73 protein-coding genes and 2 tRNA genes (1 of these 75 running past the window's edge) are annotated in these 52,811 nt (G+C 47.2%); 54 read left to right on the top strand and 21 right to left on the bottom strand.

The genetic code is table 11. The features are described from left to right. From DLD82_RS04200 to DLD82_RS18450, 16 genes are all read left to right on the top strand, one after another. On the top strand, nucleotides 1–1,317 hold a 1,317-nt coding region (locus tag DLD82_RS04200; RefSeq protein ID WP_109939861.1), incomplete at its 5' end, for a site-specific integrase. A 141-nt stretch (nucleotides 1,318–1,458) separates the two neighbouring features. After that, nucleotides 1,459–1,614: a hypothetical protein gene (locus DLD82_RS18445; protein ID WP_181391247.1), complete on the top strand. Its 156-nt coding sequence runs from the start codon at nucleotides 1,459–1,461 to the stop codon at nucleotides 1,612–1,614. A 112-nt stretch (nucleotides 1,615–1,726) separates the two neighbouring features. Beyond that, a complete protein-coding gene (locus tag DLD82_RS04210) occupies nucleotides 1,727–2,080 on the top strand; it encodes a hypothetical protein (RefSeq protein ID WP_109939863.1) in 354 nt (117 codons plus the stop codon). Beyond that, entirely contained in the window at nucleotides 2,077–2,277 is a 201-nt protein-coding gene (locus DLD82_RS04215) for a hypothetical protein (RefSeq protein ID WP_109939864.1), read from the top strand. Before DLD82_RS04210 ends, DLD82_RS04215 begins: the two co-directional genes overlap by 4 nt. Next, on the top strand, nucleotides 2,270–2,542 hold the full coding sequence (locus DLD82_RS04220) for a hypothetical protein (RefSeq protein WP_181391248.1): 273 nt from the start codon (nucleotides 2,270–2,272) through the stop codon (nucleotides 2,540–2,542). The genes DLD82_RS04215 and DLD82_RS04220 overlap by 8 nt, the downstream gene beginning before the upstream one ends. Continuing rightward, nucleotides 2,539–2,793, top strand: a complete 255-nt coding sequence (locus tag DLD82_RS04225; RefSeq protein WP_109939866.1) for a hypothetical protein — start codon at nucleotides 2,539–2,541, stop codon at nucleotides 2,791–2,793. Before DLD82_RS04220 ends, DLD82_RS04225 begins: the two co-directional genes overlap by 4 nt. Next, the gene (locus tag DLD82_RS04230; RefSeq protein ID WP_109939867.1) at nucleotides 2,790–3,011 is read left to right on the top strand and encodes a hypothetical protein; all 222 of its coding nucleotides are present in this window, start codon (nucleotides 2,790–2,792) and stop codon (nucleotides 3,009–3,011) included. The genes DLD82_RS04225 and DLD82_RS04230 overlap by 4 nt, the downstream gene beginning before the upstream one ends. Further along, nucleotides 3,008–3,244, top strand: a complete 237-nt coding sequence (locus tag DLD82_RS04235; protein ID WP_109939868.1) for a hypothetical protein — start codon at nucleotides 3,008–3,010, stop codon at nucleotides 3,242–3,244. The genes DLD82_RS04230 and DLD82_RS04235 overlap by 4 nt, the downstream gene beginning before the upstream one ends. Continuing rightward, nucleotides 3,241–6,372 carry a hypothetical protein gene (locus DLD82_RS04240; protein WP_109939869.1) on the top strand — a complete coding sequence of 1,044 codons (3,132 nt, stop codon included), beginning with the start codon at nucleotides 3,241–3,243 and terminating at the stop codon, nucleotides 6,370–6,372. Before DLD82_RS04235 ends, DLD82_RS04240 begins: the two co-directional genes overlap by 4 nt. 232 nt (nucleotides 6,373–6,604) lie before the next feature. Next, nucleotides 6,605–6,919 (top strand): hypothetical protein, encoded by a 315-nt coding sequence (locus tag DLD82_RS04250; protein WP_109939871.1) that lies wholly within the window; start codon nucleotides 6,605–6,607, stop codon nucleotides 6,917–6,919. Beyond that, complete coding sequence (locus tag DLD82_RS04255; RefSeq protein ID WP_109939872.1) at nucleotides 6,919–7,173, top strand: glutaredoxin family protein; 255 nt, start codon at nucleotides 6,919–6,921, stop codon at nucleotides 7,171–7,173. The genes DLD82_RS04250 and DLD82_RS04255 overlap by 1 nt, the downstream gene beginning before the upstream one ends. Nucleotides 7,174–7,227: 54 nt before the next feature. Next, nucleotides 7,228–7,359, top strand: a complete 132-nt coding sequence (locus tag DLD82_RS19300; RefSeq protein ID WP_281267978.1) for a hypothetical protein — start codon at nucleotides 7,228–7,230, stop codon at nucleotides 7,357–7,359. Nucleotides 7,360–7,383: 24 nt separating this feature from the next. Then, nucleotides 7,384–7,680, top strand: coding sequence for a hypothetical protein (locus DLD82_RS04260; protein ID WP_109939873.1), 297 nt, complete (start codon nucleotides 7,384–7,386; stop codon nucleotides 7,678–7,680). A gap of 567 nt (nucleotides 7,681–8,247) precedes the next feature. Then, nucleotides 8,248–8,751, top strand: coding sequence for a hypothetical protein (locus DLD82_RS04270; RefSeq protein WP_109939875.1), 504 nt, complete (start codon nucleotides 8,248–8,250; stop codon nucleotides 8,749–8,751). A gap of 32 nt (nucleotides 8,752–8,783) precedes the next feature. Continuing rightward, the gene (locus DLD82_RS04275) at nucleotides 8,784–9,347 is read left to right on the top strand and encodes a hypothetical protein (protein ID WP_109939876.1); all 564 of its coding nucleotides are present in this window, start codon (nucleotides 8,784–8,786) and stop codon (nucleotides 9,345–9,347) included. Continuing rightward, nucleotides 9,344–9,511 (top strand): hypothetical protein, encoded by a 168-nt coding sequence (locus DLD82_RS18450; protein ID WP_181391249.1) that lies wholly within the window; start codon nucleotides 9,344–9,346, stop codon nucleotides 9,509–9,511. The genes DLD82_RS04275 and DLD82_RS18450 overlap by 4 nt, the downstream gene beginning before the upstream one ends. A gap of 225 nt (nucleotides 9,512–9,736) precedes the next feature. Here the strand turns inward: DLD82_RS18450 and DLD82_RS04280 are convergent, their stop codons facing one another. Continuing rightward, entirely contained in the window at nucleotides 9,737–10,210 is a 474-nt protein-coding gene (locus tag DLD82_RS04280; RefSeq protein WP_109939877.1) for a hypothetical protein, read from the bottom strand. Nucleotides 10,211–11,352: 1,142 nt separating this feature from the next. Between DLD82_RS04280 and DLD82_RS04285 the strand changes: the two genes are divergently transcribed. From DLD82_RS04285 to DLD82_RS04315, 7 genes are all read left to right on the top strand, one after another. After that, the gene (locus DLD82_RS04285; RefSeq protein WP_109939878.1) at nucleotides 11,353–11,835 is read left to right on the top strand and encodes a hypothetical protein; all 483 of its coding nucleotides are present in this window, start codon (nucleotides 11,353–11,355) and stop codon (nucleotides 11,833–11,835) included. Nucleotides 11,836–11,840: 5 nt separating this feature from the next. After that, nucleotides 11,841–12,143: a hypothetical protein gene (locus DLD82_RS18455; RefSeq protein WP_109939879.1), complete on the top strand. Its 303-nt coding sequence runs from the start codon at nucleotides 11,841–11,843 to the stop codon at nucleotides 12,141–12,143. Nucleotides 12,144–12,145: 2 nt separating this feature from the next. Continuing rightward, on the top strand, nucleotides 12,146–12,439 hold the full coding sequence (locus DLD82_RS04295) for a hypothetical protein (protein WP_109939880.1): 294 nt from the start codon (nucleotides 12,146–12,148) through the stop codon (nucleotides 12,437–12,439). Further along, a complete protein-coding gene (locus tag DLD82_RS04300) occupies nucleotides 12,439–12,717 on the top strand; it encodes a hypothetical protein (RefSeq protein WP_109939881.1) in 279 nt (92 codons plus the stop codon). Before DLD82_RS04295 ends, DLD82_RS04300 begins: the two co-directional genes overlap by 1 nt. Next, entirely contained in the window at nucleotides 12,714–12,920 is a 207-nt protein-coding gene (locus DLD82_RS04305; RefSeq protein ID WP_109939882.1) for a hypothetical protein, read from the top strand. Before DLD82_RS04300 ends, DLD82_RS04305 begins: the two co-directional genes overlap by 4 nt. A 329-nt stretch (nucleotides 12,921–13,249) precedes the next feature. Next, a complete protein-coding gene (locus DLD82_RS04310) occupies nucleotides 13,250–13,411 on the top strand; it encodes a helix-turn-helix domain-containing protein (protein ID WP_219968300.1) in 162 nt (53 codons plus the stop codon). A gap of 2 nt (nucleotides 13,412–13,413) precedes the next feature. After that, nucleotides 13,414–13,722 carry a hypothetical protein gene (locus DLD82_RS04315; RefSeq protein ID WP_109939884.1) on the top strand — a complete coding sequence of 103 codons (309 nt, stop codon included), beginning with the start codon at nucleotides 13,414–13,416 and terminating at the stop codon, nucleotides 13,720–13,722. 736 nt (nucleotides 13,723–14,458) lie between these two features. On the opposite strand, the gene DLD82_RS04325 is transcribed toward DLD82_RS04315, so the two are convergent. The 3 genes from DLD82_RS04325 to DLD82_RS04330 form a co-directional block, all read right to left on the bottom strand. Further along, nucleotides 14,459–14,623: a helix-turn-helix domain-containing protein gene (locus DLD82_RS04325; protein ID WP_109939886.1), complete on the bottom strand. Its 165-nt coding sequence runs from the start codon at nucleotides 14,621–14,623 to the stop codon at nucleotides 14,459–14,461. A gap of 120 nt (nucleotides 14,624–14,743) precedes the next feature. Further along, complete coding sequence (locus DLD82_RS18460) at nucleotides 14,744–14,884, bottom strand: hypothetical protein (protein WP_181391251.1); 141 nt, start codon at nucleotides 14,882–14,884, stop codon at nucleotides 14,744–14,746. Between the two features lie 653 nt (nucleotides 14,885–15,537). Beyond that, complete coding sequence (locus tag DLD82_RS04330; RefSeq protein ID WP_109939887.1) at nucleotides 15,538–16,110, bottom strand: hypothetical protein; 573 nt, start codon at nucleotides 16,108–16,110, stop codon at nucleotides 15,538–15,540. 104 nt (nucleotides 16,111–16,214) lie between these two features. Between DLD82_RS04330 and DLD82_RS04335 the strand changes: the two genes are divergently transcribed. From DLD82_RS04335 to DLD82_RS04350, 4 genes are all read left to right on the top strand, one after another. Beyond that, complete coding sequence (locus DLD82_RS04335) at nucleotides 16,215–16,682, top strand: DUF1890 domain-containing protein (protein ID WP_109939888.1); 468 nt, start codon at nucleotides 16,215–16,217, stop codon at nucleotides 16,680–16,682. Beyond that, on the top strand, nucleotides 16,670–16,942 hold the full coding sequence (locus tag DLD82_RS04340) for a DUF1894 domain-containing protein (protein ID WP_109939889.1): 273 nt from the start codon (nucleotides 16,670–16,672) through the stop codon (nucleotides 16,940–16,942). Before DLD82_RS04335 ends, DLD82_RS04340 begins: the two co-directional genes overlap by 13 nt. A gap of 8 nt (nucleotides 16,943–16,950) precedes the next feature. Next, nucleotides 16,951–17,625, top strand: coding sequence for a 2,5-diamino-6-(ribosylamino)-4(3H)-pyrimidinone 5'-phosphate reductase (locus DLD82_RS04345; protein ID WP_109939890.1), 675 nt, complete (start codon nucleotides 16,951–16,953; stop codon nucleotides 17,623–17,625). A gap of 116 nt (nucleotides 17,626–17,741) precedes the next feature. Next, nucleotides 17,742–18,110, top strand: coding sequence for a response regulator (locus DLD82_RS04350; RefSeq protein ID WP_109939891.1), 369 nt, complete (start codon nucleotides 17,742–17,744; stop codon nucleotides 18,108–18,110). Between the two features lie 3 nt (nucleotides 18,111–18,113). On the opposite strand, the gene hisH is transcribed toward DLD82_RS04350, so the two are convergent. Together hisH and DLD82_RS04360 are read right to left on the bottom strand one after the other, a co-directional pair. Then, on the bottom strand, nucleotides 18,114–18,719 hold the full coding sequence (gene hisH / locus DLD82_RS04355; protein WP_109939892.1) for an imidazole glycerol phosphate synthase subunit HisH: 606 nt from the start codon (nucleotides 18,717–18,719) through the stop codon (nucleotides 18,114–18,116). Beyond that, on the bottom strand, nucleotides 18,716–20,107 hold the full coding sequence (locus DLD82_RS04360; protein WP_109939893.1) for a phosphoadenosine phosphosulfate reductase domain-containing protein: 1,392 nt from the start codon (nucleotides 20,105–20,107) through the stop codon (nucleotides 18,716–18,718). Before DLD82_RS04360 ends, hisH begins: the two co-directional genes overlap by 4 nt. 216 nt (nucleotides 20,108–20,323) lie before the next feature. Here DLD82_RS04360 and DLD82_RS04365 point away from each other — a divergent pair, with 216 nt between their 5' ends. The 14 genes from DLD82_RS04365 to DLD82_RS04430 are packed head-to-tail and all read left to right on the top strand — an operon-like array spanning nucleotide 20,324 to nucleotide 28,429. Beyond that, nucleotides 20,324–20,851: a Na+/H+ antiporter subunit E gene (locus tag DLD82_RS04365; RefSeq protein ID WP_109939894.1), complete on the top strand. Its 528-nt coding sequence runs from the start codon at nucleotides 20,324–20,326 to the stop codon at nucleotides 20,849–20,851. Then, on the top strand, nucleotides 20,848–21,105 hold the full coding sequence (locus DLD82_RS04370; RefSeq protein WP_109939895.1) for a monovalent cation/H+ antiporter complex subunit F: 258 nt from the start codon (nucleotides 20,848–20,850) through the stop codon (nucleotides 21,103–21,105). Before DLD82_RS04365 ends, DLD82_RS04370 begins: the two co-directional genes overlap by 4 nt. After that, on the top strand, nucleotides 21,105–21,461 hold the full coding sequence (gene mnhG, locus DLD82_RS04375) for a monovalent cation/H(+) antiporter subunit G (RefSeq protein ID WP_109939896.1): 357 nt from the start codon (nucleotides 21,105–21,107) through the stop codon (nucleotides 21,459–21,461). The genes DLD82_RS04370 and mnhG overlap by 1 nt, the downstream gene beginning before the upstream one ends. Beyond that, on the top strand, nucleotides 21,458–21,703 hold the full coding sequence (locus DLD82_RS04380; RefSeq protein WP_109939897.1) for a hydrogenase subunit MbhD domain-containing protein: 246 nt from the start codon (nucleotides 21,458–21,460) through the stop codon (nucleotides 21,701–21,703). Before mnhG ends, DLD82_RS04380 begins: the two co-directional genes overlap by 4 nt. Nucleotide 21,704: 1 nt before the next feature. Next, the gene (mbhE, locus tag DLD82_RS04385) at nucleotides 21,705–21,989 is read left to right on the top strand and encodes a hydrogen gas-evolving membrane-bound hydrogenase subunit E (RefSeq protein ID WP_109939898.1); all 285 of its coding nucleotides are present in this window, start codon (nucleotides 21,705–21,707) and stop codon (nucleotides 21,987–21,989) included. After that, nucleotides 21,982–22,461 carry a Na(+)/H(+) antiporter subunit B gene (locus tag DLD82_RS04390; RefSeq protein WP_109939899.1) on the top strand — a complete coding sequence of 160 codons (480 nt, stop codon included), beginning with the start codon at nucleotides 21,982–21,984 and terminating at the stop codon, nucleotides 22,459–22,461. Before mbhE ends, DLD82_RS04390 begins: the two co-directional genes overlap by 8 nt. Further along, complete coding sequence (locus tag DLD82_RS04395) at nucleotides 22,458–22,802, top strand: sodium:proton antiporter (protein ID WP_109939900.1); 345 nt, start codon at nucleotides 22,458–22,460, stop codon at nucleotides 22,800–22,802. The genes DLD82_RS04390 and DLD82_RS04395 overlap by 4 nt, the downstream gene beginning before the upstream one ends. Nucleotides 22,803–22,806: 4 nt before the next feature. Continuing rightward, nucleotides 22,807–24,375, top strand: a complete 1,569-nt coding sequence (locus tag DLD82_RS04400; RefSeq protein ID WP_109939901.1) for a proton-conducting transporter transmembrane domain-containing protein — start codon at nucleotides 22,807–22,809, stop codon at nucleotides 24,373–24,375. Next, the gene (locus DLD82_RS04405) at nucleotides 24,376–24,723 is read left to right on the top strand and encodes a hydrogenase (protein ID WP_109939902.1); all 348 of its coding nucleotides are present in this window, start codon (nucleotides 24,376–24,378) and stop codon (nucleotides 24,721–24,723) included. Beyond that, nucleotides 24,720–25,157: an NADH-quinone oxidoreductase subunit B family protein gene (locus DLD82_RS04410; RefSeq protein WP_109939903.1), complete on the top strand. Its 438-nt coding sequence runs from the start codon at nucleotides 24,720–24,722 to the stop codon at nucleotides 25,155–25,157. The genes DLD82_RS04405 and DLD82_RS04410 overlap by 4 nt, the downstream gene beginning before the upstream one ends. After that, nucleotides 25,154–25,777, top strand: coding sequence for an NADH-quinone oxidoreductase subunit C (locus DLD82_RS04415; protein ID WP_109939904.1), 624 nt, complete (start codon nucleotides 25,154–25,156; stop codon nucleotides 25,775–25,777). Before DLD82_RS04410 ends, DLD82_RS04415 begins: the two co-directional genes overlap by 4 nt. Next, nucleotides 25,774–27,003 (top strand): hydrogenase large subunit, encoded by a 1,230-nt coding sequence (locus tag DLD82_RS04420; protein WP_109939905.1) that lies wholly within the window; start codon nucleotides 25,774–25,776, stop codon nucleotides 27,001–27,003. The genes DLD82_RS04415 and DLD82_RS04420 overlap by 4 nt, the downstream gene beginning before the upstream one ends. After that, complete coding sequence (locus DLD82_RS04425; RefSeq protein WP_109939906.1) at nucleotides 27,000–28,028, top strand: respiratory chain complex I subunit 1 family protein; 1,029 nt, start codon at nucleotides 27,000–27,002, stop codon at nucleotides 28,026–28,028. Before DLD82_RS04420 ends, DLD82_RS04425 begins: the two co-directional genes overlap by 4 nt. Continuing rightward, nucleotides 28,025–28,429: a 4Fe-4S dicluster domain-containing protein gene (locus DLD82_RS04430; protein ID WP_109939907.1), complete on the top strand. Its 405-nt coding sequence runs from the start codon at nucleotides 28,025–28,027 to the stop codon at nucleotides 28,427–28,429. Before DLD82_RS04425 ends, DLD82_RS04430 begins: the two co-directional genes overlap by 4 nt. On the opposite strand, the gene DLD82_RS04435 is transcribed toward DLD82_RS04430, so the two are convergent. Beyond that, on the bottom strand, nucleotides 28,414–29,793 hold the full coding sequence (locus tag DLD82_RS04435; protein WP_109939908.1) for a nicotinate phosphoribosyltransferase: 1,380 nt from the start codon (nucleotides 29,791–29,793) through the stop codon (nucleotides 28,414–28,416). The two genes, DLD82_RS04430 and DLD82_RS04435, sit on opposite strands and share 16 nt — an antisense overlap. Before the next feature lie 153 nt (nucleotides 29,794–29,946). On the opposite strand from DLD82_RS04435, the gene DLD82_RS04440 reads away from it, so the two are divergent. Further along, nucleotides 29,947–30,603 carry a transglutaminase-like domain-containing protein gene (locus DLD82_RS04440; protein ID WP_109939909.1) on the top strand — a complete coding sequence of 219 codons (657 nt, stop codon included), beginning with the start codon at nucleotides 29,947–29,949 and terminating at the stop codon, nucleotides 30,601–30,603. Nucleotides 30,604–30,622: 19 nt separating this feature from the next. Here the strand turns inward: DLD82_RS04440 and rlmH are convergent, their stop codons facing one another. Together rlmH and DLD82_RS04450 are read right to left on the bottom strand one after the other, a co-directional pair. Beyond that, nucleotides 30,623–31,102 carry a 23S rRNA (pseudouridine(1915)-N(3))-methyltransferase RlmH gene (gene rlmH / locus DLD82_RS04445; protein WP_109939910.1) on the bottom strand — a complete coding sequence of 160 codons (480 nt, stop codon included), beginning with the start codon at nucleotides 31,100–31,102 and terminating at the stop codon, nucleotides 30,623–30,625. A gap of 71 nt (nucleotides 31,103–31,173) precedes the next feature. Beyond that, entirely contained in the window at nucleotides 31,174–32,118 is a 945-nt protein-coding gene (locus DLD82_RS04450) for a hypothetical protein (protein WP_109939911.1), read from the bottom strand. A 62-nt stretch (nucleotides 32,119–32,180) separates the two neighbouring features. Here DLD82_RS04450 and DLD82_RS04455 point away from each other — a divergent pair, with 62 nt between their 5' ends. Further along, nucleotides 32,181–32,927 (top strand): DUF128 domain-containing protein, encoded by a 747-nt coding sequence (locus DLD82_RS04455; RefSeq protein ID WP_109939912.1) that lies wholly within the window; start codon nucleotides 32,181–32,183, stop codon nucleotides 32,925–32,927. Nucleotides 32,928–32,979: 52 nt separating this feature from the next. Next, on the top strand, nucleotides 32,980–33,684 hold the full coding sequence (locus DLD82_RS04460; RefSeq protein WP_109939913.1) for a glucose-6-phosphate isomerase family protein: 705 nt from the start codon (nucleotides 32,980–32,982) through the stop codon (nucleotides 33,682–33,684). Here the strand turns inward: DLD82_RS04460 and nadE are convergent. Further along, nucleotides 33,669–34,406, bottom strand: coding sequence for an NAD(+) synthase (gene nadE, locus DLD82_RS04465; protein ID WP_109939914.1), 738 nt, complete (start codon nucleotides 34,404–34,406; stop codon nucleotides 33,669–33,671). The two genes, DLD82_RS04460 and nadE, sit on opposite strands and share 16 nt — an antisense overlap. Nucleotides 34,407–34,469: 63 nt before the next feature. Next, the gene (locus DLD82_RS04470; RefSeq protein ID WP_181391252.1) at nucleotides 34,470–35,189 is read right to left on the bottom strand and encodes a hypothetical protein; all 720 of its coding nucleotides are present in this window, start codon (nucleotides 35,187–35,189) and stop codon (nucleotides 34,470–34,472) included. A gap of 25 nt (nucleotides 35,190–35,214) precedes the next feature. On the opposite strand from DLD82_RS04470, the gene DLD82_RS04475 reads away from it, so the two are divergent. Genes DLD82_RS04475 through thiL form a run of 3 tightly spaced genes read left to right on the top strand, consistent with a single transcriptional unit; the run spans nucleotide 35,215 to nucleotide 38,873 of the window. Beyond that, the gene (locus DLD82_RS04475) at nucleotides 35,215–36,075 is read left to right on the top strand and encodes a serine/threonine-protein kinase RIO2 (RefSeq protein ID WP_109939916.1); all 861 of its coding nucleotides are present in this window, start codon (nucleotides 35,215–35,217) and stop codon (nucleotides 36,073–36,075) included. Then, entirely contained in the window at nucleotides 36,069–38,009 is a 1,941-nt protein-coding gene (locus DLD82_RS04480) for a DUF460 domain-containing protein (protein WP_109939917.1), read from the top strand. Before DLD82_RS04475 ends, DLD82_RS04480 begins: the two co-directional genes overlap by 7 nt. Beyond that, entirely contained in the window at nucleotides 38,010–38,873 is an 864-nt protein-coding gene (gene thiL, locus DLD82_RS04485; RefSeq protein WP_109939918.1) for a thiamine-phosphate kinase, read from the top strand. Here the strand turns inward: thiL and DLD82_RS04490 are convergent. The 6 genes from DLD82_RS04490 to DLD82_RS04515 all read right to left on the bottom strand — a co-directional run bounded on the left by DLD82_RS04490 (nucleotide 38,855) and on the right by DLD82_RS04515 (nucleotide 43,046). Further along, complete coding sequence (locus DLD82_RS04490; protein WP_219968301.1) at nucleotides 38,855–40,747, bottom strand: tetratricopeptide repeat protein; 1,893 nt, start codon at nucleotides 40,745–40,747, stop codon at nucleotides 38,855–38,857. The two genes, thiL and DLD82_RS04490, sit on opposite strands and share 19 nt — an antisense overlap. Before the next feature lie 48 nt (nucleotides 40,748–40,795). Next, a complete protein-coding gene (locus tag DLD82_RS04495; protein ID WP_109939920.1) occupies nucleotides 40,796–41,503 on the bottom strand; it encodes a PKD domain-containing protein in 708 nt (235 codons plus the stop codon). After that, nucleotides 41,500–41,910 carry a hypothetical protein gene (locus tag DLD82_RS04500; protein WP_146199693.1) on the bottom strand — a complete coding sequence of 137 codons (411 nt, stop codon included), beginning with the start codon at nucleotides 41,908–41,910 and terminating at the stop codon, nucleotides 41,500–41,502. Before DLD82_RS04500 ends, DLD82_RS04495 begins: the two co-directional genes overlap by 4 nt. 56 nt (nucleotides 41,911–41,966) lie before the next feature. Then, entirely contained in the window at nucleotides 41,967–42,791 is an 825-nt protein-coding gene (locus DLD82_RS04505; RefSeq protein ID WP_146199694.1) for a hypothetical protein, read from the bottom strand. A 68-nt stretch (nucleotides 42,792–42,859) separates the two neighbouring features. Beyond that, a tRNA-Asp gene (locus tag DLD82_RS04510) sits at nucleotides 42,860–42,932 on the bottom strand. A gap of 8 nt (nucleotides 42,933–42,940) precedes the next feature. Then, a tRNA-Tyr gene (locus DLD82_RS04515) sits at nucleotides 42,941–43,046 on the bottom strand. A 147-nt stretch (nucleotides 43,047–43,193) separates the two neighbouring features. On the opposite strand from DLD82_RS04515, the gene ppsA reads away from it, so the two are divergent. The 5 genes from ppsA to DLD82_RS04540 are packed head-to-tail and all read left to right on the top strand — an operon-like array spanning nucleotide 43,194 to nucleotide 48,643. Next, entirely contained in the window at nucleotides 43,194–45,482 is a 2,289-nt protein-coding gene (gene ppsA, locus DLD82_RS04520; protein ID WP_109939923.1) for a phosphoenolpyruvate synthase, read from the top strand. Beyond that, nucleotides 45,472–46,581: a tyrosine decarboxylase MfnA gene (mfnA, locus tag DLD82_RS04525; RefSeq protein ID WP_109939924.1), complete on the top strand. Its 1,110-nt coding sequence runs from the start codon at nucleotides 45,472–45,474 to the stop codon at nucleotides 46,579–46,581. Before ppsA ends, mfnA begins: the two co-directional genes overlap by 11 nt. Next, entirely contained in the window at nucleotides 46,562–47,110 is a 549-nt protein-coding gene (gene hpt, locus DLD82_RS04530) for a hypoxanthine/guanine phosphoribosyltransferase (RefSeq protein ID WP_109939925.1), read from the top strand. The genes mfnA and hpt overlap by 20 nt, the downstream gene beginning before the upstream one ends. Continuing rightward, a complete protein-coding gene (dph2, locus tag DLD82_RS04535) occupies nucleotides 47,094–48,035 on the top strand; it encodes a diphthamide biosynthesis enzyme Dph2 (RefSeq protein ID WP_109939926.1) in 942 nt (313 codons plus the stop codon). The genes hpt and dph2 overlap by 17 nt, the downstream gene beginning before the upstream one ends. Further along, nucleotides 48,032–48,643 carry an METTL5 family protein gene (locus DLD82_RS04540; RefSeq protein WP_109939927.1) on the top strand — a complete coding sequence of 204 codons (612 nt, stop codon included), beginning with the start codon at nucleotides 48,032–48,034 and terminating at the stop codon, nucleotides 48,641–48,643. The genes dph2 and DLD82_RS04540 overlap by 4 nt, the downstream gene beginning before the upstream one ends. Nucleotides 48,644–48,660: 17 nt before the next feature. Here DLD82_RS04540 and DLD82_RS04545 read toward each other — a convergent pair whose 3' ends face one another. Together DLD82_RS04545 and DLD82_RS04550 are read right to left on the bottom strand one after the other, a co-directional pair. After that, nucleotides 48,661–48,840, bottom strand: a complete 180-nt coding sequence (locus DLD82_RS04545; protein WP_109939928.1) for a hypothetical protein — start codon at nucleotides 48,838–48,840, stop codon at nucleotides 48,661–48,663. Between the two features lie 83 nt (nucleotides 48,841–48,923). Then, nucleotides 48,924–49,370, bottom strand: a complete 447-nt coding sequence (locus tag DLD82_RS04550; RefSeq protein ID WP_109939929.1) for a DUF371 domain-containing protein — start codon at nucleotides 49,368–49,370, stop codon at nucleotides 48,924–48,926. A gap of 31 nt (nucleotides 49,371–49,401) precedes the next feature. Between DLD82_RS04550 and DLD82_RS04555 the strand changes: the two genes are divergently transcribed. Further along, nucleotides 49,402–49,983 (top strand): HVO_0476 family zinc finger protein, encoded by a 582-nt coding sequence (locus tag DLD82_RS04555; RefSeq protein ID WP_109939930.1) that lies wholly within the window; start codon nucleotides 49,402–49,404, stop codon nucleotides 49,981–49,983. 49 nt (nucleotides 49,984–50,032) lie between these two features. On the opposite strand, the gene DLD82_RS04560 is transcribed toward DLD82_RS04555, so the two are convergent. Continuing rightward, complete coding sequence (locus tag DLD82_RS04560; protein WP_109939931.1) at nucleotides 50,033–50,740, bottom strand: hypothetical protein; 708 nt, start codon at nucleotides 50,738–50,740, stop codon at nucleotides 50,033–50,035. Between the two features lie 133 nt (nucleotides 50,741–50,873). Here DLD82_RS04560 and DLD82_RS04565 point away from each other — a divergent pair, with 133 nt between their 5' ends. After that, on the top strand, nucleotides 50,874–51,704 hold the full coding sequence (locus DLD82_RS04565) for a CBS domain-containing protein (protein WP_109939932.1): 831 nt from the start codon (nucleotides 50,874–50,876) through the stop codon (nucleotides 51,702–51,704). On the opposite strand, the gene DLD82_RS04570 is transcribed toward DLD82_RS04565, so the two are convergent. After that, on the bottom strand, nucleotides 51,677–52,811 hold the 3' portion of the coding sequence (locus DLD82_RS04570; RefSeq protein ID WP_109939933.1) for a sugar phosphate nucleotidyltransferase. It continues 44 nt past the right edge of the window; 1,135 of the gene's 1,179 nt are visible here — the last part of the coding sequence; the start codon falls outside the window, past its right edge; its stop codon occupies nucleotides 51,677–51,679. The two genes, DLD82_RS04565 and DLD82_RS04570, sit on opposite strands and share 28 nt — an antisense overlap.

Genomic DNA, 52,811 nt, shown 5'->3' on the forward strand with positions numbered 1-52,811 from the left:
TCCCGGTCAGCGCATCCGGACACGATGTTCGGTTCTCTTCCGAATATTTATCTTGTACACTCCCCTATTTTTTCCCCGATGCCCCTGCAAACTATCTACACAGATAACGACAGGTTTCATAACTTTAAGAAAGATTATCCAATACGGACCCTTAATAATGCCCTTGAACGGGGCGAACTCTCTCCGGATGATGTAACCCTTATCCGGGCATACCTGGCAGAGAGAACGGTTGTAAGTCGTATAAGCTCAAAACGATTGCTCAAACTGATATCCAGTCTCGTTACTATCCGAAGGTTTCTCACAACTGACTTCCGCAATGCCGATGTTTTAACCATTTATACAGCGGTCAACTCCATAAAAACCGGGGAGACATTGAAGGGAGAACAATATTCCCAGAACACTAAAGCCGACCTTGTTCAAATCCTGAAATCGTTTTTTCTTTGGATGATTGATTCAGAACTAACCAATTTACCGGAGAAAAAAATCCGGGCGATAAAAACTCCTACAAAAATATCAACAAAAACGGATGCCGATCTCATCAGCCCTGAAGAAATTACAGCACTAATCGAAGCGTGCTGTTCAGACCGAGACCGGGCGATGTTTATGACGCTCTATGAAGGGGGGTTTCGATGTGGGGAAATCGGAGAAATGCGATGGTCACACCTGGCTTTCGATGGGACCGGGATTGTTGCAACGGTCAGATTCAAAACCGAAAAAACCCGCCATGTCCGGCTGGTTATGTCGAAAGAGTATCTTACGAAGTGGCGTTCTGTTTATCCTGGCGACCCATCCGGGGATTCCTTAGTGTTCCTGAATGAACGTGGGAAACCGATGACTCATGCAGCAATCTCCCGACAACTAGATCGATTACAGAAACGAGCGGGTATAGAGAGACATTTTACACTACATTTATTCCGACACTCCCGAATTACCCATTTGTTACAACAGGGAGTGAGCGAATCGGTTATTAAAATGATGATGTGGGGAACCATCGAAACAAAAATGTTCCGAGATTACGCCCATCTGAATGGAGATGACACTGACCGGGAAATCTTCAAATTATATGGAATAGAGCACACAACAACCCAGGTGACTGAAGGGAAGATTGAACCAAAAATCTGCCCTCATTGCCACGAGATTAACAGCCCGGTTTCAAAATATTGTCATATCTGTAGTCATCCGCTTGACAAAAAGGAACTTGCATCAACCGCTGATTTTCAGGCATGGATGTTGGAGAATGTTGACTTACTAACAGAATTTCTTCAAGAGCAGAAATCGCGGATGGAGAAGGCCACTAGCGCGAGCATCAATATGTAAAAAAAAATACAGTCTAGGGGAGGGGCCATTCGCTTCCTTTTTATTTAAAAATTTTGTAAATGAGGAGCGGTTATATTATATGCCTCGAATTTCACACCTCATAAATGCCTAATAAAAATGGTAAATTGGGCGGGTGATATCATGACCCCATATTTTGTCAGAACAGACGTTATCGAAGCGTACGAGAATCGAACCGGATTCATCGGACTTGGTGAATTCCTACAGAGAAAAGGAGCGATTGTGATGAATATGAATGAAAAACCGGTGGTACGATGCGAAAAAATCGAACGAGACTAGAGCCCCCGAACATCTCACTGATTGGTCGTCGAGGGATGGCTGCAGGGGCTGTGATGTGTAGATTTCATTTTTGTGTTGATAAAAATATTGCACGTCGACGGTTGGAGGATGTATGAGCACCGGATGGCTAGCCGGACGTACAGCGGTTCGCGAGGCGATTCATATTTTAGCAGGTGCCGGATACTCAACCGAACGAATCGCCAAACCCGTAAATTTTTTTGATATAATTGCATGGAAACCCGGTCATGTGTTGTGCGTGGTGGTGCACTCATCTAAAAAATCCAGATTGACGACATTTTCGGGATATGTTCGATTAGCAGCCCGGAGTTTATCGAGTGGGCCATGCCCAGGTGAATTACAGCTATGGTTGTGTCGATCTCCCGGGTGGGATCGGTGGGTGATAAGCGCAGGAGGAGCCGCCCCAATCGAACATTGGGACCCTGCGGTTAGGGGTGATGCGGTATGAAATATGCTGATGAATCAATTAAACGCCGAATTTGCCCGTTCATTTCATCCGGTCAGTTTATTGTCTATTGCAGAGGGGTGCATTGTAATGCTGCCCGGCCAGTCCGGTTAGACGATGGCGAGACGATCTGGGTTTGTATCCTGATTGAAGGAATGAGACCTATCTTTCCGGTTGAAGAGGGTGATGTCATTGACTGAAGACATGCCGCAATATGGCACCGGACCAATGAGATCAAGCCCGCCTGAATATTTCTTCGTACACACTCCCGAGAAATTAATCCGGCTCCGGGTTCCTGGACTATGGAAAACGGCTCTCCTTGCTATCATTGATTCCAGCCAGGGCAACCGGGAACACATGATTTCATACGATTATCTCCCCGGACCAACCCAGGTAAAAATCGTATCAAAAGAGGTTCGCGATTATATTCTCCGAATCGCGACGGGTGAGGAGTGGATCGAATGACCACCGCGGATGTAATCACCGAGGCTGCGATAATGGCCGTGGTCCGCGACTGGTATAATCAAAAACCGGATGGGTCCCGGATAATCTCACGAAAAAACATCGAATCATATCTAGGTTTTTCCAGAACCCGGGGGCCGGAGCGAAAATCTATCAGCATGAAAATCAGCCGGATTTGTGATGCCCATTTTGAGGTGTATTCTCCTTCATCGAGGACCCGGGCATGGGTAGTCTCCCCGGAGGTGATCGCATGAATGGCGTGAATTCATGCCCGCGATGCTCCGGGCATGCGGTTTTTAAAATTGAGCCGAGCGGTAGATCTCATAAATCCGGGTATTTTCAGTGCCCGAATTGTGGGCTGAAATTAGGCGAGGTTGTAGCAACAAACGCCGTGCCTGATTCAGCCATACAGGAGTATGCGGCGATCAGTTGGGATAGAAAGGCGCAGCGTTGGCGACCGGAGGATGAATGACCCCTATCATTCCATGCCCCAACTGTCATTCTCGCGATTCTATACGGATTACAAAAAAACCGGTCAGACAGGGGGAGCAAACCTTCACCTGTTTCTGTGAGAATTGCGGTTTTTCAGGGCAGGCGGTTTTGTGTGCCCGAGGGGAGAATTCAGACCGGGCGGCGATGCTGGCCTTATCATCCTATAATACGAGTGCAACCCGGGCAACCGACATGAAACGGGGACTGGTATGAGTGCCGCTGAAATACTCGAATCCTGTAAGGTCCTGTTCTCATCCGGTCAGGTTGTAGAGGTCCGGGCACTCTCCGACACGGGGACGTTCTCGGGGTACTATAACGACTTTGAAAAACTCGCGGCTGATACAGAAACTCTTGACTCAACGCCACAGTTTAAAGGAATCTACTTCACCCTTAACCCGGTTAATCCGGCCTTACTCGCCAGAAAGGTAAATCGGGTTTCAAAACAGGGGAAGAGTGATGCTTCAACATCCGACCAGGACATTACCCGGCGGGTCTGGTTCCCGGTTGATATCGACCCTACCCGGCCATCAGGGATCTCATCCTCGAACATGGAGCATGGAGAGGCCTTAGTCAAAGCAGCAAAGATCAAAGGGTTCCTCTCTGAAATGGGCTGGCCGGCTCCGATACTGGCCGACTCCGGGAATGGTGCGCATCTACTATACCGGATTGACCTTCCGAATGATAAGGAGTCAACCGAACTAGTAAAGGATTGTCTCACCACTCTTTCACAGTTTTTCAGCGATGAGAAATCATCCGTGGATACTGCGAATCATAACGCCTCCCGTATCTGGAAGTTATACGGGACGGTATCCAGGAAGGGAGATCACACCGAAGATCGGCCGCACCGGAGATCAGAAATTCTTGATTGTCCGGAAGAGTTCCGGCAGGTTCCGGTATCTGATCTGATGCTTCTGGCATCACTCAAAAAAGAGGATGAAAGTAAGAAAAATCCTACTAGTCGGATAAGTGGGGCTGATACGACTGGTAGTATAGACCTGAGCGACTGGCTCTCATCTCATGGAATCGGGTATGAAGAGAAATCATACTCCGGTGGCCGGCTCTTTGTCCTGGACGACTGCCCATTTTCCGGAGCACACAAAGACGGCGCCTATGCTATCCAGTTTAGTAGTGGTGCAATATTTGCCGGATGTCATCATAACTCATGCGGCGCCGGACAACAGCGATGGGCAGAACTCCGGGAGATGTATGAGGGGGTTCGCGAGGGCGGAGCGAAGCGACGCCCGAGCCAGATGACCTCCGAGGAATATGACCAGAAGAGGAGACAGGACGCCAGGACCCGGGCACAATCTAAGAATGAGTATTACGGGAATGTTCCGGCAGAGGTTAAATCTGCAATTGGAGAGGCGCTAGGGTGTGGTCCGGCAAACGAAGCAGAATCAGATCATATTGTTGACGTTAACAAAATGGTCGATCACACGGCTGAAGCTGCCCGGGTGCTCCGGGAAGGAGATCCCATACAATATATCCTCGATTCCTTCGCGGCTGACCATGAGGGTGATGAGGTTGTCGCCCGGTGCCTGATTATGTCATTTGCGTCCCGGTCGGTCATCAACTCGAACGGCCTTCATGTTCTGGTGACCGGGGAGTCAGGAAAAGGAAAGTCTCACGCTTTCGATACGATGATTCAGCACATCCCGAAAGAATACCGCCTCGATGGGAGATTATCAGATAAGGCACTCTTCTATGCGGAGGATCTCCGGGCGGGTTCTGCTATCTGTCTTGATGATATTTCTCTCTCCGAACAGATGCAGGAGACACTTAAGGGAGTTACCACCTCGTTTAAGAAACCGTTCATCTACCGGACGGTGAACAAAGACCGGAAAGGGCAGACCTGTGTCATTCCTGAACGGTGTGTCTGGTGGGTTGCCAAGATGGACGGGACCGGAGACGATCAGGTGTGGAATCGCATGCTTACCTGCTGGATTGATGACAGTCCGGAGCAGGACGAAAAAGTATTGACCCGCGAACTCTTCGCGGCGGCTCAACTTCCGGATGAAACCGAACATGTCCGGGATGAGATGATCGTCTGTCAACATATCTGGGCACAGTTGTTGCCGGCACATGTGGTCATTCCCTACGCTGAACAGATTAGGTTCTCGTCTGTAGCGAACCGGAGAAACCCGGGTATGCTCCTGGACTTGGTGAAGTCGATAGCAATCATCCACCAGTACCAGCGAGAGGAGACTGAGCTTAAAGTTGGCCGGGTGATTCATGCCACGACTGATGATTTCAAGATCGCCTGTCAGATGTATCAGGCTCTTAATGGTGAGTCCGGTGGGCAGATGTCGAAGCTTACCCGGTCAGAGTCTGAACTGATTCAGGCCATAGAGAAAACACACCGGTATGAATTCACTGTAACAGAACTTCGGGATCTTCTTCCGGATAAGTCATACAATGCCATCAGAAAACTTCTGAATGGTGGGTCTAGTCATCAGGCTCATTACTCCGGACTCCTTGAAAAGTGCCCGGCTATATCTGTTCTTGACCGGACAGATACTTCAGAAAACGGAGGCACCAGCCGAAGGCAGAAGGTATACTATTGGGATCATGACCGTTATACTGCCTGGGCTTCCGGTGGTGGGTGTTGGTTAGACCGGAGCAATGACCATGATGATGATACCGGCGGAAGTGGCGGAAGTGGGCGGAAGGGTGGCGGAAGTCTTCCGCCGCATAACGGCGACCAGATTGAGGACGATTCTACTAAAAACAATAATAAAAATAATTTTTATTATAATGAGCGGAAAGATGAGAATTTACAGAGCACACACGAACCAGCGATCATGTATGACTCTGCACCGGAAACTTTCCGCCTTTCCGCCACCATGGATCAAAATATCTCATCAGGCTCTTCTTCTCCGGCAGATTCAAAAAACAGCGATGGTTTAATAGGCGGAAGTGTTCCGCCAGTATCCGCCACTACCCCGCCGGTTCCGCCAGTTGAGCGGGTAGCACTATCTCAGATTGATCCGGATGACTACACCCCTATCAATGGGGTATGGTCCGGACCCTGTGCGGTCTGTGGTGGTAAATGGGTTCAATATACTGAGAAAGTCACTCCGGCCATGAAAGAAGAGAAACGGTTTACTACCCGGAAGATTTGCCAGAAGTGCCGGGACAAGGCCAGGGATAAAATCAGTAAGACCTTCACCGTTTTACCCGGGACGGTGAACATTTCCGGAATGGTCCGGACCAATGGCCCCCGTGGGCGTTGTGATGTCTGTCATCAGAATGAGATGAAATGGTACGATAAGGAAAACTACCTCGGATTGTGTGATAATTGCTTTTCCCGGGAACAGGAGAGACAGGGGATGAGCGTGTGAAGGTTAAGAAAAGTTATGAGAAGATAAAAAAAGGTGGTCGAAAATGTATCAGTTGTGTTGCCATCCCTCAAGATTGCGGCGGACTTAAAAAATACTGGATTAAATGTTCGCACCTACAATACAGTCCAAATTATTATTTTTGTGCGATTAACAAGCAAAATCACACGTTCCACACGCTGCCCGATGGGACTTTTCAGGCTTCATCATGTCCACTGGATAGGGGATTGAAATTATGAGTTTAATGATTGAGGATTTTTGTTTACAGAAAATGGTCGGAGTTGGCGGAGTGGTTGGCCCGTTTACCAATCGGATGATAGAACAAACATCATCCGGTTGGTTTGATGGTGCGGTTCTCCTCGAATTTTTACAAGAGATTGTCAAGAGACACGAAGGGGATTTCCCGAAAAAAGATATGGGAGATATCAAAATGAGTTTTTGGAAAATGTCAGATGATAATCCAAATAAGAGTGATGATGTTGGGGATCTGATCTGCCTGCAGGTTGGAGATAAAACTTATGGGGTCTGTCCGGTCCGGAGGAATGATTGATGAAGCCGGTTGTATTTACTCTTGAAGTCTGCCCGAATTGTGAACGGCTTAAAGAAAAATTAACCGAAGCCGGTATCGAATACGAAGAGCGAGACATGCAGGATAAAATGAGCATGGTTGATCTCCGGGTTCTTGGGTGTTTCGCCAGAGAGGCACCGGTTTTGTTGATAGGAAAACGGGCGTATGAGTTCAAAGAGATCCTATCCGAAGATGGGGATTTTCAACCTGGGATACTGGCGGCTCTCCGGTCTTAGATCCTTTCTCCCTCCTTTCGGACGGTATAATGATAATTTGGTTCCGGAGCTTGTATGTCCTCGCTGCTGTCTTGGTGGTATCGTGTGGATGAGTGGCCGGTCCTGGGTATTGGATCAGCCTGCTCCCCATTATCATTGTTACAACTGCGGTTTGGTGTTCCATGTTCCTTTCCCCCGAAAGTCTGAACATAATAAACTGTGGAAACAAGGATGAGCGGTTATCTAAAAGTTGGAAGATTATTACCCGGAGAAAACGATGAGATTCTTGTCATTGTTGACGGCTCCGGAGAAATTGGAAGAGTAACAAAGGCAGATGTGATCCTTACCTGTGGAGGGGTTGAACCGTTCCCGATCCTTCCTTCCGGAGAGATGGATCTTTCTACTCCCGGGAAAGCGGTTAAGTTTACGGTCAATGGAGTGTTGTTCCTGGCTATCCGGCGTCAGGTGGTGAATATGATTAATAAGTGGCCGAGGAGAAAGGCGGCTTTGTTTGGGGTAGTTGAATGAAAAAAATTTCTATTTTTCTCTCTAAAATTAATTGATGTTCCCCGCTGGGCTCCCAGCGGAGTAGAGGGCATCGGTTGACCTGCCGGACGGCCTCCCCTCCTGCCGGTCGGGAGAGTCAACTTATGCCCGAACTATCGGACCGGGGATCTGTTCGACGACAGGAGGCTTCAACCGGTCACCACCGGGCTCCCGGTGGATCTTCCCGCAGAAAAACGTTTGCATGGGACCCGGCTCCGGGACCCAAGGTGCGAGCGACGAACCCCGGCTGTCCTTTACAGCCGGACGTGAGGGTTTTTCGAGGTATCCCCCGATGGGCTTGGCAGAGGGGGATGATGCCCAGCTCTGGGCATCAAGGGGGGTGACGGTCGCAGGGGCGAACTCCCCGGATGATCTCTTTCGTAGTAGGCCGAAAACAATTTTAATTTGATATTTCAGTTACGGGGGGCTATCGTACTCATAAATCTCTAAATGGCGCTTCCCGCTCCCTCCATTTTCAAATCTTTTTAACCATATATAAATATCCGGCTAATATTAATTGTCACAACCAGTGACGGGGGGAAATCGAAAATGGCAGATTTTGTCGCAAAGTCGACCGTTAAGAGTGCTGAGCGTAAGCTTGCAACTCCATTTGCAACCAAGGATGCAATGAACACTATCATCAGCGCCATCATCACTGACAACCCGTGGGGCTGTACTTCCTATACTTCCGGGGGGGAAACGCTGTCACCAGTTCAGAAAACCAGCGAGTACTACTCCGGAAAGGTCGTTTATGAAAATGTTCAGGGAAAAAAAGTTGGACAGATTTCCGTAAAGGCGCCGACTTCCGGATCTTTTGATACGAACATTTCAACCATCCAGGGAAATGCCGCTCTCGCTTCTGCAATGGGTGGAACTGCATCACATGACAGTTCAGAGGACAGCTTCTCTGTTACCCTCAAGTGCCACACCGACACCGGAGAACTCTATAACGTCCGGTTCAGCCGCGATGCAATCAACATTTCCAGTTACGAGGCTGACAGCATTCTCACAACCATTGAGACCTGGGCAGACGCAATACCCGCTCTCGCATAATCCAATATTCTCATTTTTTCCGAGGTGATGAGATGGAATTGGGTTATGTAATCATAGGATGTGCCTGTCTTCTCATCGCCGGTTTAGTCGGTGCAGACTCGGTATCATCAACGATCGTTTGTGATGGGTCGTCCTGGGTATCCTCGACGGTCATAGGCCAGGGGCAGACATACGCGGCGAACCTGTTCACAACGAACATGGCAGTTCTCATGAGAAATCTGGATGTTGGCAATGACGGAAAAGTTTCAACCCGGACTAATGTTCAGTCGGCTGGTCCGGTTGGAGTAGATGAATACTCCGGGCAGGGAACGAACCAGACCGGACCATCTGAAAATTGTGTATTTGCTCTTCCGGAGAATGGAACGCCAAGCCGCGATGAGATAAATTACATGGGACTGATGCAGACCGGGCAGTACGTTTCAACCAGGACTCTTGATCCTTCACAGACCGGAGCGGTCACCATGGTCAACGGGTCCGGTATGATGATTGCCCGGGCAAAGTCAGTTGATAAAAACGGGACTGAAACCAGACACGCCAGCGATGTAGTAGGCAACATGAATATGACCGAGAGGATCGTATTCGGAGGGGATGAATGAACATTGAATCAATCACCGCTTTTGTATCGGTGGGGATCTCCCTGGTCAACTCACTTGCAGTTGCCGGGGTGTATCTGCGATATATGCGGAGTGCCCGGAATGTGTTTAACCTGCTCCGGGCAGATGAACACGGGAATGTTGAGATACTCGACCCGTGGAAATAACTAAGATGTTATTTGAAATGAGGTAGACTCTATAGTGCCGCGTTGTGTAGGGGCATACGTTTCTCGGCATTTGGGGGAATGGGGGTCAATTCCCTTTCTCTCATTGTAACCGGATGATAAACCTCGGGTCATCCGGTTATTGTCTTCATCGAAATTCTCGTACACGTCTGTTTTACTCTGGAATTCACCCGCCTGAAACGGATATCCCGACTCCGTTTTAAAAAATTATGATTGGGATGTAACCCAGGCTAAAGCGGATTCCCGGCTGATTTGTTTTGAGTTCCCGGGCTTTGTTATCAGTAATTTTTTTGAAACCGCACGGCTGACCCTAGAACTTCTGGTGCCAATTGGGATATCAGCGGGGAGCATCGCCGCAACATCGCCATTTGTTAACCATTCTGAATCTGATTGAATGATAATCGGATCAGTTACTATTGTTGGCTCGGTTGTTCCTGATGTGGGAGTCACTCGCATTTCTTCCCGGACCATATCCCGAATCTGATTGATGAGATCAGGGGTAAGAGTCGGGGCGGTCTGTTCCTGGTGTGTCGTGAGAATAGATGGTGCAGGATCTGCCTGCAGGCTTTTTTGTAGCTCGAGGGCTATCGCTTTTGATAGCGGCGCTTCCGGATGAACTGCGGTTACGGCGTTTATGAGTTCTTCTGGGAGAGTTATACTGATTTTTTTCATCTGTGGCATGTATCTCACTCATCTTACTTATGCGACTAGTAAGATAAATATTACTAATGCGACCTGCTACGAAAGAGATCATCCGGGGGGATTCGCCCCTGCGACCACCCAACTACCCCACCGGCCCAGAGCTGGGCCGTGCCCTTCAGCGCCAAACCCGCTTGAAGGGTGCCTCGAAAAACCCTCACGTCCGGCTGTAAAGGACAGCCGGGGTTCGTCGCTCGCACCTTGGGTCCCGGAGCCGGGTCCCATGCAAACGTTTTTCTGCGGGAAGATCCACCGGGAGCCCGGTGGTGATAGTGGAGTCCTCCTCGGGTTCGGCCCGCAAAAGAGTGCCGGACTCCTGGAGATAGTCTGCTCATACGCTTCCCCCCAGCCCCCCAGGGGGAATTGCTGCAGCCTAATAACGCACTTCGCTTTTTGGCTCCGTTGGCGGTCTGCAGGCTCCGGATCAGTCTAAAGACTGACCGGATCTATTGGAAACGATTTTGCGGGCATTCTATGAAAAACGCAATAATATAAGCAGCCGGGTGGGGGGCGGCCCGAAGGGACGACCCCTCGCGAAGCGTCCCAGCTGCTTATTTTCTGGGGTGGGTGGGTGGGTTTTTTCTAGGGGCGGCGAGATTTACGTTTCAATTGACACCGGTTTATATGTGGGGTGGGACTTTTCCGGAAATAGAGAGTGGATCTCGTGCTCTTATAGATTGATTACAGCCGGGTAAACCGAACCCGATCGATATATTCACAGCCTCGGCATCTGATAGACCGCTCTGATACCCTTCACAGCGTTGGTTTTCGGGCACGCTTATTTGAGGGAAAAAGGAATAGTCCGGGCGCTCGAATCCATCTCGCGCCTCGCAGCGTAACGGAAACGTGCAACCACAGCCGGAACATCGAATTTTATGTTGAGATGATCCCAGCCGGGAATTATGATCTATCCAACCGCTGGTATCGACAACCGGACCAACGAAGAAACGCGGTACAGGTAACCGCCCGTGAGGGCGGCCGAAATTTTTTTCCAGTGGAAGATGTGGTTCTTCGTATGTATCGTTTTGTGTTGTCCTGTGTTATTTTATGTTGTTTTTTGTTTTTTCGTGTTCTTTTAGATAGTTTTATATGCTTTTACGTCGATGTAATATAGGTGAGTTAGTATGACAAACCAGACCAAAACAAACCAAAACACTGTCCGGTCTAAAACTGCCGGATATGCCTATACCACAGAAAACTGTGCGGTACACATTACCGCCCAAGTCGCCGGAGAAGAACGGCATTACATTATCCCCGCTCAAGAGTTCGACCGGTTTGTAACCGGTCACAACGTCACCGGAATAAACCGGGATGAACTCAACGCCGGGAACGGAGAAGAGGCGTATACTACCGCCCGGTGCATCTGGGAATGTGGAGTTGCATATCTCTATGATACCTTAAACGATCCCAACCGGGAATACCGGGTTAGATTTCCGGTTGAAGGACTCGCGGATCTCTTTTCATTCACCCGGACGATCGCGTTTTTATCTGGCCGGGAACAAATCCGGTATTCGTCCCACCGGGTAGAAGAGGAGATAGGCCGGCAAATCCGGCGTGAAACGTTCGAAGGCTATGTATATCCCTACAAAAACGCAGCGGAGGCCTAAAATCCATGTCTTCGATTTATTCCACTACTACCTATGAAATTGTAAATGATCACGATTTCAACCACCTTATGCGAAAATATGTTGCAAAATGGCGACATTATTTAGAGGATGACCATACACCAGATTATGATATCGAACGGGCCGCGGTAAACCTCGCATTTCGCGATGTACTCGAATATCACCCGGAGGTGTTGATCGTCACAGCAACACTTGAGATCAGACGGCCACATGCTGATAGGATAATTGCGCAATACCACGCCCGAGAAACAGCGCCGGGGGCATTTCGGGCAATGTTCGCGGAGGCCTAAACATGTTATCAGCAATAGGATCAGCCTCTTACAAATCCTCTCTTTATACTCATCCCCGCACCGAAGATGAGATAGATAAAGAAAAGCGGGAAATCAGCGAGGAAATAACCAAAGCTCTTGATCACTTTAAAGGGTATTATTGCGACCTCCTCCCGGAGGATATCGATCATGTTTCTATGTTTCAGGACCTCGCGGAGATGCAAAAAGTATTGCCTCAATTTTTCGATTCGCTCGAAAACCTAGAGGAGGAACTGATGCGGGCGCGATACGAACCGGAACCGGAGGAGGATCTTTAATGTCCTCTCTTTCCGCTCAGGTTGCCCGGGCGCATGCCCGCTGGTTGGAACCAAGAGATCCCCGATATACCCGGGATGATATAGACGCAAAATGCCGGGAAATAAACAGCCTGCTGGAAGAGTTCGCTTCTCAATGGTGCGCATCTGTTGAGGAGTCCGGAGAGGTTGATGATACAATTATCGCAGCAGAGGATTTGATTAAAAACCTCCGCTCCCTTTCGGAGGACCTCGAAGAGATTGAAAATAATCAGGACCCGAGACAGGAGAGATACTTATGATCCTGCTGCGGTTGTCAACCGAAATTAATGGTGTTACCATCGAGATTGAGGGTGAGGCAAACACCCTCGAAGAGATACAAGAGGCATGGGAATCGTTTATCCTCACTACCTACCGCGTGGAAAACGGGCAAAATCCGGACAGCATTAAAGACACAATTATCCATGAAATGAATCTTTGTGCGCCGATTCAGGAGGTGCTATAATGGCACCTGATTTTATCCCGCGGTACACCTGCAGGTGTGGATCAGAGTGTACGGTCACAGTTATCAGGACATGGATTTATTGCACCTGTAACAACCCCAAATGCAAATATTATGGGGTCCAGCAGCTAGCCACCCGGGGCATACACAAGCCTATACTCCCGGAGGCGATATAATATGAGCGGGATGAATGGATCCCCTGTGCCGGGCGGATGTTGGTATTATCCTCTCTGTTCAAAATGTAAAGATTACGATCCTCTATTAGACATATGCAAGAGGTTTCAGCGGGCGCGTCAGGAACAGGCATTAAAGGAGGTAAAAAAATGACATTAATGACAACTAAAACTGCAGCTCAGTACCTGGCGGTTGCTCCTACAACAATTCGTTTACTGATCGGGAGAGGAGAGATCCCGGCCGTCCGGATAGGTAGAGATTACCGGATAGATGAGGCAGATATAAAAAAATTTATTATAAAAAACAAAACTCAGGTGTAATTATGTTACAAACATCAGACCCAGTTCCATTTTTTGGGGGGGAAATAAAAATAATTGACGTGGCGGAACTGCATGTGTATTCCGATACCTGTTCATTAATGGCCGTGCACTTATTAGAGAGTGATTATGAGCAGACGGTACCGATGATCTTTTATCAAGATGGTGGGATAACATTTTGTCCGCGGGATTGGCAATCAATCCCGGATCCATTTACTGCGGATATGGTAACTGATATTGATTGGGTAGATCTCCAATATGGCAAAGATGCAACCATGTTAGATGGACTTCCGCATCTGCCTCCATTTTTATAATATTTACTTAATCCCACTCCTCTTATTTATCCTACTTATCCCACTCATCCTACCTCTATTTCCACTGGAAAAAAATTTTTCCCGCCCTCGCGGGCGGGTTACCTGTACTTTCCTTTGTTCAATCGGTTGAAAACGGCATTTTTAAATTTTTTCGTACTGGTCACGCTGTCGTCCCCCTTATGACCGTTAAGATATTTTGTTCCGGCTGTTGCCACCAGTGGATCCTATGATATTATTTCCCGGCTCCCCTTCCATCAGGTGTAAGACATTTCCCGGTGTCGGTTCTTTCGGGTAAAATGATCATTCGGTTGAAGCCTCCTGTCGTCGAACAGATCCCCGGTCCGATAGTTCGGGCATAAGTTGACTCTCCCGGCCGGCAGGAGGGGAGGCCGTCCGGCAGGTCAACCGATGCCCTTTCCCCCGCTGGGAGCCCAGCGGGGAGCGGTTGGGATCTAATATCTGCGCGTGCTTTTTGTTTCGTTTCATTTACGCTGCGAGCCGCGAGATGGATTCGAGCGGCCGTTCCTATCCTGTTCTCCCTTATCGGAGGATAGTACATGAGACCCGGTTGTGAATATCGGTGTTCCTGGTTGCAGTTGCCCGGCTGGTAATATTCAAAAAGGATGGTGTTGTTTTGCGGCTGTTTTATTTCAGATTGGATTGATATGTATGTGTCCGGGTGATTAACAAAAAACGGGGTGGTTCCCGTGGTCTGGGTCACCCGGAATATCTTTTTTCAACCTATGTTATCGTCCAGGTATTTTTTCAGGTTTTCATCAGTAATTCGATATAACGCACCAATGCGAAAATGATGGATCTTTTTTTCTCTACACAATCTCCGAATAGTAGACGGTGTCACTTTGAGTATTTCCGCGACTTCTTCCGGGGTAAATATTTCCATATGTTGCTATAGGTTGTAAAGTATCATTAAATCTCTGCGCCGTGGTAATTCACAGTGTGAACCCATGCCGGACGAGTGCGGCACCTTATTCTCAGGGGACTCACCTCTCTTATGGACCGGTCAGCTCTGACCGGAGGGGGTCGGCTGTCCTTTACAGCCGAGGGTGGGGCAGGTTGCAGCATCAACACTCCCCCCTATCATCTCATACAGCCGGGCGAGTCCCCCACAGTAATGATAATCATCACTCTCAACAATATTCAACTTACACAATCGTGCGAATGTAAGAGTTATTCAACCGATTCAGCGACAGGGAACCGAACATCACGTCCTGAATCCCGGTCAGCGCATNNTCCCGGTCAGCGCATAATTCATTTTTCGTATACGTCTCCTTTTTTTTATTATTGCCCCCTTATAAGAACCAGATTACAGTTCACTGATTATTAACATCCCAGGTAAATTAATCGAAATCAGTGTTTGGGTTACAAAAATTTGCACACAACACTATGAGTATGGTAATGACTGTTTTTTAGAGATTTTAAACCCAGATTGTAGGATAAAAAAGCCAAGGTATACAGAGGGGTCCGAAGAGTACCCGCCACTCGGTTATCATTCAGAGAAAAAATTCGCTACATTGAGGGAGGAGTATTTAAACCAACGCGATTTTTCATGACCCGGAAGAATTGAAATAGTGACAGAGTATATAAGCATCTCCCGCGATGTGAGGCCCGGAAGAATATATAAATGAGGTATCCTCTAATGTGTTGACATGATTAGAGAGACAGGCAGGAAATGATGCTTTCCGATTTTAGAGAGTTTTGAGTATTATTCAATACCGGGGGTTTTAGATATAACTGGACTATCAGTGAGAATAATAACAGGGAAATCGCCGGAAAAAAGTTGTTAAAAATTAATTATTAATATGCACACTCAACTTTGCCTTCGAGGACCTTTCCCTTGCAACAGGACTCTGTCTTCGGGTTAAAGCAGGAATCTCCACACTTGGTATATCCAAGTCCATCATAGGCTTTTCCAAGACAGCAACTCTGGTTATTTGGATTATAACACGTATCACCACATTTCCGCCATCCAGAGCCCGGATATATCTGGTTGTTACAACAGGTTTCATTTGTCATATCGTAGCATTTCCCATTACAAACCCCCCAGAGTAGTCCGTCTCTCGGTTCTCCAAGACAACATGACTGGGTAGTAGGATTGTAAAATGAATCGCCACAGGTAGGAAGACACCGGGTTCCATTCACCGGAACGCCATTGCAACAGACCTGCTTTTCCATATCATAACAGGCGTCCTTACAGGTTCCCCAGTGAAGTCCATCATACACCTGGCCCTGACAACATGACTGTTTGGCAGGATCATACGTACTGTCCCCGCAAGGCAGAAAAGTCATATTTGCACCAATAACAGAGACAGATACACCTAAACTAGCAAAAAGGACCACCCCGATGATCCAGATATGTATTTTTTGCATATAGTTTTGTACAGTGTCTTCACATCATGAAGTTTCTTTATCAAAAACAATCGATAGAAAAAAGTATCTCTTACATACACCCGAATATCATATTGTATATAACGATGCCAGAAGAGAGAGACAGGAAAGTTACGATCCTGGTAATGGGCTGTCCAAAAGTCCCGGTTCAGACAAGTCTTGTCCTATATCTTGCCCACCGGATGAAAAACGCAGGGTATCAGACCATTATTGCAGGAACTCCTGCAGCAAGACAACTAATCCGTGTTGCTGACCCGGATGGTCATTATATCATGGAGATGAAAGACCTGGATGCAACCATTGCTGCCCTTGCGGAGGAAAAATTACCAGTAACGAACAGTTTTGTGTTCGTCCATAACGATGCAGGGATAAGTTATGCTGCAACTATGCAGTCTCTCACAAATAAGCCCGTAACAGCCATCATTTTCGGAGAAGAAGCAGAGCAGGTAACAAGCGAGATTACCTTTCCCTGCTCAATAATCGCAGACCCTGCAATCCATAACCCCATGCCATTAAAGCGAAAAATTGAGGAGGCAGCACCATGGGATGCTTAGAATCACTTCCCTATGAAGTCGTACTCTCGAAGATATCATTCAGGGAAGCACGTGAATTCCTGGCACGATACCCGGAAAAGTATGACATTGAACCCGGATACCGGATGTTTGATATCCACATTGTCGGAGTGCCACCAATCAGGGTTGCTGTTGATGGAGACTCCCTTCTCTTTCCCTTTACAAAACCCTGCCATGGAACCTTTCTGATCCGGGTCCCAAATGCAACTGATGAAATAGCCCGTCTTCGTTCTCGTGCATAGGTGAAAAGATGCGCCCATATGTAATCGTGAATGTCGCAGTCAGCGCTGATGGGAAACTTTCCACCCGTGAGCGCAGACAGGTAAAAATATCCGGAAACGTGGACTTTGACCGGGTTGATGAGATAAAAGCCGGCTGTGATGGAATCATGGTAGGTATTGGAACCGTGCTTGCTGATGACCCGTCACTTACCGTCAAATCCCCTGAACGAATCGCAGAACGGGTAAAACAGGGCAGACCAGAACACCCGGTCAGAATTGTTGTTGACAGCCAGGCCCGGACACCACCGGATGCAAAAATCCTGCATAAGGGATCTGGAAAAAGAATCATTGTAATTGCTGAATCAGCCCCTTCAGAGAGAATTACCGCCCTTGCCCCTCATGCAGAACTAATAAAAACCGGCATGTCGCAAGTGGATCTTAAGGATTTAATGCACAAACTTGCTGAAACCGGCATTAAAAAACTGATGGTTGAAGGTGGCGGGACTCTTATCTGGGGAATGATATCAGCAGGTCTGGTTGATGAATTAATTATGTTTGTGGGCAACATAATTATCGGTGGAGAAGATGCACCAACACTTGCCGATGGATTAGGATTTATCCATGAATCTGATTTCCCGGTGCTTGAATTAACGAGTGTCAGCCCCATGGAAAAAGGGGTACTTATCCACTGGAAAGTTAAATAGAATCCGCCTAAATGATGAAAACCTGAAAATATGCAGGTTTTTTGATCTGGATGAACATCTCGCTGTGCAAATGCGATAGCTTATTGCATCAGAAATGATAACTTTTCGAGGTTGTTGTGTCGGATGAAAAAATTTTCATCGTTGAAGATAATCCGGTGATTGCGGATCTTATCTCATGGAGGCTTACCGAAATGGGATACACAGTCATAGGTACAGCAGAAGACAGTACCGAAGCACTGGCACGAATTGATAAACTTATGCCAACCCTGATTCTGATGGATATTAATCTGCCAGGAGAAATGGACGGCATAGAAACAGCTGATGAAATAAATAAAAAATATAAAATCCCAATCGTCTATATCAGTTCCATTCTTGACACCGACGTCATGGAACGGGCAAAAAAGACAAAACCAAGGGGATATATTGTAAAACCCTTTACCGATAACCAACTTAAGGCTACCATTGAAATGGCATTGCAGGGATGAACGTTACATCGTCCCGATAAAATTCTCTAATATTGCAAGGCCTGTGTTGCCACTTTTTTCCGGGTGAAACTGAACACCTATTGCAGTTCCATTCCGGATTGATGATGCGAAGGGACATATGTATTCTGTTTGAGTTACACAGTATTCGGCTGTTGTATCTGCCCAATACGAATGCACGAAATAAACATATGAATCGTCAGGAATCCCGGAAAAAAGGGGATCGTCAGGCTGCGTGAGGTGGATCTGGTTCCACCCCATATGAGGAATCTTAAAGCCCGGATGATCAGGAAACTTCCGAACCGTTCCAGGGACAAGACCAAGACCTTTATGAAGACCATGTTCTTCGGAAAAATCCATCATCATCTGCATCCCAAGACAAATTCCTAAAATTGGAACCTGACCTTCTGATTCAATAAGGACTTTTCCAAGGTCGGCAAGTTTTGTCATCGCTTCATGGAAAGCACCGACACCAGGAAGAATGATACCTTCAGCAGATCTGATCTCCTCCAGATTATTGGAAATCAGGACAGAGGCCCCGGCTTTTTCAACAGCTTTACTGACACTCCGCATGTTTCCAAGACCATAATCGACGATTACTACTGATTTCATTCGGCCAGATCTCCGGTTTTTCCTACATCTTCTTCGCTAAACCCGGGCTCAGATAACCCGATCGTTTCCTTCCAGGAATTCACTTTTTTATCCCAGGTCTGAAAGAGAGCAGGATGGATTTCTTTAATCCGTTCTAATATCCCTACATCACTTGCCGGACACATATAGCAACCCATCCGGTCAACACCATGTTCGTACATCGAATTATAGGGTGCTTTTTCCTGGAAGATGTAGAGCCAGACATGAAGCGCGGTCCAGGTATGAATCGGTGCAAGACAGACCTGGTTTTGTACATATGAATTCCGCCATACCCGGGGATTTTTCATACGCGAGAAAGACTCGTACTTTCTTTGACCGATAAAAGAGACGATTTCTCCATGGTTTTTTTCAATATGCTGACGGAGTGGTTCGAGCTTTGAAGTCCTGCAGCACCACCTGTTATCCCTTGCAGGAGGCCCTTGTATTTCAAAATCACGCCAGAACTCTTCAAGAGTATTAATCCGGACACAAGTGAGATCGTATTTTTTTATGACATCCTGCACATTCTCTTCCGTTGATGAAAATTCAAGACCCGTGTCAATATAGAGAATCGGAAGTTTACGATATGTCTTCATAACGACAAGAAGAGTTGCAAGGCTGTCCTTTCCCCCCGAATACGAGACAGACATCGGAAGGTGCTCATAGGGGCCGATACTGTCGGCAATGAATTTTCCGGAAGCTGCCTCTGTACGGGAGAGAACATCCCGGTTCGCCCGTATTGCATCATCCCAGTCTGCAGGCCCTGGAACATATGCTGAAGGAACATTCTTTCTGGTTTTTACAACCTGCCCCCGTTCCATTTGGTCTGCCTCTTCTGCATCCACTCTCGCCCTTCCAACACCGGCACAAATTCCGGAGGGGGTCATCATGAACACCTCGTCACCTTCCCGGACAGATGGATCACAGGAGATAAGACCGGGGGCCAGCAGACTTCTCCCTTCCCTGATTGATGAAAGAGCCCCTTCATCAACGATTATAAACCGTTTTTTTGGTACCCCAATCAATGCAGCATCCGGCCTGGGAAGTGCCTCCCATTGTTTTTTTGCCGGAACATACCGGATTGCACCAACAATTGACCCACCGACGATAATCTCTTCCATCCGGTCAATATCAGGCACTTTATTAAGCAGTGCAATATATCCCTCAGGAATCAGAGTAATTCCAAACTGCTCTTCATATATACTGTTTACAAATGCAATATCATCCGGGAACGCCGGTCTTGCATCTCCGGGTGGTGTTACCGGAATGGCACGAGCGGGATTTCCGCAGGAACAAATATCAGCAAGAACTGGTGTGTGGCATGAATCACACCAGTGAAGGAGAATTCTGCCATGGTAAAGTCCACCCATATCTTCTTACATGTTTGTGCTATCCCTAGATACTGCTTTGTACTGGTAGCCATGATAACTTACAAAACCCGGTTTTTTTATTGAAATAAGAATGCTGATCGAATAAAAAATATTATATGATGAGGATAACCACCTAAAATGATCACGATTTATCATGATATATCGAGAGGGTTTGGCATTGCATTGCCGATATGATAAACGGGGACCAGTGATAGCATGATCCCCTTTTTTGTCACTGCGTTTGTGGCTTTTCTGTTTTATCTGGTGCTGGTTGTCGGATCCGGCTCTGTTCTCTTCTGGTCAACGGAGGAAATCACCGCCGGGGTAATTATTGGTCTTGTAACCGGGATACTATGCAGAAAAATATTTTGTAAATCCGAAGACTACCGGATGTTAAATCCGGTCAGACTGATTCAGATCATCTTTTATTTGTGTGGTCCGTTCCTTGTTGAACTCACCAAGGCAAATTTCGATGTTGCATACCGGGTAATTACCGGAAGAATCAGACCTGGTATAATCAGACTTCGGTCAGGGATGAAATCTCCCCTCGCGATGACCATGCTTGCCCATTCAATCACCCTGACACCAGGAACATTAAGTGTGGATGTTGATGAGAAGACACATGACCTCTTCATTCATGTTATCCACCTTGATGAAGGGGTTGAAAAGAAAGAGGCATTGGAGGCAAAAGAAGTCTTTTCATACATGGACATTCCCAAATGGATCCGGAGGATTGCAGAATGATCGACATTTTTGGTATTACAGCCCTTCTTGTAATACTCATTGCCTTTGGTGCCCTTGTCAGACTGGTCATCGGGCCTACGGTACCTGACCGGGTTGTGGCTGTTGATACGATAAACACCCTCACCGTCGCGGTAATGATTCTTCTGGGTGTTGTATACCAGCAATACATCTTTATTGATGTCGCAATTGTCTATGCCCTGTTGTCCTTTATCTCAACACTCTATGTTGCAAAATATATCGGCGGAGAACTCTGATGATCGCAGATACGTTAATACTCATCTTCCTGGCAATCGGACTTGTATTTAATGCTCTGGGAGTCATCGGCCTCTTACGGTTTCCGGATGTATATACGAGGCTCCATGCATCAACAAAGGCGACAACATTCGGGAGCATATTCCTCTTCCTCGGGGTAGTGGTCTTTGCTATCTCACAGTACCTGGGAACCAGCGATTCACAATACCTGATGGTCATCACCCATACCATCATTGCTATGTTTGCCCTTGCAATCACCAATGCTGCAGGATCTCATGCAATTGCCCGTGCAGCACATAGAAATGGTCAGAAACCACAGCAGGCTGTGGTAGATAAACTAGCGGAGGCAGGCCTGTGATAGAACTCATTCATATTCTGGTCCTTATCGGCCTTGTCATCACTGCGGCACTCATCGTCTGGCAAAAAGACCTTATTGTTGCAGCAGTCACCTTTGCAGCCTTTAGTTTTCTCCTCTCGATAGAATTCTACATACTTCAGGCCCCGGATGTAGCAATTGCTGAGGCAGCAGTTGGTGCAGGAGTGTCAACTGCTATTTTCATCATTGCAATCAGGGCCACCCATGACCAGGAGGTAACATAACATGAGAACCGTAGTTGCTGGAATTACCCTTGTGGTTCTGGCTGTTGCACTCCTCTATGCTGCGGTTTCCATCCCCTTCGGAAACCCGGCAATGTCAGATATGGATGATTATTTCATCACAAACGGACAGGAACAGACCGGTGCGAATAATATTGTAACATCCATCGTGTTTGATTACCGTGGGTTTGATACCCTTGGTGAAGCATGTGTTCTTTTTACTGCTGTATTCGGGGTTTCAGTTCTTTTCAGACTCCGGAAGAAAGAGGAGGACTACGAATATGAGTGACAGTATGAGTAAGATCATCCGGACAACGGCAGATGTCATGTTCATGTTCATCGTGGTCTTCGGTTTTTACATCGTACTCCATGGACACCTGACTCCGGGGGGAGGATTTCAGGGAGGTGCGGTAATCGCTACGGGATTTATCCTGCTGATAGTCGCTCACAAACTGGATGATTTTCTCGGATGGTTCAAAAAGAAAGCATTTCAGAATTTTGAAATGTCCGGCCTTGTCCTCTTTATCGGGACCGCTCTGGCAGCAATACCCCTCGGATACCTCTTCTTCAGGAACTTTTTATGTGGAACCGGAGGTCTTTTTGGTCAGGTGGTGCCCTATGGTATCAATCCGGGTTTTCTCAATACCGCCGGAACGATTCCAATCATGAATATTGCCGTCGGAATTGAGGTTCTTGGCGGTCTCAGTATTATTATTCTGTATATGACTAGCGGAATTTCAAATCACGAGGAAGGAGAATGATAGATAATCTTCCATTCCTGGTTGTTGCAATAACCATCCTGCTCGGCCTGTATGCCATCCTGCTTCGAAAGGATCTCATCAAGATGATCATGGGGATCTCACTTCTTGAATCCGGAGTAAACCTCTTTCTGATTGCTCTTGGATACCGGTGGGACAGCATTGCACCAATCTTTACCGGTGCACCTTCCCTTGCCATGGTAATGCCAACCGTTCAGGCTCTGACACTCACCAGCATCGTTATCGGTGTTGCGACCCTCGCCCTTCTCCTTTCAATGGTGATGATTATCTACCGGTATTATCGCACAACCGACGTCCGTGAAGTAACAAAACTGCAGGGGTAAATAAATGGACATACTATTTGACAACCTGCCCGGACTTCTCATTGCAATCCCCCTGCTTGGAGCCTTTTTAACACCGCTCCTTTCAAGAGCAGGTGATTCAGTCAGGAATACCTGGGTTCTTATCATTACCGGTCTTTCATCAGTCTGCGGGCTTTTGGTTGCATCACGGGTTCTGGAGACCGGAACCATTGTCTACACGTTTGGTGTAAACACGGTTTCCAATATTATTCCTCCGGATTCCGGAGGCATTCCAATCAGGATCATCTTTACCATCGATCCGATGAACGCCTTCATGCTGATAATCGCTGCGATCGTCGGATTTTGTATCACCCTGTATTCTGTCTCAAGCATGGAGAAATTGTCAGGGAAAGACGGGTTTTTCACCCTGGTTCTCCTGCTCATTGCCGGAGTATACGGGATGATTGCAACCGGCGATCTCTTCAACTTCTTTGTCTTCCTTGAGATCAGTTCACTTGCCGGTGCAGCCCTTGTTGCTTACCGGATTGACAAAGGTGTTGCAGCAGAAGCCGGACTTAAATATGCAGCACTTTCGACGATTGGAGGAATGTTGTTCCTGGTCGGTGTCGGCCTCCTGTTTGCCCAGTATAACTCCCTGAACATGGCAGTGATAGCAGACCGGATGCAGCTTACCGGCCTAGATATCATCGCATTTGTTCTGTTCTTTACTGCCCTTGCCATGAAATGCGGAGCAGTTCCCATGCACTTCTGGACTCCGGACAGTTATGCTATGGCCCCATCGGCAATTACCGCATTTCTGGTCGTCTCATCACAGGCAAGTCTTTATGCCCTCTTCCGGGTGTGCTTTACCCTCTATGGCGGCCAGATTAATCCGCTTACAGTCGGATGGGTCATAATCATCCTTGGAATCCTCTCCATGTTCATCGGTGTCACGATGGCAATTCCGCAAAAGGATGTAAAACGACTGATGGCATATCACGCGGTATCACAGACCGGATACATGCTGCTTGGTGTGGGAGTAGGACTTGCTGCCCTTTCAAGCACCTGTCTTTCCCAGAGCATCGGAATAATGGCACTCAAAGGAGGCCTCTTCCATATCATGAACCATGCATTATACAAAGGTCTCCTCTTCCTGACTGCCGGAGTTATCTTTTACCGCTGTGGCACAAGAAACCTCAACCAGCTCGGAGGTCTTGGACATAACATGAAATGGACCATGGTCTTCTTCATGATAGGAGCCCTGGCCATTGCAGGAATTCCGCCATTTAACGGGTTTGCATCCAAACTGATGATTTATGAATCGACGTTCCTGTTCAATCCCCTCCTTGCGGTAATCGCAATGGTGGTCAGCATACTGACCCTGGCATCCTTCGTCAAGGTTTTCCATTCCATGTTCATGGGTCCGAAACTTCCGGAATACGAAGACGTCAAAGAAGCACCAACCCCCATGCTCATCGCCATGGGAATACTTGCCATTCTTGTGGTTCTCTTTGGTATATTCCCCCAGCAGGTGGTTGACGCCCTGGTAGCCCCGGCAGCTTCTGCCCTCATCGATTACCAGGGGTATATCACTGCAGTTCTCGGAGGTGCATAAATGATAGATTCGTTCACCCTCTCCACCGGATTTGGTGCATGGAACGCAGTATTCTGGGTAATTGCATTTGTGATTGCCTGTATTATCGGATGGCTCATCTGGTCACGGGGAGAAAAAACCTATGATAGCAGTGGAGGTGCAACCGCCCCGTTCCTCTCGGGAAATAAAGAACCGGAAAAAGCAGCAGTACATATCAGGGCAGGAAACCTCTATTGGGGATACACCGATGCCCTTTCCGGATATTACCGGTTCATAAAACCTTTCCATACCGGAAACCTCTCTGACTACTTCCTGGCTTATCTTTTTGTGACGGCTCTGGTTCTTATCGTGGTGGTGGTCCTGAAATGAGACTTTCTCCATCATTTAACCGCTCACTCTGGGTATTTCATGTAAACTCAGGATCCTGTAATGGGTGTGATATCGAGATAGTCGCAGCCCTCTGCCCCCGGTATGACCCGGAACGGTTTGGTATCAAACTTGTCGGATCACCCCGGCATGCAGATGTCCTGCTTGTCACCGGACCGGTAACTCACCAGATGAGAGACCGGGTAAAACGGGTATATGACCAGATGGCTGCACCAAAAGTGGTCATGTGTGTCGGGACCTGTGGCCAGTCAGGAGGAGTGTTTTATGATTCCTATAATCTGGACGGACCACTCGACCAGGTCATTCCGGTTGATGTCTATGTTCCCGGATGTGCACCACGGCCTGAAGCAATAATTTACGGAGTGGTGCAAGCGATTGCAAAACTTGAGAGACTTGAAAAGGAGGTGAGATCATGAGAGCAACCATGAAACCACAGGAAATAGCCGACCGGTTTGTAGAAAAATTCGGCAACAGGGTTTCGGATATACGAGTTAAGGAGTGGTATGAAGGAGTGAAAAAACTCCCCCAGAAGACGGTATGGATGACCATTCCCCGGGATACTCTCAATGATGCGGTTGCTGAATTAATAGCGATAGATTATCCGCATCTCGGGGTCATTGCGGCAGCAGATAACGGTGAGATGATTGATCTCCTGTATCACCTTCAGGTCTTTTTCGGCGGAAAACACGAGGAAATTTGTGTTGTACTCACCGTCCAGGTCCCAAAATCAGACCCCCATGTTCCCACCATCTCCGGGCTTATTCCTGGTGCGGTATATTCTGAACGTGAAAAACAGGATATGATAGGCATTATCGTTGACGGAATTCCGGATGCACGGCGGATATTTCTGCCGGAGGATTTCCCCGAGGATGTATACCCCTGGAGAAAAGATGAAAAAGGAATTCCTCCATCCATGGTAAAAGAACTCTGGAAAGTCGGACGTCCGACAGACCGGCCGGCCCCCCCGGTTGCAGAACCTGAGCCGGTCCCTAAAAGTGATACAGAAGAGCCACCATCAGGAGGTGCAGCAGAATGAGTCAGAAGAAAGCACCCTATGAACTTCCAATCGGCCCAATCCACCCGGCTCTGAAAGAACCCATCAACTTTACCTTTAAGATGAACGGTGAAGTGGTCGAGGAGGTTGACTTTGCCCCCGGACGAGCTCACCGGGGTATCGAATGGATGGGTATGCGGAGAAATCCGGTACAGATCCTGCACCTCTGCGACCGGATATGTGGTATCTGCGGAGTTGCCCATGCCCTGGTCTTTGCACAGGCAGTAGAGCAGATTGCCGGGGTAGAGGTTCCTGACCGGGCATATTATGTCCGGACCATCATCGCGGAGTTTGAACGTATCCAGTCCCATCTTCTCTGGGCAGGAGTTGCAGCCCATGAACTCGGGTTTGATACCCTCTTTTACCTGGCCTGGCAGATCAGGGAAGAGTCAGTCGATGTCATTGAGTACATCACCGGAAACCGGGTGAATTATGCTATCATGATGATAGGCGGGACACGCCGGGATATAACCCCAGACATGTTCCCGAGGATAGAACAGGCACTCCAGTACTACGAGGGGCTGTTTGAAAAGATGGTAAACCTCTTCCTCAATGACAAGACGATTGCAATGCGGTGCCGGAACACTGGAATCCTTACAAAACGCCGGGCACTTGAACTTGCAACCGTCGGACCAACCGCACGGGCATCAGGACTTGCCATGGATGTCAGGACAGACTCTCCCTATGCTGCATACGGAGACCTTGACTTTGACATTATCCTTCCTGAAGTCTACAGCAATGAGACCGTCGGAGACGTGTATGACCGGATTGTTGTCCGTATCTTTGAGGTAAAACAGTCAATTGACATCATCAGACAGTGCTTGAGACAGATGCCTGATGGTCCGGTTCTTGCGGAAGAAAAATATCCCAAACTGCTCATGAACCTGAAAAAAGCATCCGGAGAAGCATTTGCACGGGTAGAAGCACCCCGTGGAGAGGACATGCACTTTGTCAGGATGAACGGCAAACAGGAAGCTCCCGAGATGTGGAAGGTCAAGGCATCCACCTATTCAAACCAGATGGCATGGATAGAGATCCTTCAGGGAGAACAGATTGCAGATATTCCAGTCATTATTGCATCCATCGACCCCTGCATGTCCTGTACTGACCGGGTTGCGGTCGTAAACCAAAAAGGAGAGGCAGATGTCCTGACTAAAGAGTACCTGCACCGGTTATCAGTTGAAAAAACACGGAGGATGCAAGGATGAGTTCCCTCCTGGTCACCATCGCCGGAGTCATCCTTGTCACCATCTTCGGGATAATCGCCGGACTCTTCCTCATGGGGGTAGACCGTATATGTGCAGCCCGGATGCAGATGAGACAGGGACCACCCCTCATCCAGCCTTTTATCGATATCAGGAAATTACTCTGTAAGGATTCACAGGTTCCAGCGAATGCAATCCCGGCTCTTTTTAATGCTGCACCAATCGTGGCATTTGCCTCTGCGGTGACTGTCCTCTTTTACCTGCCTCTTGGGAGTATTCTTCCGGTGGGAACCCCACTTCCAATGGTTGGTGAATATGGAGACCTTATCCTTATCATGTACCTCCTGACAGTCCCGGCCCTTGCCATGGTTGCCGGGGGGTTTGCATCAGGATCTCCTTACGCAAGCGTGGGAGCCCAGCGTGAGATGGTGACGATGATTGCATATGAGTTTCCGCTTGCAATTGCCATCATCGCAATAGCCTGGAGACTTGCCGTTGCTGGCCTTGTTATGCCCTTCTCGGTCAATACCCTGGCGGCAAATCCCATCTGGACGGTCGTCGGGCCCATTGGAATCATCGGATGTATCCTGCTCCTCATTGTTCTGGCCTGGGTTACTCCGGCTGAACTCTCCCGTATCCCCTGTGATACCCCGGAAGCTGAAACAGAACTTTGTGGCGGTCTGCTTGTTGAATATTCGGGGAGAAACCTTGCTCTCTTCTCACTCTCTATGGCCGCAAAACTGGTGGCGATGGCAGGTCTTGCAGTAGTACTCTTTCTGCCCTGGAACATCTCACCGATCATCGGTATCTCCGGAATCGGAGCAGCTGGAGTAGACCTCGCATTCTTCCTTCTCAAGGTGATTGTTGTTATGTTCTTCTCGGTCACCCTGGTAAGAGTGGTGATGGCCAGGTTCCGGATTAATACCGTGGTCTCGCTATATTGGGGATGGCTCACAACCATCGGTCTTATCGGGATGTTTCTCATCATTCTTGACGGGAGCATGTCCCTTGGGGGGTGCCTGTCATGATCAAACTCCCCTCGGTTCCGATGGCACTAAAACAGCTGTTTAAAAAGCCGGCCACAAATTTCTTCCCGGCAAAAAACCTGCCACCCTCAATCACCGGATTTCTCGAGGCAGTGACTGCAGGAAAGGCATCCATTCACCCACCAATCTCGACTCCGGAAAAATACCGGGGAAAAATTGTGTATGACCGGAACACATGCATCGGGTGTAAGATGTGCATCAGGGTCTGTCCGGCCAATGCCATTGAGTTCATTCCGGAGACAAAGCGAATCCGGATATGGGTCACCCAGTGCATATTCTGCAGCCAGTGTAATGATATCTGTCCAAAGGACTGCCTGCACATGTCCCCGGAATTCCTGCTTGCAACAGAAGACCGGTTTGCAGAAAGTCAGATTGTGGAATAACCAGACATTAATTTCTCTTTTATTTTTGATAATTCCGGCCCGATGCTGACCGGATACCGTGCCGGGTGTGTAAGTCCTTTCACATCAGGCGGGATGGTATGAAGCGACCCAATCACCTCTTCCCTGATACTATCCAGGGGTTTTTCCGGGCGGATGATAGTACCATTAGAGAGTGCTAGCGTAAGCAGGGGACTTCCCGGTGCCAAATCATCAATCGCGGATTCAAGTTCAATGCAATCCCCGGACATCATCCCGTTCCGGTCAAAGGAACGGTAAACCTGCTTGATACCAGGAAGAGAAGTTTTATCAGAGTGATCCGTTACCTTCATCTTCATCTCCCAACCACCATCCGGACTTTCTATTGCTGACATTTTATACACCCCGGCAATGGCTGGTGAATCGTGCCCGGTTACCAGGCGGGTTCCGACACCATAGGAATCAACAGGTGCGGCTCCTTCTTTGAGAGAAGAGAGAATATATTCATCAAGGTCACCGGAGATGACTATTTTTGTCCTGTTAAGTCCGGCCTCATCAAGCGTAACACGGACTTTTTTTGTAAGAGAAAGAAGATCCCCGCTATCAAGCCTGACTCCGGAAAGAACCCTGCCCTGCTCACCCATCTCACGCCCAACCTGGACTGCATGTACAGTCCCGCTTTGGAGCGTATCATAGGTATCAATAAGCAGGACACTGGTATCAGGAAATACCTCCACATACCGTCTGAAAGATTCGAGTTCTGTCGGGTATGACATTACATATGAATGTGCATGAGTTCCCTTCACCGGAATTCCAAATATCTTACCTGCCTCAAGATTAGATGTCCCCATACACCCCCCGAGGTATGCAGCCCGGGAGGCAGTCAGAGCACCATCCGGCCCCTGGGCACGACGGGCACCGAACTCCATAACCGTATCAAATCCGGCAACCAGGCATATCCGGGCAGCTTTTGTCGCCACAAGGGAGGGGAAGTTGATGAGGTTTAAAAGAGCAGTCTCAACCAACTGGCAGGAACCAACCGGTCCGGATACCCGAAAGACCGGTTCACCAGGAAAAACAATCTCACCCTCCCTGACTGCATGAACAATCCCGTCAAATTTCCAATTAGAAAGCCAGTTAATAAAACTATCGTTAAATATCTGAAGAGAGCGTATATACCGGATATCTTCATCAGAGAAACGAGCATTCTTTAGAAATGAGAGCGCATCGGCTATACCAGCCGTAACGATATATTCACCCTGAAACGGACAGCTTCTAAAGAAAAGGTCAAAGCAGGACTGAAGATTAACTCTCTCGGACCTGAACCAGACGTACATCATCGTCAGTTCATACAAATCAGTAAAAATCGGGGATTTAGGCAGTGACATGATTGAAGCATACCTTTTTCTTTGCAACCTGAACTTTTTCGGTTAATTATGCGTAACTTCCCATTACAGGGAAGAACCAAAGACAAAACCTGGTGATGAGCAGACCGAAATATTGATTCGGATCTCTTAAGAATATGACCTTGGTGATACTTGATGCACCTCCCCCCACTTATCCCTCCTGCTTCAATTACCCCGTACCTCTCCTGTTCAGGGGTAATCTCATGTACTAACGCAGAGATACGAACTCTTGCGAGATCAATCACAGCTAACGGCATCGATGACATCGACAGGGCCAGGATTCTGTATACCTGGGTCAGGGATTCTATTGCACATTCTGTTGACGCCGGTCAGACGAACCTGTTCTGGAATGCTTCCGATGTCCTTACTGCCGGACATGGACTTTGCTTTGGGAAATCCCATTTACTGGTGGCCTTATGCCGGGTCCTTGGAATCCCGGCAGGTCTGTGTTATCAGCGGGTTCGTCGTGAAGACGGCAGTTTTGTGCTTCACGGTCTTTGCGCAGTCTATTATGAGCAGATAGATAAGTGGGTCAGGCTTGACCCCCGCGGTAATAAACCGGGAATATCAGCAGAATTTTCTATTGATTCCGAGCAGATAGCCTATGAACCGTCATATGACGGAGAGTGGCTTGATCAGCATATTTATCCGGAACCCTGGCACGAAGTGACTCATCTTGTTGATGTTTCCCGGGATGTCTTACAATTTATTGAGAATAGCGGAGGAATACGCTCTCCGCCGGTCAATCAGGTACGGATTCAGAGTATCGGTTCAATGCAATGTATTACCTGAACCGGACAATCATAATCTTTTACCGGTGATACGGAAGTCCACGGAGTATTGTAAAAGCCCGGTATATCTGCTCAAATAAGATAAGGCGTGCCAACTGATGTGGAAACGTCATCTGAGAAAATGATAGTAGATAATCAGCCCGCTCCTTACACGCCAAAGAGAGTCCATGAGGACCGCCGATAAGAAATACTATCTGATACGGTCCGTTCACCTCACAATTTTTGATAATGTCTGCAAATGCCTCACTTAAACATTGTTTTCCCTTCCGGTCAAGGGCGATGACGTAATCATCCCGGTTTATACCACTTAAAAGTTTTATCCCTTCTGACTCCATCGCTCCTTCCAGGGATGAGACATGATTATCAAAAACCGCAGCTTCCGGATATTCAATTGATTCAATCTGACAATAAGAACTGATTCGTTTGGAATAATCGGCAATAGCGTCCCGTATGTATGGCTCTTTAATTTTTCCGATTACCCTGATTTTTATTCTGACCATTCTGTAACGTGCAGGGAATTTTTAATTCCTGATCCATTAATGATATCCGGGATTAAAAAAAAGAAAAATAATTAAAAGACTTCTACCCCGTCATCCAATGGTTCATTAAGGCGATGACCGGTGTTTGCATTGATCTCAACAATTTTTTTCCCTTTGATCTGCCAGACAGGGATATAAAGTTCGCGCAAATCAAGAGTAAAATTTTCCCGTTCAGGGGAGAGATTCTTCTCCTCGTAAAAGATAGCATCTCCTTTGACCTGTCTCAATTTGACTCTTTTTGTCATTGAACTGATAAGATGATTGAGAATATGGTTTTCAGCATCTTCACGTGACAAAGAGGGTTTTGAAATATCACTCCCATCCGGAATCTCGCGCCGGGTAATTGAGTCGGCATCTATATCGGTAAATGCACTATTGATTGCATTCATTGCGCCTGATCCGGAACAATCAAAGTTTATGTTCTGGTCTTTATAAGCTGCGTCACCCCTGCAGGTATAACGAAACTGCCAGTATGGAATGAACCGAAGGGTTACAAGTCCGGGTATTCCGGCCTTTTCTTCAGCTTCGTCACGGTGAATGCGAATCGGAAGATGAGGTATCCTGACACCCCCGTCAGGGTCATGCGTCACTCGTTGTTTATACGGAGAATTTTCTTCAGAACCATCCAGTGGTAGAACAAGTGTCTTTCCAAGCACCTTTGCAAGAACTGCTTCTCCGGCATACAGGGCAAATTCTTCAGGGTACCATACAATGCAATTATCCGAATTTATTGACGGATTGAAGGTCACCAGAAGTTTTTCACAGATCTCCTCTCCTTGACTTGTACGAATAGTATACTCAGTCTCGGAGTATTTCGCAGCCTCTTCAGGATCGTCAGTGCACATCACCAAAAGATTGGTGGGGTTTTTTATAGCAGACATATCCAGGGGCGGAGAGGCATGATGAACGTCAAATCCGGCTGCTTTCAAAATATCTGAAACTGCCTTCGATACTTTTTCCCTGGTTCTCTGCTCCATACTGTATCTATTACCGTCCAAAAAAAGAATATTTTTCTATCTACGGACTCGTACAATGAGTCATGAGTGAATTCCTCAGGTTTGTCAGTCACCAGATAGAGGATTTTGCCATGCAGGTCACCTTCAACCCAACAGAAGGAACCGGAACTGTGGTGTATAATCTCTCTTTGGTGCGTTCATCAGACCTTGAGCATACATTAGCGGTTTTTCGCGCGACTTGTGAGGCAGGAGTATCGCCAAGCGGCCTGATTAAGATACTAAAAGAAGGAGAAATAATTGAAGGATTCACCATCCCGAAAGACCAGTGTGGTATTTTAACCCTCTGTAGCACTAATCTTGACGGACTACTCCTCCAGCGGGGCATTCCTTTTAATCCCATCGGAGGGGGGGTTATCGAGGTTGCCGATAATATTCCCAAACGGTTTACTCACCTGATAAAATATGAATACACAACCATCGATCCACTCCAGGTTCTGGTATCACAGGAGATTACATCTGCTCTTCAGGTCATTAAAAACGGAAATGGAAGTCTGCTGGGAAATATCCGTGAATGTCACATGGAAGCTGAAGAACAGGTGGAGGAGGTTCTGGAAGAACTCACCGACGGGTACTTTACCGGAATACTTGATCTTGGTCTTCCAAATACCCCATGCCTCGGAGTGGCAGTAGATCCCCAGTATATGGGGCTTGCAGCACTTGGCGGGACAAACTGGATTGCCGCCCTCAAAGAAGAAGGAATACATGTGACGATGCAGGCCATGAAAGGGCTTACTGATGTCTCCAACATGCAGTTCATTTCCGAATTGTAAAAAAACAGAGCGTAGGTAATATTATTAGCATACACAAAAAAGATGAACTGATATGCAGACCATCCCATTAGTCAACCCGGATGTCAGAAAATGTTCGGAACTTCTACCGGTAATGGCAGATCCGAATTGCCTTTGTGAAGGGCCTGCTTATGAGATGTTTCGTGGTCTTTCCAATAATGAAAATGATAAAGACTGGCTTTTAAGTCACCAGATCCGGTATGACATTACCCGGATACCCGGAAGAATCATCTGTGGGGAATGGATAAAAACAAAAGGTCACTATCATCAGCACGCTCCTGACAGTTATGCGTATACAGAAATATACGAAGTCCTTGAAGGAGAAGCACTCTACCTTCTCCAAAAACAGGATCTCTCAGATATTATACTGGTCAGGGCACATGCAGGGGATCTGGTCCTTATTCCTCCCGGATATGGGCATGTAACCATAAATCCTTCAAAAGAAACCCTTCTCATGGCTAACCTTGTTTCTTCAGCATTTACCAGTGAATATATGCCATTTGAAGAGATGCAGGGGGCCGCATATTACCTGTTTGCAGATGGGAAAATTTCAAGAAATCCACGATACCCGGATACCATCCCTCATCTCCGGGAAGTGACGTGCCATGGAAAGAGTTTGCCATTGCCATTCCCACAGCAGACCCTGTACTCCTGCATCGGTGATGAAAAATGCCTGGATTTCCTGAATAAACCAGGATCCTATATCGAAGAATATAAAAAACTCTATCTTTTTACCTGAGGAACCGCCCTTTGCTTATGACCCGCCCGCTGGATCTTTTCTAATACCTGATGTTCTTCGGGTGTGACCGGTTTCCACCCCCGGTTTTCAAGATTTACAATTGCCTCATCAATCACTGCATACTTCAGTCCAAGTTCATCCTCATCTGTCTGGTTCTGCCACAGGCCGGCTGAAGGAGTTTTCTCAATCAATCGGTCAGGAATTCCAAGAACTCTTGCAAGATTCCATACCTCCGTCTTCGTTAAGTGAATGATTGGCTGGACATCTGCTGCATTGTCACCATATTTCGTGCAATACCCGAGCAGAAATTCGGTATAGTTGGATGTTCCGCATACAAGACGGTTCATCTGGTTGGCATAATAGTAGAGTATTGTCATCCGGGTACGCGCCATGAGGTTTCCAACCAGATATGAGCTCTCTAAAAATCCGGGCATCTTTCTGTACTGGTCAATGACAGAGGCAATCGGAACGGTGGTCACCTGGATACCAAGTACTTCACCAAGCATCCTGACATCCTCTTCATCACCTGAAGGAGTCACCCCGGATGGAAGAAAAAATCCCCGGACTAAAGATGCGCCGACCGCTCTTACACAAAGAGCAGCAGCAACGCTTGAATCTATACCACCGGAGAGCCCGATAACAAAGCCTGAAGAGTTGCTTTTTTTGGAAATATCCTGAAGCAGACCGATGATGGGTGAGAGATCCGAACCGGCAGTGTTCATACTTGTCCATTATCTTGTATTGCGATGGAAAAAAACCTGAGGATAAATAATTGGGAGTATTGACTATTGCCCCAGGTCACGAAGCCGGTCACGATACTTCAGTAACGAGAACGGAACTGACGGATGATTGTTTGAAAGTGCTGTTAAAAACCCCCGTACATTCCCGGACTCTGGTAAACCGGCCTCATCAAAGGGAAGATTTGTATACCGTGAATATATTGCCAGTTCAGCCATCGGAATCTCACACAATGGAGTAAGACAGATAACCGAAGCAGTATCAGTGCTTTTCATAAAAAAAGAAGAATCTCCGGACAAGAGTGAACCCAGTACCTGTGAAGCTTCCTCATCCAGAGTAGCTGACCGGATAATCCTGTCTGCTTCACCCCGGATTGCAATCTCCATGAACGATTCAGGCATGCCCCGCTCAACCCTGGTCTGTATCGAAGAAGGCAGAAAAGAAAAATCATGATTATAGAGAGAATCTTCTGAATCTGGTTCCAGTATCATCATCTTCATGCCAGGTCTTGATGAAACTACAGAGCCCAGAATATGAAGGAGCGGGATAAAGCCGGGACCATCATGGATAACGGCGATTACGGATTTTTTTCCAAGGCCTCCCTGCAGCCGGATAGTCCGTTTTACCCTGATTACAATATCTTCAGCCAGATGTCGCTCACAGAGATGTTTTCCTGAGTATTGTTGACTGTACACCGATGGTGCCCTGCATGAAAAACAGGGCTCACCAGGCATGACCATCTCCCATAATGCCATTGGGTATAACATACCGGGGCAATAAAACCTTATGTAAATGCACCTCTCCGCCGACCATATCAAAACCCTTCATAAATATGAAATCCGAATTCTCCAGTCTGTTGAATATCTCATGAACAGGTATTCCTTGGTTCCTGTAGATGAGATAGTAAAAAATTCCCGCCTTTCTTCCGGTGAGGTCGAATTCCGGATAGCAAAACTCATGGAAAAGGGCATGGTAAAATATGCACAGGTTCCATATCCGGGATATACCCTGGTTTTTAACGGGTATGACACCCTGGCCGTCTCTCACCTGGTTAAAAAAGGAATAATCAGTTCTCTTGGGAGCTGCATTGGTGAAGGAAAAGAATCACGGGTGTACGAGGCGCTCGGCACAGGTCCGGTGATTTTAAAACTACACCGGATTGGGCAGAGATCATTTCAGACCGTGAGAAAAGGAAGAAGTTACCTTCCGGAGAAACAGCACTGCCCCTGGGTTATTGCGTCACATTTTTCTGCGGAACAGGAATACCTGGCCTTATCATCCCTGCAGAACCATGTGAACATCCCTACTCCCCTTGCCATGAACCGGAATGTTATCGCCATGACCTACATACCCGGAGACCGGCTCTCGGAGAGCCCCCTGGAAAATCCAAACGAAGTGCTCGAAGAGATACTCTCACAGGTGCATGCGGCATATAAGCGCGGATACATCCACGGAGATCTCTCAGAATACAATGTCATGTATGATGGCAATCAGATCTGGATTATAGACTGGCCTCAGTGGGTCTCTCCAAACCATGAAAACGCTGCGGAAATTCTTGACCATGACCTTGAGACCATCACAAAGTTCTTCTTCCGCAGGTACCGGATATCTTCTGATATGGATTGCGTACGGAGTCGTGTAACCGGTTGCTGATATTTGGAATAGATCTTATCACCGGTTCTGTCCGGTCCCGGACAGTCCAGCCGAAATATGCTCTGGTGATAGCAAAAGAGGGAAAGATAATTCGTGAGCTGGCAGTCTCCCTCCATCGACTGATACGGCTTATTCACCGTGACCAGCCTGATATTCTGGCGGTTGATTCAGTACAGGAAATAGCCCCGCATACCCAGGACTTGTACCGGTTTCTTGAATTATTACCCTCTAAAACAATGTTTGTCGTGGTTACCGGAGGGGACAGACAAACCGGACTCATCCAGGTTGCTGCACGGTATAACATCTCCTTTGACCGGTTTGATCCCTTTGCAGAAGCAAGAGCGATAGCAGAAGTCGCACATCACGGTGCCGGATCCCAGGTTGTCGCATTTGAAAAAGAGACTGAGATAACTATCACCCGGAACAGGTCTCCGGGAAAAGGCGGATGGAGTCAGAACCGGTATGCACGAAAGATCCATGGTAATGTCCTCAGGTATGCACGGGAAGTTGAGCATGACCTGCAAAGTTCCGGACTTTCATTCTGGAAAAAAGAGTACAAGGCTTTTGGCGGGGTTTCGCGGGTTAGCTTCCATGTCCGTGAAAAGAGAGATCTGATCCCGGTCACTTCTTCACGGGGAGGTGACGTCCAGATACGTCTGTCCGGAAAACGACTTGATAGGATCCAGTACAGACCGATATCTGCAAGGCCGAAGTATCTTATCGTCGGAATTGATCCAGGAACAACCATCGGGATTGCAGTCCTTGACCTGAACGGAGAACTCATCAAAGTCCACAGCTCCCGTCAAATGACCATGGGTGATGTCACTGAGTTTCTCTGGTCACTTGGAAAACCTCTCATCATTGCGTCAGATGTTGTGCCCATGCCTTTTTCGGTTGAAAAAATCCGCCGGGCATTTCAGGCAACCCCCCATACTCCGAAAACAGACATCAGTGTGGAGACAAAATACGAACTTGCCGGAAAATTCGGATATGGCAATGACCATGAACGGGACGCCCTGACGGCAGCTATTGAAGCATACCGGTTCTGGAACCACAAATTTACTGGAATCTTAAAACGTGTTCCGTACGGGGTAGACCTTGAGGAAGTAAAAGCAGGGATTATCAGGGGTCAGTCACTGGAACAGATACTGGCCGGAAAAAGGGATACTGTACGAAGCACTGAAGAGAAAAAACCTGAAGTCATCCTTGATTCATCAGATGAACGGGTGCGAATCCTGGATGGAAAAGTAAAAGATCTCCGTCTTCTGGTAGCAGACCTTCAAAATGAGATAACATCCCTGAAACATGAGAACAAAACTCTCTCAAGACGGATTACCGGGCTTAAAACAGAACGGGATAAAGGAATCAATATTGACCCTGCCATCATCAAAAGAGACCAGATTATAGCAAATCTCAGGCACCGGTTAAAACAGGAAGAGAAAAACAATAAAAAATTACATAAACGTCTGAAAAGGCTCAAAGAAACAACCGACGAGGAAAGACCACAGGGCACCAGGGTTGTGAAGGTCATTGCAGACCTTTCAAGAGATAATGTCCGTCTCCTCTCTGAACGGGTTGGAATCATAAAGGATGATATCCTGTATGTAAAAAGTCTTTCAGCATGGGGAAAAGGCATTGTTCATGATCTTGCAAAGGCTGGAGTTGAATCAGTCATCCTGAACGAAAAATCTGCGGAGACTTTGAGTAATGAACTAAAAGACATCTTCCTTGAAGAAGGACTTCCTCTTGTCCTGTCACGGGACATGCATATCCAGGTAAAAGGGGATGTTGGAACATGCGATGAAGAACCATATGCCGATGCCCTTGATTCATGGAATGATGACTACCAGCAGTACCTGAAAGGAAAAAGTGAGATGATGCTCGATGACCTCATGAAGGAATATATTGCCGAACGGGAGAGGAAGGTGAAATGAATGGATGACCGGACTCTTTTACGTATCATCAGACCGGTCATTGGAACTGACGCATGTAGCGATGACTGTGCAATCCTTCCCCTCCCCTGTGGTATCCTGGTAACCTCAACCGATATGCTTCATGAGCGGTCAGACTTTCCCAAAGGTATCACAGACTGGCAGATAGGATGGATGTCTGCAGCGGTCACCATCAGTGATATTGCAGCAATGGGCGCAGAACCGGTTCAGCTTGTTCTTGCAATCGGCCTTGATGATGAGGACCGGCTCAAAGGAATTGTTACAGGAGCATCTGACTGTTGCAATCAGTTTGGTGCAACCTATGCAGGCGGGGACCTCGATGCCCACCATGAACTTACCATCGTCTCTACCGGTCTTGGGATTATAACCGATGGTCAGCCGGTTCAAAGAAGAGGTGCAAAACCCGAAGAACTCATCTGTGTAACTGGTGTTCTTGGAAGGGCAATTCCCGGACTGACTGATAAGAGGTTCTGGAAAGATCTCTGTGAACCACAGCCCCGTGTTGAGGAAGGAATCGCTATTCGAAAGGCCGGAGCCACGGCCATGATGGACATCAGTGATGGTCTGGCTCTTTCACTCTATGACATTGCAGAAGAATCCGGGACAGGAATGACCATCACCGGTTCAAGTATCCCTATTCCGGAAGATGTCGACCATTCAGAAGCGATGACTGCTGCATTATTCGGCGGTGGAGACTTTGAACTGCTCTTTTGCATTCCCGAAAATTCCTATCAGAGCCTTAACCTACCCTGCACCATAATCGGAAGGGTAACAGATGAGCCCGGAGTTATCATGGACGGCAGAATACTGGAGAAAAAAGGGTACCTTCACCACTGGTACGAATAACGCCAGTAGTTCCAGTTATTTGAGAAGTATGTCACACCCTGGTACAGGGAATCATATACCCGGGCAATGTAGAGATTTTCTCCAATCTTATCAAAGTAAGGGAATGCCTCATTGATTCTGCCCATCTTATAGAGTACTTTACCCATTCCGTATTGGGCATCACGATTGTCAGGAGAGAGATTAATAGCCATGGAAAAATCATCGTATGCCTTGTCAAGCTGGTCAATCTTCTGGTACGCAGCCCCCCGGTTTACATAAAATACTGACTGATTCGGGTTAATCTCAACAGACTTATTGAAAGCTTCAATGGCCCCGAAATAATTACCCTGTTGAAACCGTGCAAATCCAAGATTTGTCCATCCCTCAGTGTTTTTCGGATCAACACGGACGACCTCTGAATATGCATTCTCTGCAATACTATATTCCTTGGCAAGATCTGCTGCATATCCTTTTCTCATCCAGGCAATCGTGATATTCGGATTATTAGACAGCATATCATCATAATAATGAACCGTCTCAAAACCCTGTTGTAACTCCCGCATTGAGTCTACCAGGTACTTCCAGGCATCATCACTCACCGGATCAAGCTGGAGGGCAGTTTCAAATGCAGATTTGGCAATTTCATAATCCTTGTTAACCGATGCAACATCACCCAGCACGTACCATGTGTCATAGGAATGAGGAGAAAGCTTCGTTGCCTTTGTTGCAGACTTCTGGGCATCGTCTTTTTTACCGAGAGCTAGCTGGGCTCGGGCTTTTTGCATCCATGTTGCCGAATCATCAGGGTCAATCCGGGTTGCATTATCAAACCGATAGAGAGCTTCCTGGTACCTTCCGGCTTGCATAAGCAGGTACCCCACATTGGTTATCGTTATCGGATCATCAGGTTCTATCTTCAATGATTTGTTGAATGCATCAAAGGAAGCATCGAACTTTTTCATATTTGCATACGAGTACCCGAGATTTGCCCAGACATCTGCATTGCTCTGGTTTATCAGGAGTGCACTCCGGGATACAGCCGCTGATTCATCATATTCTCCAAGAACATTCTGAATCCGTGCGAGTGCAATCAGATAATCAATATTCTTTGGATCGTCTTTGATGAGCCGGGAGTATATCTCCTTTGATTTCTCATACTTTCCGGTCTTCTCAAGCAAATCTGCTTCAATCACCGCATTTTCAGTATTATCAGGAATTAAGGTATTGAGCTGACCATAGGCAACAGCTGCCTCATCCAGACGATTAGAAAGCTTGAGCATCTCTCCAAGCCGCTGCCATGAATGCGAATGTGAACGGTTTATTTTAAGAGCATTATCATATGCCTTTGCTGCTTCGTTGTACCTGCCGGAGTTAAAGAATAATTCAGCGAGTTTTACATGAAGGGAGAAATCTTTGGGTGAGAGATTAATTGCGGTTCCATACTCAACAAGAGCCTTATCCTCTTCCTGTAAGGCGGTATATACATCTGCAAGGCCGGAGTGGGCTGCAGAATTGTCCGGATCCAATGACACTGCCTTTTTAAAATCTTCAATCGCGAGGGAGTATTGTCCATCCCGTTCATGTATCCTTCCACGTCCAATGAGGGCCGAACTATTCAGCGGGTCCAGGGTAAGAACCTGATTAAATACACTCAATGCTTCAGAATCAATTGATTCATTAGACAACAAATCTGCGGTTTTCAGCCATAATTCAGGATCTGATTCATTGAGCCGAATAGCAGCATCATACAGGGACAATGCCTCCTGTGCACTACCATTTTGGGCTTTTTCATCTGCAAGGTCCGATAAGTTACCAGTGACGTTTTCAACATCTATTGGCCTGTCTTCAACGCACCCGCATATACATAACATTCCGGTAATGAGAACGATACTCATTACACTATAGGTGATAATTTGCATAACCATCAGGGTATAAAAAAAAGATTAAAAGCCAGTATTATAAGGAACGCTTTTTACTAGATAGTACGCTCCGTCAATATTAAGTGTTTCCTGGTATCCCCGTTCAGTCAGATACCCGGCAGAACTATTGTAAATCGTAATCTCATTTCCTTTAAATGATGCACTTCCAATAGCACCGTCTAATCCGGATGGCATTTCCACCCGGTTTTTCGGTTCAGGTGACCATCCTTCCGGAATTTCCTGCCTGACACCACTTCCCCTCTCATGAACGGTAATATAATCCAGTTCCCTGTCAATACTTGACCACATAAAATCAGTATATTGTCCCCTGCTCATGTTCAGGTACTCAGCCTTTGAAGTTTCATAGGTGTAATTGGTGTAAAGAGTAAGGCTTACATCATATGATCCCGGCGTCCGGTATGTGTGAACCGGGTTTTTTTCTGTTGATTTGTTACCATCTCCAAAATCCCATATCCGGTTATCTGCAAACCCGTATGAAACATCATAAAACCGTACCCGAAATGGCGCATCCCCTTCTGTCCTGTCTGATGTAAAATCTGCAGCAATCGTTGACACCACAAAATCATCATACGAGGGGTGACACCCATGTGTAAACCCGGAGGGTGAAGGCAGCATTGCAGGTTTTATCGTATAAGCAGCCTGAACTGCTGAAATCAACAGAATCAGAACACAAAAAAATCCAAGGACAGAACTCCACCGGGCTGATATCATAATGTAATTCCTGAGGTATAGGTAAAGGACTTCATAAAGTTTACAATTTCTCCACTCACCATGGCATGGTCACGCCAAACATTCCGTGCCGACTCATTCAGGTTTAGTCCCCTGGCTTCAAGGATGGAACCTCTGAAATCTGTCCGGACAGTCCCTATTGCAGCTTCTGTTCCAGGAATCGGACCGATACTGACCATATATTCAATACCAGCCGGCACTCCCTCCTCACCTACGGCCCGGATTTTAAGTTTAGATTCCATAGCAACCGATTCCATGTTGATAAGACTGGTCGACCCACTGACATGATCATCAAAAGCAGGCGAGACAGACCACGAATCGGCATGAATCATGGTCGGAGTTAAAGAAAATATTATGAGAATATAGATGAATACGCGAATATCAGGCATATTTTTCACGCTCATCTGATTTGTCAGTCGGTTCTAAAATGTTTCCCGGTGAAAAATTAATTTGGTTCAATCCCTGAGGTCACCACAAAGGACTTACTAAACCTGAATATCTGTCCGTCAATGGTGGTTGAATCAGCCATGGATTTGGTCGATGCAAGTTCTGTGGTATTTCCCGCACCCTCTTCATTGGTCATGGCAAATTCCGTACTTGCTGTTCCTGCAGCATACGGCATTCCGGAAGAGAGGTCCGGATGGATTCCAATCAGGTACCGGAGTTCAGCCGGAACAGTATCATCTGAACCAACAGACCGTGTCCTGGCCATGGTGGCAATCTGACCGCTGGTCATATCTACTGCAGATGCCCCTTTGTAATAACTGTTAAATCCGCCGATATAGTCGTCAATGATATCTGCCACAACCGGATTTCGGACAACAAGCTCGGAACTACTCGCGTTTCCGGAGGTATAGAGTTCCAGAGAATCAGATGAGGACATCTTGCTCCCCAGTTCCGGATCGGTCAGGTATGTGGAGACTATTTTTGAATCCACATTAAAGCCCCCCTTCTGCTGCGGACCTTCATCTATCTTCAGTCCTTTACTCTGTGACAGATACCCTCCGTTTGTTCTCATGTCGTTTTTATAGATGACAGAAGAGAAGGTTTCTCCCTGGTCTAAAAATCCTTCATCATGAGAACCATTACTGTAGGTATCCAACTGGTATACCTGATGGGAGGACATCTGACCGATTACCTCCAGATATGATTCTGATGGCATCTGCCGGTTCGTTGTATTTGTCCCGTTTGGAAGTCTGTCTGCGGCTGCTATCGTGATAAGCATCAGAATAACGCTTATTACTATAACAACTGTGATTTTCTTATTCATGAAAGGCACCGGAATTATCTTCATAGGTATTGGTATGAGAGGTATAGAAGATTGCCGGAAAAAGAAGACGCCCAGATCGGAATTCGAATCCGAGTCGTCGGCGTGACAGGCCGACATGATAGGCCACTACACTATCTGGGCAGAGCATATCCCGCCTCCCGGATTTGAACCGGGGACATCGCGGTAGCTGCGCTTTTGCCTCGAGCGGCAATTCAGTCTACAGCCGCGCACTCTACCAGTCTGAGTTAAGGCGGGATGTTGCTCTATTAGGTCAGCTTCATCCACATATATAGATATTGGTTTGGTTGTCGTTCTTCATGAGATATCTGAATCAAAATCACTGCCTTAGAAAACAACATCTATTACCGATTAAACGGAAGACGTACTCACAGGTTAGTCTTTATGACGGGAGTTCCAGATATTCTTTGGCTAGAGGAAATCAGAAAAGAGGATATTCCTTCAGTTGGTGGAAAAGGTGCCTCACTCGGGGAAATGGCCTCAATCGGGCTTCCCGTTCCTCCGGCATTTGTTGTCACCAGTCAGGCGTTCAGACGTTTTTTGGTTCAGACCAAACTGGAAGAACCATTACATGAACTATTAAAGTCGCTCAATGTTGATGACAATGAAATACTTGAATCAGCGGCAAAAAAGGCAAAAGAGCTCGTCAACAGGGCAAAAATGCCGGATGACCTCAAAAAAGAGATAAGTACTGCATATGAGAAACTCCGGAGAAGTGGTGAAATTGTTGCTGCACGGTCCAGCGCGACTGCAGAGGATCTTCCGGATGCAAGTTTTGCAGGGCAGCAGGAGACGGTTCTCAACATAAAAGGGATTGAAAACCTTCTGAATGCGATTCAGACATGCTGGGCATCACTCTATGGTGCCCGTGCCATATACTACCGGGCAAAACAAGGATTTGACCATCATACCGTAAACATCGCTGTTGTTGTCCAGCAGCTCATTCCATCGGAGAAAGCCGGCGTTTTGTTCTCATCTCATCCGGTAACCGGTGAACTCCTGACCATCATTGAAGGATCCTGGGGTCTTGGGGAATCAGTCGTATCCGGAGCAGTATCTCCGGATAAGTATGTATTTGACCGGAGACAGGAACGAACAATTGACCGGCTTATCTCACCAAAGATCATTGAGATTGTTCCGGATGGCAATTACGGAACCATCACCCGGGATGTAGAACCCTCAAGACAGGAAGTACAAATTCTTTCCGATGAAGAGGTAAAACGACTTTCAACCTATGGAATCGTTTCAGAAGAGCATTACGGCGTCCCACAGGATATGGAATGGGCAATTGTCGGGGATAAGATCTTCATTTTACAGTCCAGACCCATCACTACCATCAAGGGAGTCGTGACAGCCAAAAAAGAAACGGTAACTGCTTCTGCTGATAGCGTAATTCTCCAGGGTCAGGGTGCTTCTCCCGGAATTGCATGTGGACCGGTAATCATCATTGAAGATGTCCGGGATATCGGGAAGGTCAAGGAAGGTGACATCATGATCACACGCATGACCAACCCGGACATGGTTCCTGCCATGCGCAAGGTTGCCGCAATTGTAACAGATGAGGGAGGTATGACCTGTCATGCAGCAATTGTTTCACGCGAACTTGGAACCCCGGCCGTTGTTGGAACCAGGAAAGCCACCCAGATTCTTTCAGACGGTCAGATAATCACGGTTGACGGAGAGAAAGGACTCATTTACGATGGCGCTATAGTCCAGCCACCTGCAGCCGCAGGTCCTGCACAGACCACAGTTGCAGCAGCCCCGGCAAAGATAATCACGGCAACATCAGTAAAAGTAAATGTCTCGATGCCTGAAGCTGCCCAGCGTGCGGCTGCCACCGGAGCTGACGGTGTAGGACTTCTCAGGATTGAACACCTGATTCTTGGACTAAATAAAACCCCGAACTGGTATATTCAGAACCACCGAGAAGATGAATTCATCTCTGAACTGATGAATGGCATAAAAGTAGTCCTTGACGCATTCCCGGGAAAACCAGTATGGGTCAGAACACTTGATGCACCGACCGATGAATTCAGGAATATGCAGGGCGGGGAGAACGAGCCGATTGAACACAACCCCATGCTCGGGTGGCGTGGAATTCGGCGTGACCTCCAGAGTCCGGCCCAGTTCAGATTACAGATTGACACATTTAAAAGACTCTGGGACCTTGGATATGACAATCTTGGCATCATGTTCCCGATGGTATCTCACCCACGGGAATTTATTCTGGCTAAAGAACAGTTCCGTCAGGCCGGAGTGGATGTGGAAAATGTTGACCTCGGGGTTATGATCGAGATTCCCGCAAGTGCAGTACTCATTGAAGACTTCATCAAAGCCGGAATCAGGTTTGCCTCCTTCGGAACCAATGATCTTATCCAGTACACCATCGCCATCGACCGGAACAATGAGAATGTCACCGATATGTACTGGCCAAAACACCCGGCAGTGCTGGCTCTTATTGATACTGCCATTCAGGCCTGCAGAAAGGGCGGAGTCGAAGTATCTATCTGCGGACAGGCAGGAAGTGAGCCGGATATGGTAACATGGCTCGTTGAACATGGAATTACCAGTGTTTCATCAAACATTGATGCAATAGCAAAAATCCGTGAGACTGTCGCAAAGACAGAGCAACGGATAATCCTTGACGCGGCGAGAAAACAGTATGGATGCTGAAGGCCTTTTGGCCGACGAACTTTTTTGCTTCCTTGAGGCCAGAAGAAAAGAGGACTTTTCTTACTCCCATATTCTTTCATCCATGTGCACCACCCCGCATCCGGTGGCAGTAAAGGCTCATGCTCTTTTCATGGAGACAAACCTTGGAGATCCAGGACTCTTTCCAGGCACTGTTTCTCTAGAAGACGAACTTATCCGGTGGTTTGCTGACCTGTATCATGAGCCATCAGCAGGAGGATGCACAACGTCCGGAGGGACCGAGTCAAACATCCAGGTTCTCAGGTTTTGCAAGGCGGCAAAAAAGGCTAAAAACCCAAATATTGTAGTTCCGGCATCAGCCCATTTCTCATTTGAGAAAGCCTGTAAAATGATGGATGTTGAGATGCGGTTAGCCCCTCTTGACCATGAATACCGGATGGATGTAAATGCAGCAGGGGAACTTATCGACAAAGATACCTGTTGTATCGTGAGCGTGGCCGGAACAACGGAATATGGCATGACTGACCCGATTCCAGAACTTGGAAAAATCGCCGGGCAGGAGGACATTCATCTGCACGTGGATGCAGCTTTTGGAGGATATGTCCTTCCCTTCCTAAAGGATGCTCCAAAGTTTGACTTTTCAATTCCGGAAGTCGGCTCAATATCTGTTGATCCGCATAAAATGGGAATGGGCACCATCCCTTCGGGAGTGCTCATGGTGAGAGATGAAAAGGTGTTCTGTAACCTTTTAGTCGAGACGCCATACCTTACCGTAAAACAGGCATACAGCCTGACCGGAACGCGTCCGGGTGCATCAGTGGCAGCAGCGTATGCAGTCAGCCGGTATTTTGGGACGAAAGGATATACCTCTCTTGTTACCGGTTGCATGGAGAATACCCGGCGTCTTATTGAAGGGATGGAAGCATTCGGAGTCAGGAGAAAAGTAACCCCGGATGTAAATGTTGCAACCTTTGACCATGTGGATGTACCAAAACCCTGGATTGTGTCATATACCCGGAAAGGAGACCTCCGGATAGTTTGTATGCCTCATGTCAGCCGTGATGTAATAGAATCATTTCTTGCAGATTTTGGAGAATTTCATGTACCCAATACTCACTAAATCATTAATTACCTGCCCGATTGTAAAAAAAGGTGAATACAACTATTTTGTTCATCCGATTACCGACGGTGTTCCGGATATCCATCCAGACCTCCTTCGGGAGATTGCGGTCGGAATGATACGGCTCATGAACCTTGAGAATGTCAAATACATCGTAACCGCAGAAGCCATGGGCATTCCTATCGGAACGGTATTATCCCTCATGACAGATATTCCACTCAATATTATCAGGAAGAGAAAATATGGTCTTCCCGGAGAGTGTGATGTCTGCCAGGTGACCGGATATTCCAAGGGAGAAATGTACATAAACGGAATTAATCCAGGGGACCGGATTGTTCTTATCGATGACGTCATCAGTACCGGCGGGACCATGAACGGAATAATAACAGCACTTCAGCTTATCGGTGCAGAGATCGTGGACATCGGATTTGTCATAAAAAAGGGCAGTCCGGACCTGATTCTTCCCTATTCATATCTTGTTTCCATTGAAGTGACCGATTCGGTGAGAATAGTTGATCAAACTACCTGAACTTTGCACAAAGCTGCGTGAGAAAGGGTATCAGAGAGTTGCATTGCAGGCTCCGGAAGGACTGAAAAGAATCCTTCCCGGTCTTGCAACAAACCTCCGGGAAGAGGGGTTTGAAGTAATTATAAGCGGCGATCCCTGTTATGGTGCCTGCGACCTTGATCTCTATGCACGGGACAATGCAGATATCCTGGTCCATATTGGCCATACACCAGTTGATAACACCAGGGGAGTGTTCTACGAAACATGGCCGGTCAACGCTGACCTCACCGTCATCAAAAATGTCATCCCGCTTTTATCCGGTACAAAGGCAGGCCTTGTTACCACTATCCAGCATGTTCATCTCTTAAAAGATGCTGCAGAAATCCTGACCTCTGCAGGAATTAAGCCAATTATTGCAGAGGCATCACACCGGACTCCCTGTCCGGGTCAGGTTCTTGGATGTTCATTTGATGCAGCAAGAAAGACCGGGGCAGATGAGATAATTTTTCTGGGGACCGGTCTTTTTCACCCTGTCGGAATAAAACTTGCAACCAAAGCCCGGGTTTTTGCATGTGATCCAATCACCGGTACTATCAGTGAACCGGATGCAGACAGGCTTCTTCGGAAACGGTTTGGTCTGATTCAAAAAGCCAAAGAAGCAGAGAGTTTTGGGATTTTGGTCTCTGAAAAGAGCGGACAATGCAGAAAAGAACTGGCAGAACATCTCTGCAGCCTTTCTAAAAACGCATTTCAGGTCATGATACGTGAAGTAACCCCGGACCAACTGCTCAACTTAGGGTTTCCCTGTTATGTGAATACTGCCTGTCCCCGCCTTGCATATGATGATCAGGTCAGATTTTCTGCTCCGGTTCTGACGCCAGGAGAGTTTGAAATCCTCTGCGGAGTCAGGGAATTCGAAGACTATGAGGTTGATGAAATACTATGAAACTTCGCCAGCTTGAGATGCTTCTGCAGCGGGTTTCCGGATTTGAGCATCCTTCAGTAGAACGCGAGCAATACCAGACACCGGCACCACTTGCAGCCCGTCTTATTCATACCGCCTGGCTTGCCGGAGATATTGAAGGAAAAGAGGTTCTAGACCTTGGGTGCGGTACAGGTATTCTTGCTATTGGTGCGGCACTGCTTGGAGCAAACGTAATCGCTGTTGAGGATGACCTGGAAGCTATCTCAATTGCAGAAGCGAATGCTCAGGACCTTGGATGTAATATCAGGTTTATCAGGGCAGATATCACCGACAGTGATACACCAGGCCTTATCCCTGATGTTGATACGGTAATCATGAATCCCCCCTTCGGAGCACAGAATGAACATGCTGACCGGCCCTTTATTGACATGGCACTGCTTAAGGGAGATATGATATACAGCATCCATAATGCAGGATCATGCCCATTTATAACAGCATATATAAAAGATCGGGGCGTTATCGTCTCTTCAATTCTGGCAGGACTAAGCATCCCCCGGACATTCTGGTTCCATACCAGGGATAAACATGAAATCCCGGTAGAGATTCACATTATAAGCAGGAAAACGTAAAAAAGAGATTCTGGTTATTAATCCTTGACCAGGATAAATCCAATTCCGGCAAGCATGATTCCGATAAGAAGAGCGATGATACCAATTGCTCCCATTACCACATCGATGACATACGGCAGGAAGTACCAGATACCATAGGCACCACCGATGATGAGGATGATACCGACAATTAACATTCCAAGTCCCATTTTATCCATGTGATTAATCCTCCAATCTATTTTCCTAATATCCGTATGTTATGAAGATATTTATAAACAATCAGTAAGTTAAGGCCTGCATCCTATTCTGACCCTGGTTTATCCGGACTGGTGACAACGAGTGAGACTTCAAGGTCTTCACCATTCTGAAGTAATGCAACCATCTCACGCAGGATGTTCTGTGCCGTGTGGTCAGCATACACCCCGATGGTCCTGCCGCAGGTAAATGAAGATTTTCTCCAGACCAGATCGGTCGGATGGGTCAGTACTAATCCAGGATCACCCTGTGACAAAACCCGGACTTTGTGCGGGCCACATGATAGAGTAGTTTCAAGTACTGCCTCCGGGTCTGAAAGAGCCTTACAAAATCTGCGATCGAGGTCTGCTGCTCCTTTGTCTGCACCAACCGCAATGATACAGGTTCCGGCCAGACTGAGTTCTTTTTCGCGGGTTATCTCAAAAGTGGTACGATGCAGGGCGGTCACATTCGGATGACCATGGGCAACGAGATACTCCTCCTCTCTGACCATGTATTTACACACTCTCTTCCATGTGTATTCAATGGATCTGATAGATGCGTATTGTAACACCTGCAAAGAGGAGACAGAACAGGAGGTTTTGAGTGAATCACGCGAACTCATCCTCCGGTGCACCGTGTGCGGCCTCACAACCAGAAGACCCCTGCCCCCTGAACCTGAACCCGTTCTGGTGAAGACAATTGTCAGCAGGGAAGGTGAATCCTTTGTTGGTAAGGCAGAACTGATGAAAGGAGAAGAGGTTGAGGTTGGTGACTATATCGTCGCCGAGAAAGATGACGGGGAAGGTGCAGGTGTTGAAATTATGTCTATAGAAATCGGGGATAAACGCGTTAAAAAGGCACTTGCAGAGGAGATAAGCACCATCTGGAGTCGTGCCATTGACGATGTCATTGTCCGGATCTCTGTTCATGACGGGAAAAAAACACTGCCCATGTATGTTGCATGTGAAGGGGATGACCGTTTTACCATCGACGAAGTGATATCGATTGACAATGTCCGTTCCCGGATTGACCATATCTGCCTCAGGAATGGAATAATACAGCGAAGAAAAGGGAAATACGAAGTTGCCAACCGGATCAAGCGAATATATGCTTACCGGCTCTGAATAAAAAAACCTCTTTGAAGGCATTATAACCTTCAATATTAATTCCGGATTACTGGGAAGTTACCAGTTGGGATACCGTAACTTCAATTGTCGGATATCCGTAATTTAAGGTAATATTACCTTCGTCCCGGCTGACCACAGTTGCAGTCCGGATATATGATGCCGGGGTAGCGTTATCCATTGGTATAGTCGGCTGGTCAATAAACGCAAGAGGCACCTGATCTCCTACCTGAACATCTGCGAACATCTCTCCGGAAATGTTGACAAACTGCTCAAGACTCATCTGTCTTGCCATCTGTGAGGCATAGGGATTTGTAATGGTTTTCGACTCTCCAACTCTCATACCCTCAATTGAGGAACTGATCATCTCAATTTCAGGTCCAAACAATCCAAACTCAACAACACCGACGGCGTTATTTGGATTTACTGCCTGAACCGGCACTAAATCATCCTCAGTTGAAGTGTTTACCCGTACAGCTAAAGCGTTAGCCTTGAATGTAATGAGGTTAGGATCAGTTACCTTGGTGATGGTTGATAAAACGCTGGAGAGTACCGGACGATCCTGCGCGTCGAGGAAGGTGAAATCAACGAGAGCACTGTTTCCGGGCTTTGCCTGTGTGAAAATGTTCAGCCATGACATACCGAACATTGATACAACCATAAAGACAGCCATCAGAACACAAACCACGACAATTCCAATTTTTGTCCAGTTTGTTTCTTCTTTTTTCTCTGAAGGCTTTTGGCGGAATCCTTTCATTCCTATTACGTAATCCCTGCCGGGAGATAAAGGATACAATCCTGTCTATGAGTCAGGGACGTAAAACAGATATTGAAAACTCCCCTGACTTTGAAACGATGGATTCATACCTGCACAGGGTGAGAAGATTCGTATGGATAAAAAGAGGGTCCGGGATTACATGACTTCTGATGTGGATACCGTTCCGATGACGGGAACCGCGCGGGAAGTTATCCATGCAATCAAGGTCACCTCCCATGACGGATTTCCGGTGGTAGACGGGAATATCGTTGTTGGATATATATCAGCCAGGGATCTGCTCTTTGTGCATCCGGAAACCCCGGTCAGGGAGATAATGAGCCATCATCTCATTGTGGCTGAACCGGAGATGGCCATCGGAGACGTTGCACGGGTCATCATTCGTTCAGGAATCCAGAAACTCCCGGTTGTCAACGAAAAAAACGAACTTCTGGGGATTATCTCCAATACCGATGTGGTCAGGTCACAAATTGAACATGTTTCACCGGAGAAAGTCTACAAACTGATGGATACCCTCGAACGGCTCCATGAAATAAAACCTCACCTCTCAAAGGGTCCGGTGCAGATTCACATGCTCCTTCCCACCCAGTCAAGAATATATATGGATGAACTTGAAGGACGCATATATGAGATTAAAAAGGGTCTTGCAGAGCCGGTCATAGTAATTCAGAAACCCGGGCGTATCATCCTGGTAGACGGTCATCACCGGGCGGTTGCCGCAAGAAAACTGGGCATAAAAATCCTTGAAGCGTATATTATTGAGATTACAGAAAATATTGAACTCGGCCTTGAACGAACCGCCAAGGCCATGAACCTGAAAACAATAGACGATATTTCAATAATGGATTATGCCCGCCATCCCCTCGTTGCCGGAACTCACCGGTTCGGAGGAATGGGGACAATTGTCCCTGACCAGTATCAGGATCCCTCACACCGGGTATCATAAGCGTCATTGAGCAGGTGCTCGGTAACTGTGGTGCCGTCCGCTACCACCATGTCAGGCCATATCCGGGTATTTGAATGGACTGTTACCCGGTTCCTGATTACCGTCCGCGGACCGATGACCGATCCATGTTCAACACTGCAGGAATCACCAATCATTGCATCATTGTCAATAATTGCCCCGGATACTGAAGTTCCCTGACCGATGACCACCCGGTTATAGAGAGAAGATGAAAGAACCCGGACATTGCTCCGGATAATACAATTTTTACCAATCGACGTATATGGTCCGATGAGGACATTGTCTCCGATTGAAGTTCCGCTTCCAATGGCAACAGGCCCCACAATTCTGCTGTTATGGCCAACATAGATTGACCCGCCAAAGTCAACCGGACCCAGGATATGTGCATTTTTAATATCCATGTCCCCGGATATGCTGGTAGAGATCATCTCCTGCAGTTTCCACTTTTCAGCAATCCGGAGTGATGCAGGACTTCCGACATCTGACCAGTTCCCTCTTGCAAGCCACCCGTTGAGGATCTTTCCCTGTTCCATAAGCATCGGGAAGAGGTTTTTTGCAAAGTCAAACTTGGTTCCGTCCGGAATGTAATCAAAAATGTCCGGCGAACAGACATACATACCGGTAGACGCAAGATTTGAGAATATCTCTCCAGGCCCGGGCTTTTCCCTGAACCGACGGATACGGTTTTCCACATCAATCTCTGCAATTCCATACTCCGAGGGATCATCCACGCTGATGAGACCTATCGTAATAATCGGAGAATTTTTCAGGTGCTCCCGGTAAAATTCAAGGAGATTTAGATCGGTGACATGGTCGCCGCCGACAACAAGGAACGGTTTTTCTCCAAACAGGTGCTTTGCGTTCTTCACACTGCCGGCAGTGCCAAGTTTCGTCTCCTCGTAGACATAACTGATATTTGCCCCAAAAAGTGCCCCGTCTCCTAAAGACTGCTCAATGGTATCGCCCTTGTATCCCACGGTGATGATAATATCATGAAAACCGAGATTGGAAAGATGAGATACCAGGTGTTCAATTGAAGGTTTGTTAACGATTGGAATACAGGGTTTTGGACGTTCGAACGTGAGCGGA

Origin of the sequence: Methanospirillum stamsii, from assembly GCF_003173335.1 — an archaeon.
GTDB classification, from domain to species: domain Archaea; phylum Halobacteriota; class Methanomicrobia; order Methanomicrobiales; family Methanospirillaceae; genus Methanospirillum; species Methanospirillum stamsii.

What these genes read in the sequence shown, in the direction of transcription:
- DLD82_RS04280 (WP_109939877.1), bottom strand. Translation starts at nt 10,210, where the DNA reads ATGCCACAGATGAAAAAAATCAGTATAACTCTCCCAGAAGAACTCATA.
- DLD82_RS04560 (WP_109939931.1), bottom strand. Translation starts at nt 50,740, where the DNA reads ATGAAAGGATTCCGCCAAAAGCCTTCAGAGAAAAAAGAAGAAACAAAC.
- DLD82_RS04255 (WP_109939872.1), top strand. Translation starts at nt 6,919, where the DNA reads ATGAAGCCGGTTGTATTTACTCTTGAAGTCTGCCCGAATTGTGAACGG.
- DLD82_RS04235 (WP_109939868.1), top strand. Translation starts at nt 3,008, where the DNA reads ATGACCCCTATCATTCCATGCCCCAACTGTCATTCTCGCGATTCTATA.
- DLD82_RS04230 (WP_109939867.1), top strand. Translation starts at nt 2,790, where the DNA reads ATGAATGGCGTGAATTCATGCCCGCGATGCTCCGGGCATGCGGTTTTT.
- DLD82_RS04440 (WP_109939909.1), top strand. Translation starts at nt 29,947, where the DNA reads ATGCACCTCCCCCCACTTATCCCTCCTGCTTCAATTACCCCGTACCTC.
- DLD82_RS04340 (WP_109939889.1), top strand. Translation starts at nt 16,670, where the DNA reads ATGGGATGCTTAGAATCACTTCCCTATGAAGTCGTACTCTCGAAGATA.
- DLD82_RS04360 (WP_109939893.1), bottom strand. Translation starts at nt 20,107, where the DNA reads ATGGGTGGACTTTACCATGGCAGAATTCTCCTTCACTGGTGTGATTCA.
- DLD82_RS18450 (WP_181391249.1), top strand. Translation starts at nt 9,344, where the DNA reads ATGAACATTGAATCAATCACCGCTTTTGTATCGGTGGGGATCTCCCTG.
- DLD82_RS04225 (WP_109939866.1), top strand. Translation starts at nt 2,539, where the DNA reads ATGACCACCGCGGATGTAATCACCGAGGCTGCGATAATGGCCGTGGTC.
- DLD82_RS04210 (WP_109939863.1), top strand. Translation starts at nt 1,727, where the DNA reads ATGAGCACCGGATGGCTAGCCGGACGTACAGCGGTTCGCGAGGCGATT.
- DLD82_RS04300 (WP_109939881.1), top strand. Translation starts at nt 12,439, where the DNA reads ATGTCCTCTCTTTCCGCTCAGGTTGCCCGGGCGCATGCCCGCTGGTTG.
- DLD82_RS18455 (WP_109939879.1), top strand. Translation starts at nt 11,841, where the DNA reads ATGTCTTCGATTTATTCCACTACTACCTATGAAATTGTAAATGATCAC.
- DLD82_RS04475 (WP_109939916.1), top strand. Translation starts at nt 35,215, where the DNA reads ATGCACCTCTCCGCCGACCATATCAAAACCCTTCATAAATATGAAATC.
- hpt (WP_109939925.1), top strand. Translation starts at nt 46,562, where the DNA reads ATGTACCCAATACTCACTAAATCATTAATTACCTGCCCGATTGTAAAA.
- DLD82_RS04460 (WP_109939913.1), top strand. Translation starts at nt 32,980, where the DNA reads ATGCAGACCATCCCATTAGTCAACCCGGATGTCAGAAAATGTTCGGAA.
- DLD82_RS04405 (WP_109939902.1), top strand. Translation starts at nt 24,376, where the DNA reads ATGATAGATTCGTTCACCCTCTCCACCGGATTTGGTGCATGGAACGCA.
- DLD82_RS04420 (WP_109939905.1), top strand. Translation starts at nt 25,774, where the DNA reads ATGAGTCAGAAGAAAGCACCCTATGAACTTCCAATCGGCCCAATCCAC.
- DLD82_RS04400 (WP_109939901.1), top strand. Translation starts at nt 22,807, where the DNA reads ATGGACATACTATTTGACAACCTGCCCGGACTTCTCATTGCAATCCCC.
- DLD82_RS04540 (WP_109939927.1), top strand. Translation starts at nt 48,032, where the DNA reads ATGAAACTTCGCCAGCTTGAGATGCTTCTGCAGCGGGTTTCCGGATTT.
- DLD82_RS04545 (WP_109939928.1), bottom strand. Translation starts at nt 48,840, where the DNA reads ATGGATAAAATGGGACTTGGAATGTTAATTGTCGGTATCATCCTCATC.
- DLD82_RS04310 (WP_219968300.1), top strand. Translation starts at nt 13,250, where the DNA reads ATGACAACTAAAACTGCAGCTCAGTACCTGGCGGTTGCTCCTACAACA.
- DLD82_RS04555 (WP_109939930.1), top strand. Translation starts at nt 49,402, where the DNA reads ATGGATCTGATAGATGCGTATTGTAACACCTGCAAAGAGGAGACAGAA.
- ppsA (WP_109939923.1), top strand. Translation starts at nt 43,194, where the DNA reads ATGACGGGAGTTCCAGATATTCTTTGGCTAGAGGAAATCAGAAAAGAG.
- DLD82_RS04250 (WP_109939871.1), top strand. Translation starts at nt 6,605, where the DNA reads ATGAGTTTAATGATTGAGGATTTTTGTTTACAGAAAATGGTCGGAGTT.
- DLD82_RS04430 (WP_109939907.1), top strand. Translation starts at nt 28,025, where the DNA reads ATGATCAAACTCCCCTCGGTTCCGATGGCACTAAAACAGCTGTTTAAA.
- DLD82_RS04410 (WP_109939903.1), top strand. Translation starts at nt 24,720, where the DNA reads ATGAGACTTTCTCCATCATTTAACCGCTCACTCTGGGTATTTCATGTA.
- DLD82_RS04365 (WP_109939894.1), top strand. Translation starts at nt 20,324, where the DNA reads ATGATCCCCTTTTTTGTCACTGCGTTTGTGGCTTTTCTGTTTTATCTG.
- DLD82_RS04345 (WP_109939890.1), top strand. Translation starts at nt 16,951, where the DNA reads ATGCGCCCATATGTAATCGTGAATGTCGCAGTCAGCGCTGATGGGAAA.
- DLD82_RS04450 (WP_109939911.1), bottom strand. Translation starts at nt 32,118, where the DNA reads ATGGAGCAGAGAACCAGGGAAAAAGTATCGAAGGCAGTTTCAGATATT.
- DLD82_RS04565 (WP_109939932.1), top strand. Translation starts at nt 50,874, where the DNA reads ATGGATAAAAAGAGGGTCCGGGATTACATGACTTCTGATGTGGATACC.
- DLD82_RS19300 (WP_281267978.1), top strand. Translation starts at nt 7,228, where the DNA reads ATGTCCTCGCTGCTGTCTTGGTGGTATCGTGTGGATGAGTGGCCGGTC.
- DLD82_RS04285 (WP_109939878.1), top strand. Translation starts at nt 11,353, where the DNA reads ATGACAAACCAGACCAAAACAAACCAAAACACTGTCCGGTCTAAAACT.
- rlmH (WP_109939910.1), bottom strand. Translation starts at nt 31,102, where the DNA reads ATGGTCAGAATAAAAATCAGGGTAATCGGAAAAATTAAAGAGCCATAC.
- DLD82_RS04495 (WP_109939920.1), bottom strand. Translation starts at nt 41,503, where the DNA reads ATGATATCAGCCCGGTGGAGTTCTGTCCTTGGATTTTTTTGTGTTCTG.
- DLD82_RS04505 (WP_146199694.1), bottom strand. Translation starts at nt 42,791, where the DNA reads ATGAATAAGAAAATCACAGTTGTTATAGTAATAAGCGTTATTCTGATG.
- DLD82_RS04395 (WP_109939900.1), top strand. Translation starts at nt 22,458, where the DNA reads ATGATAGATAATCTTCCATTCCTGGTTGTTGCAATAACCATCCTGCTC.
- DLD82_RS04330 (WP_109939887.1), bottom strand. Translation starts at nt 16,110, where the DNA reads ATGCAAAAAATACATATCTGGATCATCGGGGTGGTCCTTTTTGCTAGT.
- DLD82_RS04315 (WP_109939884.1), top strand. Translation starts at nt 13,414, where the DNA reads ATGTTACAAACATCAGACCCAGTTCCATTTTTTGGGGGGGAAATAAAA.
- DLD82_RS04295 (WP_109939880.1), top strand. Translation starts at nt 12,146, where the DNA reads ATGTTATCAGCAATAGGATCAGCCTCTTACAAATCCTCTCTTTATACT.
- DLD82_RS04270 (WP_109939875.1), top strand. Translation starts at nt 8,248, where the DNA reads ATGGCAGATTTTGTCGCAAAGTCGACCGTTAAGAGTGCTGAGCGTAAG.
- DLD82_RS04455 (WP_109939912.1), top strand. Translation starts at nt 32,181, where the DNA reads ATGAGTGAATTCCTCAGGTTTGTCAGTCACCAGATAGAGGATTTTGCC.
- DLD82_RS04260 (WP_109939873.1), top strand. Translation starts at nt 7,384, where the DNA reads ATGAGCGGTTATCTAAAAGTTGGAAGATTATTACCCGGAGAAAACGAT.
- mnhG (WP_109939896.1), top strand. Translation starts at nt 21,105, where the DNA reads ATGATCGCAGATACGTTAATACTCATCTTCCTGGCAATCGGACTTGTA.
- DLD82_RS04425 (WP_109939906.1), top strand. Translation starts at nt 27,000, where the DNA reads ATGAGTTCCCTCCTGGTCACCATCGCCGGAGTCATCCTTGTCACCATC.
- DLD82_RS04490 (WP_219968301.1), bottom strand. Translation starts at nt 40,747, where the DNA reads ATGAGTATCGTTCTCATTACCGGAATGTTATGTATATGCGGGTGCGTT.
- DLD82_RS04240 (WP_109939869.1), top strand. Translation starts at nt 3,241, where the DNA reads ATGAGTGCCGCTGAAATACTCGAATCCTGTAAGGTCCTGTTCTCATCC.
- DLD82_RS04305 (WP_109939882.1), top strand. Translation starts at nt 12,714, where the DNA reads ATGATCCTGCTGCGGTTGTCAACCGAAATTAATGGTGTTACCATCGAG.
- DLD82_RS04470 (WP_181391252.1), bottom strand. Translation starts at nt 35,189, where the DNA reads ATGTTATACCCAATGGCATTATGGGAGATGGTCATGCCTGGTGAGCCC.
- DLD82_RS04325 (WP_109939886.1), bottom strand. Translation starts at nt 14,623, where the DNA reads ATGGAAATATTTACCCCGGAAGAAGTCGCGGAAATACTCAAAGTGACA.
- DLD82_RS04415 (WP_109939904.1), top strand. Translation starts at nt 25,154, where the DNA reads ATGAGAGCAACCATGAAACCACAGGAAATAGCCGACCGGTTTGTAGAA.
- mfnA (WP_109939924.1), top strand. Translation starts at nt 45,472, where the DNA reads ATGGATGCTGAAGGCCTTTTGGCCGACGAACTTTTTTGCTTCCTTGAG.
- hisH (WP_109939892.1), bottom strand. Translation starts at nt 18,719, where the DNA reads ATGAAATCAGTAGTAATCGTCGATTATGGTCTTGGAAACATGCGGAGT.
- mbhE (WP_109939898.1), top strand. Translation starts at nt 21,705, where the DNA reads ATGAGAACCGTAGTTGCTGGAATTACCCTTGTGGTTCTGGCTGTTGCA.
- DLD82_RS04500 (WP_146199693.1), bottom strand. Translation starts at nt 41,910, where the DNA reads ATGCCTGATATTCGCGTATTCATCTATATTCTCATAATATTTTCTTTA.
- DLD82_RS04215 (WP_109939864.1), top strand. Translation starts at nt 2,077, where the DNA reads ATGAAATATGCTGATGAATCAATTAAACGCCGAATTTGCCCGTTCATT.
- DLD82_RS04370 (WP_109939895.1), top strand. Translation starts at nt 20,848, where the DNA reads ATGATCGACATTTTTGGTATTACAGCCCTTCTTGTAATACTCATTGCC.
- thiL (WP_109939918.1), top strand. Translation starts at nt 38,010, where the DNA reads ATGGATGACCGGACTCTTTTACGTATCATCAGACCGGTCATTGGAACT.
- DLD82_RS18445 (WP_181391247.1), top strand. Translation starts at nt 1,459, where the DNA reads ATGACCCCATATTTTGTCAGAACAGACGTTATCGAAGCGTACGAGAAT.
- nadE (WP_109939914.1), bottom strand. Translation starts at nt 34,406, where the DNA reads ATGAACACTGCCGGTTCGGATCTCTCACCCATCATCGGTCTGCTTCAG.
- DLD82_RS04390 (WP_109939899.1), top strand. Translation starts at nt 21,982, where the DNA reads ATGAGTGACAGTATGAGTAAGATCATCCGGACAACGGCAGATGTCATG.
- DLD82_RS04435 (WP_109939908.1), bottom strand. Translation starts at nt 29,793, where the DNA reads ATGTCACTGCCTAAATCCCCGATTTTTACTGATTTGTATGAACTGACG.
- DLD82_RS04550 (WP_109939929.1), bottom strand. Translation starts at nt 49,370, where the DNA reads ATGGTCAGAGAGGAGGAGTATCTCGTTGCCCATGGTCATCCGAATGTG.
- DLD82_RS04335 (WP_109939888.1), top strand. Translation starts at nt 16,215, where the DNA reads ATGCCAGAAGAGAGAGACAGGAAAGTTACGATCCTGGTAATGGGCTGT.
- DLD82_RS04275 (WP_109939876.1), top strand. Translation starts at nt 8,784, where the DNA reads ATGGAATTGGGTTATGTAATCATAGGATGTGCCTGTCTTCTCATCGCC.